The sequence below is a fragment of the Hahella sp. KA22 genome (genome assembly GCF_004135205.1).
In the GTDB taxonomy this organism is placed as follows: domain Bacteria; phylum Pseudomonadota; class Gammaproteobacteria; order Pseudomonadales; family Oleiphilaceae; genus Hahella.
In genome coordinates this window covers 6427048-6484718 of the sequence record NZ_CP035490.1, presented here as the reverse complement: position 1 = coordinate 6484718, position 57671 = coordinate 6427048, and the positions used below count along the sequence as shown (strand labels likewise).

Annotated in this window: 52 protein-coding genes (2 of these 52 only partly in view); 7 read left to right on the top strand and 45 right to left on the bottom strand. The window is 55.6% G+C overall.

Features of this window, described 5'->3' with window-relative positions; genetic code table 11:
* On the top strand, window positions 1–335 hold the end of the coding sequence (locus EUZ85_RS28680) for a hypothetical protein (RefSeq protein WP_127973532.1). It extends 574 nt beyond the left edge of the window; 335 of the gene's 909 nt are visible here — the last part of the coding sequence; its start codon lies off the left edge, out of view; it ends in the stop codon at window positions 333–335.
* 27 nt (window positions 336–362) lie between these two features.
* On the opposite strand, the gene EUZ85_RS31300 is transcribed toward EUZ85_RS28680, so the two are convergent.
* Both EUZ85_RS31300 and EUZ85_RS28675 read right to left on the bottom strand, forming a co-directional pair.
* On the bottom strand, window positions 363–500 hold the full coding sequence (locus EUZ85_RS31300; RefSeq protein WP_164887387.1) for a hypothetical protein: 138 nt from the start codon (window positions 498–500) through the stop codon (window positions 363–365).
* A gap of 75 nt (window positions 501–575) precedes the next feature.
* Window positions 576–860: a PqqD family protein gene (locus tag EUZ85_RS28675; protein ID WP_127973531.1), complete on the bottom strand. Its 285-nt coding sequence runs from the start codon at window positions 858–860 to the stop codon at window positions 576–578.
* A 257-nt stretch (window positions 861–1117) separates the two neighbouring features.
* Between EUZ85_RS28675 and EUZ85_RS28670 the strand changes: the two genes are divergently transcribed.
* Complete coding sequence (locus tag EUZ85_RS28670) at window positions 1118–1420, top strand: hypothetical protein (protein WP_127973530.1); 303 nt, start codon at window positions 1118–1120, stop codon at window positions 1418–1420.
* A 67-nt stretch (window positions 1421–1487) separates the two neighbouring features.
* Here the strand turns inward: EUZ85_RS28670 and EUZ85_RS28665 are convergent, their stop codons facing one another.
* The 5 genes from EUZ85_RS28665 to EUZ85_RS28645 form a co-directional block, all read right to left on the bottom strand.
* Window positions 1488–2030 carry a phage tail protein gene (locus tag EUZ85_RS28665; RefSeq protein WP_127973529.1) on the bottom strand — a complete coding sequence of 181 codons (543 nt, stop codon included), beginning with the start codon at window positions 2028–2030 and terminating at the stop codon, window positions 1488–1490.
* A gap of 17 nt (window positions 2031–2047) precedes the next feature.
* Complete coding sequence (locus EUZ85_RS28660) at window positions 2048–2584, bottom strand: phage tail protein (protein WP_127973528.1); 537 nt, start codon at window positions 2582–2584, stop codon at window positions 2048–2050.
* 61 nt (window positions 2585–2645) lie between these two features.
* Complete coding sequence (locus EUZ85_RS28655) at window positions 2646–3176, bottom strand: phage tail protein (RefSeq protein WP_127973527.1); 531 nt, start codon at window positions 3174–3176, stop codon at window positions 2646–2648.
* Window positions 3177–3188: 12 nt separating this feature from the next.
* Entirely contained in the window at window positions 3189–3710 is a 522-nt protein-coding gene (locus EUZ85_RS28650; protein WP_127973526.1) for a phage tail protein, read from the bottom strand.
* A 15-nt stretch (window positions 3711–3725) separates the two neighbouring features.
* Window positions 3726–4235 (bottom strand): phage tail protein, encoded by a 510-nt coding sequence (locus tag EUZ85_RS28645; protein ID WP_127973525.1) that lies wholly within the window; start codon window positions 4233–4235, stop codon window positions 3726–3728.
* A 292-nt stretch (window positions 4236–4527) separates the two neighbouring features.
* On the opposite strand from EUZ85_RS28645, the gene EUZ85_RS28640 reads away from it, so the two are divergent.
* Together EUZ85_RS28640 and EUZ85_RS28635 are read left to right on the top strand one after the other, a co-directional pair.
* Entirely contained in the window at window positions 4528–5286 is a 759-nt protein-coding gene (locus EUZ85_RS28640) for a response regulator (RefSeq protein ID WP_127973524.1), read from the top strand.
* A 2-nt stretch (window positions 5287–5288) separates the two neighbouring features.
* The gene (locus tag EUZ85_RS28635) at window positions 5289–6890 is read left to right on the top strand and encodes an ATP-binding protein (protein ID WP_127973523.1); all 1602 of its coding nucleotides are present in this window, start codon (window positions 5289–5291) and stop codon (window positions 6888–6890) included.
* 52 nt (window positions 6891–6942) lie between these two features.
* Here EUZ85_RS28635 and EUZ85_RS28630 read toward each other — a convergent pair whose 3' ends face one another.
* Together EUZ85_RS28630 and EUZ85_RS28625 are read right to left on the bottom strand one after the other, a co-directional pair.
* The gene (locus tag EUZ85_RS28630) at window positions 6943–7701 is read right to left on the bottom strand and encodes a hypothetical protein (RefSeq protein WP_127973522.1); all 759 of its coding nucleotides are present in this window, start codon (window positions 7699–7701) and stop codon (window positions 6943–6945) included.
* On the bottom strand, window positions 7691–8263 hold the full coding sequence (locus tag EUZ85_RS28625; protein WP_127973521.1) for a hypothetical protein: 573 nt from the start codon (window positions 8261–8263) through the stop codon (window positions 7691–7693). Before EUZ85_RS28625 ends, EUZ85_RS28630 begins: the two co-directional genes overlap by 11 nt.
* 380 nt (window positions 8264–8643) lie before the next feature.
* Between EUZ85_RS28625 and EUZ85_RS28620 the strand changes: the two genes are divergently transcribed.
* Window positions 8644–9339 carry a hypothetical protein gene (locus EUZ85_RS28620; RefSeq protein ID WP_127973520.1) on the top strand — a complete coding sequence of 232 codons (696 nt, stop codon included), beginning with the start codon at window positions 8644–8646 and terminating at the stop codon, window positions 9337–9339.
* 66 nt (window positions 9340–9405) lie between these two features.
* Here EUZ85_RS28620 and EUZ85_RS28615 read toward each other — a convergent pair whose 3' ends face one another.
* The 22 genes from EUZ85_RS28615 to EUZ85_RS28515 form a co-directional block, all read right to left on the bottom strand.
* Window positions 9406–10017, bottom strand: coding sequence for a DUF2239 family protein (locus EUZ85_RS28615; protein ID WP_127973519.1), 612 nt, complete (start codon window positions 10015–10017; stop codon window positions 9406–9408).
* A gap of 239 nt (window positions 10018–10256) precedes the next feature.
* Entirely contained in the window at window positions 10257–10874 is a 618-nt protein-coding gene (locus EUZ85_RS28610) for a DUF5565 family protein (protein WP_127973518.1), read from the bottom strand.
* A gap of 386 nt (window positions 10875–11260) precedes the next feature.
* Window positions 11261–12544: a type II toxin-antitoxin system HipA family toxin gene (locus EUZ85_RS28605; protein WP_241566886.1), complete on the bottom strand. Its 1284-nt coding sequence runs from the start codon at window positions 12542–12544 to the stop codon at window positions 11261–11263.
* Complete coding sequence (locus EUZ85_RS28600) at window positions 12531–12869, bottom strand: helix-turn-helix transcriptional regulator (RefSeq protein WP_127973517.1); 339 nt, start codon at window positions 12867–12869, stop codon at window positions 12531–12533. Before EUZ85_RS28600 ends, EUZ85_RS28605 begins: the two co-directional genes overlap by 14 nt.
* A 375-nt stretch (window positions 12870–13244) precedes the next feature.
* On the bottom strand, window positions 13245–13976 hold the full coding sequence (locus EUZ85_RS28595; RefSeq protein ID WP_127973516.1) for a DUF1295 domain-containing protein: 732 nt from the start codon (window positions 13974–13976) through the stop codon (window positions 13245–13247).
* Between the two features lie 91 nt (window positions 13977–14067).
* Window positions 14068–15195, bottom strand: coding sequence for a nitroreductase family protein (locus tag EUZ85_RS28590; RefSeq protein WP_127973515.1), 1128 nt, complete (start codon window positions 15193–15195; stop codon window positions 14068–14070).
* 18 nt (window positions 15196–15213) lie between these two features.
* Window positions 15214–16035 (bottom strand): 4'-phosphopantetheinyl transferase superfamily protein, encoded by an 822-nt coding sequence (locus tag EUZ85_RS28585; protein WP_127973514.1) that lies wholly within the window; start codon window positions 16033–16035, stop codon window positions 15214–15216.
* Entirely contained in the window at window positions 16022–16339 is a 318-nt protein-coding gene (locus EUZ85_RS28580; RefSeq protein ID WP_127973513.1) for a RedY protein, read from the bottom strand. Before EUZ85_RS28580 ends, EUZ85_RS28585 begins: the two co-directional genes overlap by 14 nt.
* A gap of 14 nt (window positions 16340–16353) precedes the next feature.
* Complete coding sequence (locus tag EUZ85_RS28575) at window positions 16354–19182, bottom strand: polyketide synthase (protein WP_127973512.1); 2829 nt, start codon at window positions 19180–19182, stop codon at window positions 16354–16356.
* 1 nt (window position 19183) lies between these two features.
* On the bottom strand, window positions 19184–20809 hold the full coding sequence (locus EUZ85_RS28570; RefSeq protein ID WP_164887386.1) for an AMP-binding protein: 1626 nt from the start codon (window positions 20807–20809) through the stop codon (window positions 19184–19186).
* Between the two features lie 87 nt (window positions 20810–20896).
* Window positions 20897–23116, bottom strand: coding sequence for an aminotransferase class I/II-fold pyridoxal phosphate-dependent enzyme (locus EUZ85_RS28565; protein WP_127973510.1), 2220 nt, complete (start codon window positions 23114–23116; stop codon window positions 20897–20899).
* A gap of 30 nt (window positions 23117–23146) precedes the next feature.
* Entirely contained in the window at window positions 23147–23389 is a 243-nt protein-coding gene (locus EUZ85_RS28560) for an acyl carrier protein (protein ID WP_127973509.1), read from the bottom strand.
* A 52-nt stretch (window positions 23390–23441) separates the two neighbouring features.
* Window positions 23442–24461: a methyltransferase gene (locus EUZ85_RS28555; protein WP_127973508.1), complete on the bottom strand. Its 1020-nt coding sequence runs from the start codon at window positions 24459–24461 to the stop codon at window positions 23442–23444.
* A gap of 34 nt (window positions 24462–24495) precedes the next feature.
* Window positions 24496–26757 carry an aminotransferase class III-fold pyridoxal phosphate-dependent enzyme gene (locus EUZ85_RS28550; protein WP_246842215.1) on the bottom strand — a complete coding sequence of 754 codons (2262 nt, stop codon included), beginning with the start codon at window positions 26755–26757 and terminating at the stop codon, window positions 24496–24498.
* 5 nt (window positions 26758–26762) lie between these two features.
* Entirely contained in the window at window positions 26763–27035 is a 273-nt protein-coding gene (locus EUZ85_RS31765) for a hypothetical protein (RefSeq protein ID WP_246842214.1), read from the bottom strand.
* A 39-nt stretch (window positions 27036–27074) separates the two neighbouring features.
* Window positions 27075–29552, bottom strand: a complete 2478-nt coding sequence (locus EUZ85_RS28545; protein ID WP_127973506.1) for a biosynthesis protein PigD — start codon at window positions 29550–29552, stop codon at window positions 27075–27077.
* Between the two features lie 206 nt (window positions 29553–29758).
* Entirely contained in the window at window positions 29759–32482 is a 2724-nt protein-coding gene (locus EUZ85_RS28540) for a PEP/pyruvate-binding domain-containing protein (RefSeq protein ID WP_127973505.1), read from the bottom strand.
* A gap of 27 nt (window positions 32483–32509) precedes the next feature.
* A complete protein-coding gene (locus tag EUZ85_RS28535) occupies window positions 32510–34207 on the bottom strand; it encodes an NAD(P)/FAD-dependent oxidoreductase (protein WP_127973504.1) in 1698 nt (565 codons plus the stop codon).
* Between the two features lie 157 nt (window positions 34208–34364).
* Complete coding sequence (locus EUZ85_RS28530) at window positions 34365–34778, bottom strand: DUF6041 domain-containing protein (RefSeq protein WP_127973503.1); 414 nt, start codon at window positions 34776–34778, stop codon at window positions 34365–34367.
* A 232-nt stretch (window positions 34779–35010) separates the two neighbouring features.
* Window positions 35011–36159, bottom strand: a complete 1149-nt coding sequence (locus tag EUZ85_RS28525; RefSeq protein WP_127973502.1) for an acyl-CoA dehydrogenase family protein — start codon at window positions 36157–36159, stop codon at window positions 35011–35013.
* A gap of 385 nt (window positions 36160–36544) precedes the next feature.
* Window positions 36545–37414, bottom strand: a complete 870-nt coding sequence (dapA, locus tag EUZ85_RS28520; protein WP_127973501.1) for a 4-hydroxy-tetrahydrodipicolinate synthase — start codon at window positions 37412–37414, stop codon at window positions 36545–36547.
* Window positions 37415–37712: 298 nt separating this feature from the next.
* A complete protein-coding gene (locus EUZ85_RS28515; protein ID WP_127973500.1) occupies window positions 37713–39476 on the bottom strand; it encodes an Ig-like domain-containing protein in 1764 nt (587 codons plus the stop codon).
* 292 nt (window positions 39477–39768) lie between these two features.
* Between EUZ85_RS28515 and EUZ85_RS28510 the strand changes: the two genes are divergently transcribed.
* Entirely contained in the window at window positions 39769–41025 is a 1257-nt protein-coding gene (locus EUZ85_RS28510; RefSeq protein ID WP_127973499.1) for a diguanylate cyclase, read from the top strand.
* A 15-nt stretch (window positions 41026–41040) separates the two neighbouring features.
* Here EUZ85_RS28510 and EUZ85_RS28505 read toward each other — a convergent pair whose 3' ends face one another.
* Both EUZ85_RS28505 and EUZ85_RS28500 read right to left on the bottom strand, forming a co-directional pair.
* Entirely contained in the window at window positions 41041–41931 is an 891-nt protein-coding gene (locus EUZ85_RS28505; protein WP_127973498.1) for a DMT family transporter, read from the bottom strand.
* A 208-nt stretch (window positions 41932–42139) separates the two neighbouring features.
* The gene (locus tag EUZ85_RS28500; RefSeq protein ID WP_127973497.1) at window positions 42140–42649 is read right to left on the bottom strand and encodes a GAF domain-containing protein; all 510 of its coding nucleotides are present in this window, start codon (window positions 42647–42649) and stop codon (window positions 42140–42142) included.
* 266 nt (window positions 42650–42915) lie between these two features.
* Here EUZ85_RS28500 and EUZ85_RS28495 point away from each other — a divergent pair, with 266 nt between their 5' ends.
* Window positions 42916–43434 (top strand): hypothetical protein, encoded by a 519-nt coding sequence (locus EUZ85_RS28495; RefSeq protein ID WP_127973496.1) that lies wholly within the window; start codon window positions 42916–42918, stop codon window positions 43432–43434.
* Between the two features lie 15 nt (window positions 43435–43449).
* On the opposite strand, the gene EUZ85_RS28490 is transcribed toward EUZ85_RS28495, so the two are convergent.
* The 12 genes from EUZ85_RS28490 to EUZ85_RS28430 all read right to left on the bottom strand — a co-directional run.
* Complete coding sequence (locus EUZ85_RS28490; RefSeq protein WP_127973495.1) at window positions 43450–43731, bottom strand: circadian clock KaiB family protein; 282 nt, start codon at window positions 43729–43731, stop codon at window positions 43450–43452.
* A complete protein-coding gene (locus EUZ85_RS28485; RefSeq protein WP_127973494.1) occupies window positions 43715–47446 on the bottom strand; it encodes an EAL domain-containing protein in 3732 nt (1243 codons plus the stop codon). The genes EUZ85_RS28490 and EUZ85_RS28485 overlap by 17 nt, the downstream gene beginning before the upstream one ends.
* A gap of 216 nt (window positions 47447–47662) precedes the next feature.
* Window positions 47663–48961, bottom strand: a complete 1299-nt coding sequence (gene purD / locus EUZ85_RS28480; protein WP_127973493.1) for a phosphoribosylamine--glycine ligase — start codon at window positions 48959–48961, stop codon at window positions 47663–47665.
* 91 nt (window positions 48962–49052) lie between these two features.
* On the bottom strand, window positions 49053–50630 hold the full coding sequence (purH, locus tag EUZ85_RS28475) for a bifunctional phosphoribosylaminoimidazolecarboxamide formyltransferase/IMP cyclohydrolase (protein WP_127973492.1): 1578 nt from the start codon (window positions 50628–50630) through the stop codon (window positions 49053–49055).
* A gap of 184 nt (window positions 50631–50814) precedes the next feature.
* Window positions 50815–51123: a DNA-binding transcriptional regulator Fis gene (gene fis, locus EUZ85_RS28470; protein ID WP_127973491.1), complete on the bottom strand. Its 309-nt coding sequence runs from the start codon at window positions 51121–51123 to the stop codon at window positions 50815–50817.
* A complete protein-coding gene (gene dusB, locus EUZ85_RS28465; RefSeq protein WP_127973490.1) occupies window positions 51120–52130 on the bottom strand; it encodes a tRNA dihydrouridine synthase DusB in 1011 nt (336 codons plus the stop codon). Before dusB ends, fis begins: the two co-directional genes overlap by 4 nt.
* Before the next feature lie 256 nt (window positions 52131–52386).
* Entirely contained in the window at window positions 52387–53739 is a 1353-nt protein-coding gene (locus EUZ85_RS28460; RefSeq protein ID WP_206617970.1) for a DUF3426 domain-containing protein, read from the bottom strand.
* 232 nt (window positions 53740–53971) lie between these two features.
* Window positions 53972–54850, bottom strand: coding sequence for a 50S ribosomal protein L11 methyltransferase (gene prmA / locus EUZ85_RS28450; protein ID WP_127973489.1), 879 nt, complete (start codon window positions 54848–54850; stop codon window positions 53972–53974).
* A 14-nt stretch (window positions 54851–54864) separates the two neighbouring features.
* Entirely contained in the window at window positions 54865–56205 is a 1341-nt protein-coding gene (accC, locus tag EUZ85_RS28445; protein WP_127973488.1) for an acetyl-CoA carboxylase biotin carboxylase subunit, read from the bottom strand.
* Between the two features lie 91 nt (window positions 56206–56296).
* Window positions 56297–56752, bottom strand: a complete 456-nt coding sequence (gene accB, locus EUZ85_RS28440; protein WP_127974609.1) for an acetyl-CoA carboxylase biotin carboxyl carrier protein — start codon at window positions 56750–56752, stop codon at window positions 56297–56299.
* A 16-nt stretch (window positions 56753–56768) separates the two neighbouring features.
* Window positions 56769–57212, bottom strand: coding sequence for a type II 3-dehydroquinate dehydratase (gene aroQ / locus EUZ85_RS28435; protein ID WP_127973487.1), 444 nt, complete (start codon window positions 57210–57212; stop codon window positions 56769–56771).
* A gap of 341 nt (window positions 57213–57553) precedes the next feature.
* A protein-coding gene (locus EUZ85_RS28430; protein ID WP_127973486.1) for a diguanylate cyclase crosses the window boundary here: on the bottom strand, window positions 57554–57671 show its final stretch. It continues 1499 nt past the right edge of the window; only the last 118 of its 1617 coding nucleotides appear in the window; its start codon lies off the right edge, out of view — the gene reads right to left on this strand; it ends in the stop codon at window positions 57554–57556.

Below are 57671 nucleotides of genomic sequence, written 5' to 3'. Positions count from 1 at the left end.
AAACGCGTATCAAGCACGCTTACCCCGCCATACATGGTTTTTCTACAAAGACGGCTCTGTTGCGGGGTATTTTTCTGTTAGAAGAGGAAGAGCAAACATCTATTGTTAGAATCGATCAGAAATCGGCTGTGCCTGAACTGTTCCAGCAATGTTTCAGGAAGGCTTTTTTTGTGACATTGGAGCAAAAGCAACAGGCTTTGGCGATGTGCGCCGCACTTGCAGAGAGGACGCCTGTCTACAGATTGCGCCGCCCAAAAAAACTATCACAGGCGTTAAATGTAGTGAGGTTGGTTACAGAGAGTATTGAGAGCGTGGAAGAGGCGTCATTGTCTTAACGACGCCTCTAATGAAAATTGTTGGCGTTAAGAACGCGAATCCCCACCAGCGCCTCCATCCACGCCATCTCCAGGAAGCCCCTGGGCCTGATTGGCGTCCATGACGGTGAAGTCAGGCGTTTCCCATTCTTCCGTGACTTTAGTTTCTTCGTTTTCCTGATCCATAGTGTAAATACCCTTTATTTAAATTGAAGTTGGCCACACAGCAGGAGAGGCGTGAAGATTGTTCTTTTAGGATTTTCATTTTAGCGCTTTGACGACGCCTTTTTCCTGCAAACGATTTAGCAGGTTTAGCACATCTTTTTCACAGCGCTCCACGTCGACATTAAATGTTTCGCGAAGACGCTCGCACAAAGTCGATACTTTTGTTGGGGTGTCCAATAGCCTCCAGACATCGGACGCGGAATGGTTCAAATCGTAGAACTCGCCAGCATTGACGTTCATAACGACAATGCCTTTATCGACGGAGCAAGAAACCTGTTTGTCGCTCTGCAAGACCACATCGTCCCTTGTGATGGCTTCCATCTGTTTCCTCCATATTGGGTTAGTAGGAGGTCCACATACAGCGTGTGGGCCGGTCGGAGAAGGTACAGCCGCTTCTTCAGCATAGACCCGAACCTTTTGATTTATCAAGTTAAGTCCATCCGCGCGGTTTTTTCTCTAACGAGGAGTGTATTGAGTCGGTCCGGCTTTCATTAGTTTGTCTATACTTACTTGGCGTGCGCATTAATCTGCGCCTGCAATCTGGTTATACCTCAATAGAACTCAGCAGGGAGATGCCGATGTTTACCCACGACCAGTTTCAATCCAATCAAGATAAAACTTTCTACGCCACTTATGACTCTAGCCAACCGCCTTTAGAGTTAACGTTGGTGGAAGTGTCGGATAAAAAAGAGCTGGGAGGCGGTTTTGAAAGCTTCTCGGTCATCTTCAAGGCGGGAAAAGACAAAGGCCTGATGCCGCAGCAAACCTGTGCGGTTAAGAACGATAACTGCGGAGCGCATGATATCTTTATCGTACCCGTCGCGGAAAAAGACGACTGCTATTTGTATGAGTCAGTATTCAGTTACAAAGTGGGTAGTTGATAGCGGTTATCCAGCCTGTTTTTTGGCTGGTGATATCAAGAAGGGCGCATAGCGCCCTGCATTTATTTTAGGTTTGACTTCTTTGGGGATATATTCCTTCTAGAGCAATACAAAACCTAAGAACAAGATATGGCTGTCTGTTTTCATGGCCGTCGCTGAGACCTGTGTAGGCGATCATATCTTCAGACATGGCCACCAGCGGATCTGCGGGGCTTTGTTTATAGTCCGGTTGTAGATCTCCCTGTTGGTAAGCGAATAGCATATTTTGTGGCTCAGGCGTTGATCCGGGGAGTGTGGCTGCGTTGAGAGAATGTGTGTGGGAAGGCATTTGCTCTTCTGAAATTTGAACAAAAGCATAACCATCTCTCTCTCCCAGGTAGTGCGGACTTAATCCTGGCGCTTGGCTTTGCCCGTAATGCAAAGAAGTTCTTCCCTGGAGATTGGGCATACCCATAGTTGTACGACCATCCCCTCCGTAAATGACGCCAATTAACGAATACAAAGCAGGGTTTTGTTGAATCGGCGCTAATTGGCCTAAACAGGAGGACCAGCCTGCTGGCGTGAACGAGTATGGGAAAACGCGTATTTCAGCAATAAATGGCTCGGACATTTGTGCCTCTCCTAAGCTTAATTCTTGGGCGGGTAATACCCCATCATTGAAATGATGAAGTTAAGCGCCAAGTAGGGCATTACGTTGTTATGAGGAAGCGTATTTCCTTGATACCCGCCTGTATTCCCAATAGAGCCGGGCGCCAAAGATGTCATGGCGCCAGGCGTTGGGGGGGCGTAAAAGCTAATCGCCGTCACACCTGTAACTTGATCAGTTGGATCGACATCCACAGTGATTGCGTCGTTAGATGCATTGAGACCATGAATATGGGCGGGAATGTTGCTCGGCTCCAGCATAACTGTTTCGGTTCCTGTGGGGTTGCCTATAGGCCGGTCAGTTAGCCCTGGTCCTTGGCCAGAGCCAAGGGGGAGGCGACCGCGCATATCCGGTAAGCCGAAAGTTGTTCGCGCATCGCCGCCATAGGTGGCGCCAAGAAGGCTGAACAAGGCTGTGTTTTGTTGGATAGTTAATATTTGTCCGTTGCAAAAACTCCACTGCTGTGGGACATAGTAGCCTGCGAAAATTCTTACTTCTCCGAGAAATGATTCGGCCATATTCGCTCTCCTTTTGGCTGAAAAGTCTCAGACTGTCAAATGCACCGTATAGCGTGGCTTCCTAATTTCTCATTGGGAAAATGCCATCCAGCGCTATACAAAAAGCCAGAGTTAAATAAGGTTGCCTGTTTTCATGGGAGTAGTTGCCTCCTGTCATGCTTAACATCTTAGGGGACATCTCCACCAAGTCGCCATATGGAGGTTGTTTATAGTCGGATTGAGGGTCTCCAGCCTGATAGGCGAACAGTTGGTTAGCGGGTTCAGGGGTCGTTCCTGCAACGGATGCAACATTAAGCTGGTGAGTATGGGCGGGCATTTGATAGGGGGTGATGGTTTCTGTAACGTTACCGCCTCCGTAAGCGAATGGGCGGTTGGTTAAACCTGGACCTTGGCCTGCATGCATGACCGCCAAGCCCTTTAGGTTTGGGGTGTTCATTGTACTCCCTGGCGTTCCACCGAAATTATTGCCTATGACTGCGTAAAGCGCCTGAAATTGTCGGACGTCAAGTCTTTGACCGAGGCAATAGGCCCAGCTATAAGGCGGAAAACTATAGGGAAACATGCGGATTTCACCAATAAATGGCTCTGACATAACGAGTCCCTCCTAAGGATTTCTTTCCGGGTAGGTGGCGTTAAGAGAAATAATAAAATTAAGGGCAAAATAGGGCATCATATTTGGGTGAGCCTGATTTTCGCCTGTATTCCCTATCGCCTCTGCTGCCAGATTAGTTGTCTGAGGTGAGGTGGCGTAGAAGGGAATATCTGTGACGCCTGTGACTTGTCCCTTAGGATCAATGTTGAGCGTAATCGCGTCATTTGACGCCATCAGTTTGTGAGTATGAGAGGGGATATTTTCTGGGGTTAAGGTGACAACTTCAGTTCCTAGTGTTGCCCCTATGTTATATCCTGCTGTCCACGGAGCGGAGCCGAAATTGATAGGTATACGTCCACGCATGTCAGGCAGTCCAAAATTTGTGACGCCATTACCGCCGTAAATAACGCCAGTCAGACTGTACAGCGCTTCATTTTGGGAGATTGCTATGATCTGGCCGTTGCAATACGCCCAGTTCTCTGGAGCGAATTTACCGGCGAAGATCCTGATTTCTCCCGTGTATGAGTCCGCCATAATTATACTTCCTTGTTAGTTGCGTTGTGGGTATGCGCCAGTAACTGCAATAGAGAAATTAATGGCCAGGGAGGGCTGCATATTATTGTGCGGCATATTAGACCCTGTTGCGCCTATGGCGGCTGGAGACATTGCTATCAAGTTGTTGGGGGGGCCGTATATATCGGGGGTCTTCGCCAAAACCCGGTCATTGCGCGGACCGCCTTTATCCGCGTCTAAGCTCGAAGCGTAGACGGTATGAGAGTGGGTTGGGAGTTGATCTGTGGTCAGGGTGACCTGTTCAGTTCCTCCATACATCCCCACTTCATAAGAAATGCTAGAGTAATTTCCGAAGCTGATAGGCGTGCGCCCTCTCAAGTCCGGCAATGCGAAATTGGTTGTTCCATTCCCGCCAAACTTTACTCCAAGTAAAGAATACAAGGCTGCATTCTGTTGTATCGTTTGTATTGCTCCATTACATATCGCCCAGCCTTTAGGAGGGAAGTTAAAAGCCATCATGCTGATCTGTCCGAGATAGGGTTCCATAAGCGGCTCCTTGTTTGATCCTTGTATGCGCATACCTGAAGCTTGGGAGGGCCGGTTAGGAAGGTATGCAGCTTGAATACTCAACAGCAAAACAGGTCCGCTTGCGGAGGCGGGCCGTATACAGAAGCCTAGTAGACCTTTTTTTGTACAGCAAGGCGGGCCCATCATTCACAGTCGGGCTGTCCCAAACTGTCACAAACCTGCTACACAGGCAGGTATTCTCCCGCCGGATTTTTTCCTACACTGAGCGAATTTCCCCTGATCCTGTTGGTTAAGGCGACGCTCTCCCATCATGACACCCGTATTTTCGAACTGCGCTCACAATCATCGCTTACTGCTGGTGGAGGATGATCAGGAGCTGGCTTCCTTGATTCAGGATTATCTGACCAAAAATGGTTTCCAGGTGGCGGTGGTCGCCAACGGGCTGGATGCGGTGCGGGAGATTCTGACGCAGCGCCCGGCGCTGGTGATTCTGGACGTGATGCTGCCCGGACTGTCGGGCATGGACGTATGTCGGCAGGCGCGGCTGGGCTATAACGGTTTTATTCTCATGCTGACGGCGCTGGATGAGGATATGGACCAAATGCTGGGACTGGAGCTTGGCGCGGACGATTATATCGTGAAGCCGGTGCAGCCGCGTTTATTGCTGAGTCGCATTCGCGCGTTGTTGCGTCGGCTGGAGCATACAGGCAGCGGCGAGGGGGGCTCCACGACGACTCAGGATAAAAACGTGATCAGCGCCGGCGCGCTGACGATCGATCTGCGCAATCGCGTGGTCAGATTGGGCGATCGTTCGGTGGATCTCACCACGGCGGAATTCGAGCTGTTATTGTTGCTGGCGAGGTCGCTGGGGGAAGTGGTGGACCGCGATTTTATCATTCAGGAATTGCGTGGCTTTGATTATGACGGTTTGGACCGTTCCATAGACCGACGTATTTCCCGTTTGCGCAAGAAGCTGCAAGACGGCGGGGCAGGACAGGAGATCATTAAGACGATTCGCGGTAAGGGGTACCAGCTATGCGCTGACCCTGTTTTGGCAGGGAGGCGTTGAAGATGATGCTGAAAACCCTGTTGCGTCTGGTGATCATCATTGTATTGCCAGTAGGGCTGCTGCTGACAGTAGAGTCTTACAATCCTGTTCATTACATCAAAAACCGCATTCTCCTCAATTACTTCGTTAACACCTTTAACGGCACATTTTTCCTGATCGAGCGTGATTTGGCTGCACGCCCAGAGAGCGTCTGGCAAGACAGAATCGCGTCGCTGGATAACCATTTCGGCTATCGATTGCGGCTGACGCCCCTGGCGGAATTGCTCACCCAAACGCAGAATTCCGATACCTTGCGAGAAGGCGGTTATGTGTATTTGGAGGCGGATACTGATGTGCTCTTGCGCAGAGTCGGCGACAGCGACTGGGTGGTTGAAATGGTGCTGGATGAGACGGATGACGAAGAGACCCTGCGCAGCGCCAAAGGCACATTATTTCTGTTGGGCGACCTGTTTGCTGACGCGCCGGAGGCGCAGTGGCCGCAGTTACTGACGCAACTGCAGGCTGAGTTTCGTTTCCCGCTGGATATGCTGGCGCTAACGGAGCTGGATATTTCGGCTGACAAAAAAGAAGCGCTGATGGCGCAAGGCTATGCGTGGACCAATACAGAGGACGATGAATCCTTGTTTTACTACCGTATTGGCGGTAGCGATAAAGTTCTGACGGCGGGGCCAACGCCTTCGCCCGGCGGGGTGGCTCTCTCTTATTTGGTCACGGTGTTCACCGCCATGCTGTTAGCCACCTCCCTGGGGTTATTATCCTGGTTGACGCCGCTGTGGCGAGATCTCAAGCGCCTTGACCGTACTGCGTCGGAGTTTGGACAAGGTCGGCTGGAGCACCGCGTGACGCTGCGTAAAGGTTCTGTCGCCGCCCGTTTGGGGCAATCGTTCAACGCCATGGCGGACAGTATTCAGAAGCTGGTGCGTTCTCATCAACAGCTGACCAACGCAGTCGCCCATGACCTCCGCACTCCGTTGGCGCGCCTGCGTTTCGCGGTGGAAATTCTGGAATCGGAAGACTGCACGGCGGAAGAGCAAGAGAAGTATCGCAAAAGCATCCACGCCAGCATCGACTCACTGGATTACCTGATCAATCAATTGCTCACCCATTCACGCTATAGCCGCGCCATCGATATCAATCACTTCAGCGAGATTGATCTGGCGGCGCTGGTGGAGGAAGAGGTGGATTTGCATCAACCGGAGCGCATTGAGCTGACGTGTGAGTTTGTCTGTGATGACAGTCTGCGCGGCGCCCGAATATGGGCGGACTCGCGGGCGATTGGTCGAGTGCTGCATAACCTGCTGGATAACGCCTCCCGCTATGCGCAATCCCGTGTGCGGGTCAGCCTGCGTCGCGACGGCGCACGCTGCCGCTTAAAGGTGGAGGATGACGGGCCGGGCATTCCTCAGGCGGAGCGAGAGACGATCCTGCAGCCCTTCGCCCAATTAGGCAACGCCGAACGCGCTTCCTCGGGCGGACACGGCCTCGGACTGGCGATCGTCAGTCAGATCGCGCAGTGGCACCAGGGCGAAGTCACCGTCGGCGATTCCCCACTGGGCGGCGCCGCGATTGAAATTTCCTGGCCGGCTCGCGCGCCCTCGGGTTGACTCATGATGCGTACGTGGGAGTCTTTTCGCTCATCAATAGAGGCTTGGATTACTATGCAATTACCTTGTTCAATATAATGTCTTTTGCGTATGCAATTCCTTTAGGTGAAATAATGCAGTCACCATTTCCTTTGTGCTCAATAAGTCTAGAGTTATGTAATTTCTTAAGCGTTTTATTGAAATACGATTTATTTTTGCATTCAATTATGCTGAGTATTTTTTGATCTTCCACCTCGTTTGTGGCATAAAGAATAAAAATTATTTTTTCTTGAAGATTCAGTCCATCTACTAATATTCGCTTTATATCATCCTGCTCCCAAAACCCCTCAATGCTTCTATTTATTATTCTCTCTACTATTTTTAAAGTTTCTTCAGGTTTGTGAGAGGAGTTTAATCTAACTATTTCAGCTAGTACCCACTTTACACTTGATAATATAAAAGTCGCATCAAGGTGATTTGGAGAGATTTTTGATATATGGCCGACTCCTCGTTTGTTTCTTATTCCATATATTGAAATAAGTATTCTTGGAATGTGAATTCTATAAGAGTCGTCCCCTTGGGTGTTTATGTATGAAAGCATGGTGCTGTCGTTGAATGCAGGAAGCGACTTATTAATAGGAGTGTAATTTCCGTGGAGTTTCAGTTCTATTAGCCGACGGACAGATTCAACGAAGTGACCTGCATCCAGTTCACTTGTTTTCCAAGATTGAAGAAAATAATTGCGCTCGACTTCCATGTAAGAATTAACTATGTGCTCTGATAAGGTTTTATCAGAGGCAGTTTCTATTATACTTCTAACCTTACTCTCCATTTAGATCTTCCAGTAGCTCTTCTGCCCGTTCAACCCCCGGAAGCGTGAGTTTGCAGGTTTGTGCAGATGATCCTTTTTTTCCTTCTATTATTATATACTCTCTTGCTCCTTTTATCGTAGCGGAGAAGTTGGCGGAATCCAGACAACCTTGTTGTTGGCATAGATCTCGGATTTCCTGATAGGAAATCCCTTCTTCACCTACGGATCTTTTGCCCCAGAGATATGCGAGAGCCGTATTTATAGATTTTTTAGAGCTTGTCGACCCTGGCATTTTCTTAATAATCCTTACATTCTTACCTTCAATATGAAGAACTCTTGGAAACGACTTTTTATCAAAACCATGTTCTGACTTCGCCCCTTCTGCTAAAGGCTCTGCTGCAGGTGGCGCGGACTCTTTTGTTAATTGGTTGGTTTCTATGGTGTAGTGCTTTCTGCTATGTAGTGACTCCAATATTATATCTTTAAAATTTTCAATTTGCTGAGACACAAATAGCTCAGAGCCAGATATTTCGAATACTCCATCCTCTAAAGATAAGTGCAATTTTGCTTCAGTGGAACTCATAAATATTCTCCTTTATGTCTCCATGTTCACTATGTAGAACGAGTATGACTGAAATAGGTATGCTCATGAGCCGACTCTATTTCTGAGTACTATCCAATACGCAATGAAAATACCAGTTTCCATAGATGAGTATAAATATAGCAGGTGCTTTCAATGCTTGCTTTGGAATACTACTGTCTTTTGGCTGGTTAGTTCTAGACCAGTTCCTCACTTGATGTAAATTGAGGCGAGATCTCAGAGTTCAGATCTGCTCATAGTGGGAAGAGACGTGTCACATTCTGTCCCAAATCAGCCACATACCTTTTTCGTTTGGCCTCTTAAGATCACATCTCCTTTTGTGTAGTTAGATTTAAATATTTGAAAAAGAGGGAGGCCGGGCAATGGCTGGCAATTCTATCGTTCGCCTGGGGGCGACACTTATTCTGGCGGCGGCTTACGCGACTTCGGCGCAGGCGGCGGACTATTCCGTAGGCGGCATGCTGGGGACGCAGGGCGTTGGCGTCACCGCCGCCAAACGGACGGACTGGAGTCTGGTGGATGAGGACCAACTGCAGCTGCGTTTTACCTTCGGCGGGCTGGATGTGGACGACGTCGACGATCTTGAGCTGAGCGGAACCAAATACAAAGCGGATTTCCGCACAGGGACTCTGACTGGCGGCGTGGACTGGTATCCGTTCTCCGGTAAGTATGTGGATAACATCTTCTTCTCTGGCGGCTTGGTTTATTTTGATCACGATATCAAAGGGACCACTAAGTCAGGTCAGTCTTTCGACGTTGGCGGCGCGCATGTCAGCAGTAGCGATAATGTGCGTTTGGATGCGGAAGTTGATCAGTCCTCCTGGGCGCCTTATCTGAGTCTGGGGTGGGGGAATCGTATTCGTAGCGAATCCGGCTTTTCTTTCCAGGCAGAGTTTGGGGTGATGACGCCGTTTAGCGATCCGGATGTGAAGTTGAGCGCCAGAGATCCTGGAGGCGTTCTGTCTGCGGATAATCTGGAGCGCGAGCGTCGTGATATTGAAGATGATCTGGGCGGCGCGCAGGGGTTCCTGTCCGTGGCCGTGACTTATCAGTTCTAAGATGCGGTAGAGACTGGCTGCGGAAGGCCCTTACCGGGCCTGCGCAGCGCCAAGAGCGGACGGAGCTCAGTCCTGCTGAGCCTCCGCTTTTTTCTGCATTTGCAATGCGTTCTCCGTCTGATGCCGGATATGGTCCTGAATATCGTCAGGCCATAGCGAAATCATATCGTCAAACGTCTCATAGTCTTTGGCGAAGAAGGCGCGACAGGCTTCTTCAAAACCAGGAAAGTCGCCGGCGACGGTGGACATGAAGCGATACACGGCTTCCAGCGCCAGGCGGGATTTGTCGATATCCACATTGTCGCGTCTGGCCGCTTCGACCAGTTTGCGCAAGGCTACGGACGCGCCGCCCGGTTGCGCCCTTAACCAATCCCAGTGCCGGGGCAACAGCGTGACTTCTCTCGATACCACTCCCAGTTTGGGACGTCCAGGTCCGGCTTTCGGTTTAGGGGCGCCATCTTTGCTACGTGCTGCGATTCTGGCGATAACATCTTCAGCCGTTCCGCGATAATCAATATCCACGATCCGGCCGGTTGCGTTGTCGTAGATAGCCACGGGGGCGTTGGCGTCCTGCTCTAATAAGGTTTTGGCCTTCAGGGCCACTTCAGGCAAGTCGCCGGCGGCGAAAAGCTGGTGGCCGTGAAAACCGGTATAACTCTGAGTTTCTAGTGCGCTCATCTGTTTCACTCCTGTGCTCGCTCGGATAGCCGGTAACCACGACTATCCTGGAAAATATGTTGCCAATAATACCCGGGTAAAAAATGAAGTCAATATTACCCGGTAAATAATGTTTCTTTGGCAAGCATAAAAAGCGTTTTTAAAACCACAAGTTAGTGGCGGTGTGCTGGAGATTCAGTGAGCAGTGGGGGAGTTGGATAAGGGAAAATAAAAGCCTGGGAAGAGTCCCAGGCGGGTATTCACCATGATAAACCGAAGTCTTTTCGTCTCAATTTGGCCATGCGTCCATCCGGCGCATGCCAAACAACCCCTTCCATGTTTTGCGCGGCCATCCAGTCGCGCAAAGAGTGGAAGTCGAGGCGCTCCGGCGGCGTCAGGATCTTGCCTCCATGCGCCCACAGCGCATGGCGCTGCAACTGGTAACGGTTACTCTGAACTTTAGGGCCGACCAGTTCGTAGGTCTGGCCTTCGATCAGTTTGCCGTCGGCCTGCTCAAGCGCCTCGCAATGCCAGCAATCTTCCGGGTTGGCTGCGGAAATCGGTAGCCAGCCGGGCCAGTGTCCGGTGAGGGCGTCAGGTTCCGCCTCGCAAGGCGCAAAGCCGTCCGGCGCCGATTTGAACATGGCGTGGTCCAGTGTTTCGAGACGTCCGGCGCGAAGTTTGGCGGCGAATGGCTTGCGCAGTTTACGGTCGTAGCGTTTCCACAAACGACCTTCTCTGAACAGACAGGCGCTGCCGTCGAACTTCTCGGTGGCGAGCCCAATGCCTTGCAACACCCAGGCGGACTCTGCAACCACCTGCTCCGTCGCCAGGTGGCTATGGCGATCGATGACGAATAAGGTCTTGATCTTTTTCATGTTTTTTCTCCTATGAAGTTTAAACGGATTTCGAGTCCCGTCCGGCTCCATGAAGAGAGGCGGCATGGTAACGCCTGATATCAATGGCGGTCAAACTGGGCGGCCTGATTACGCAATTTTTTTCAATTAAATGCGTACGACGACAGCCTCTGTCGCTCCGCCACGTAATATGTCTCTTGTAAAGCGGCGTTGGTCAAAGGCGTGATCGTTTCATCGCAGGGAAGCCACTGCCGCTGTGCTGTCTATGTGGTAATGGAAGGCGTAAGAGATAGGGATTTCTCACCCCACTGAGTTGATGTCCTTGCGCGCACGGAACAGCGCTTGACCCAAAGGGATTTGGGGTCTTTTTCTAAACTGTGGCCAGTAAGCTACACTGACCGGTTTTGTTAACTCTCAAATGCAAAAGGATTGAGGAACTGCCTTCTCCAAAGCAGCTTTTGATCAACTGCACTTAAATTTGCCTCCTCGCAAACTTTCTCCCAATTTGCTTCAATCTCTTCGCGCTGTCTGTCAAAAATCATTCTGGCTTCCTCTTTAGAAAGCTGAAAACATGACGCTGCATCAAGGCAGGATTTGAGTGTGCTTAGTCTGTTTGTACCAGAAATTAGCATGGCTTGCGTTGCTTCATTACCTGTGCGGCCTTGAGGGCAAATATCGTAAGCTGGAGTTAGGCTCAGCGTTTTTCCATTCCAGAATGCTGCATGGTTTCTAGCGTGGTCATCGGTATTGCCACTCAGGATGTTGAAGACGAGACGAGAAAACAGCTCTCTGAGTGTTTTTTTAGGATCATCGAAATGATGGCGGATAATTTCGGCGAATATTTCGTAGCTGGCATAACGCGCCATCATGTCATCCAGGCGGAAAAGCGTTAGTGCGGAGACCATGGCTTTACGTGTCCAGCCGTGTATAGTTTTTTCACGATCAAAGCGCTTGATCAAAAGGATATCTTTTTGTGCAGCTTGAACCAACTTTACGGGGGCTGCATTTATTCCAGCAATTGCGGCTAGTCGCATAGCGATATATTCAGCCTTTACCACACTGTAAAGGTCCGTGTTTGAAGAAAACTTCGCCACGTATTTTATGCCATGATCCTCGATCAAGGCTTTGGGGCGTGCGCCACCGATAGAGCTACCATGGAAGAGAGCCTGATCCAGCTCAGGAGTCAGAGGTACGCCTTGCTCGACCCGTGCAGCGGATTCAAGCAATTCTTCCAGAGGGACGTTGTTTGCCGAACGCGGAACGTATTCACTGGGGGAGCGTTGAAAGTCCAGTGCGCCGATCCGATCAGAGCCAGATTCAAGCAAATAGGTTAGCTCTCCTAATGCATTGGTATCCGTATCTCTGCCTTTGCGCCCGAGCTTTTTATTGATGATAACGCGCCGTCCCCAGGCATCCGGCGAAGAATCTCGGATGCACCCGGGCATGGTTAGTCCATCAAGCAGGGGCAATACGCCTTTTTTCAGTGGCAATTCCGGCTCGTAAATGGAAATGATTGGAAGTCTGGCGGCTATACGCTCCAGATAGCTTCTACCATAGTTGAACTGCACATTACCTTGATCGTCCGCCTCAAGCTTTCCGGCAACAATGGGGGCAGTGGCTTCGGGTAGCCATATCCAGACAAAAGCTTCTCTGTCACTGGCATTCGAAGAAGAGGTATTAGAAGTCATCATCAGCAACCTTGACTTTCTTGCGTACTGACTTTGGCAGCAGCGCGAGTTTGTCTTCTGTTTGGCGAATATGTTTAGTGAGTGTGCTCGTTTCCGCATCAAAAAGTTTAACGCCAACGATGGTGGCGACCTCAAAGGTCGCACCCAGCTCGCACTTGGGGTCGCCTTTTTCAATACGCTGCAGCAGGCCACGTGAAATTCCAGCACGATCGGCAACCTCTTGCGCACTCATCTTGCGCTCTATTCTCGCCACACGGATCAGGTTGCTAAGGAGGGTGATGGCCTCAAGGCTATAGCGGGAGTATGTGCGCGTCGATACTTTGGGCATATCTTGTCTTTGGTCTATAAATGAATCATATGCTATCTATGTGATCTATATATGAGTCAAAATATCAGTGTTTGCTTTGTCCGACAAGTAGAAATGGTTTATATGTGATCCGGTAGTTATTCTTGTGGTCTATATATGGGGCAAACTTGGTGAAATTTGAGAGTGGGCGCTGCTCTTCCACATTTGTTGAGCTTTCGGCTTTCAAATCCCAGTAATCCTCAATATCCTGGCGCAGCTTGCGTCTGAGCACCCAAAATACAAGGGATTAGACGACCGAAAGTAACAGGGCCTGCGGTATGCATGGCCCTGTCTTTCGTGGCGGATAGTCGCCGTGTTTGTTCCCAGGCATTTGGCTTCTGGGAAGTCAGATTGGGTTTAGATCACAAACGGGATCAGGCACTTGGCTTTTTTCTTATAGTTCCGCCAGGCTTCGCCGTAGCGTTCTTCCGCCATTTTTTCGCTTTTGGGAATGGCGTCCGCCATGTACTGCGCGATATTGGCCAATGGCGCGATGACGCCCCAGGGGTTGCCGGCGGTGAGGCCGAAGGCGACGTAGATCAGGAAGTCGCCGAAGTAGTTGGGGTGACGGGAGTAGCGCCAGAAGCCGGTATCGAGAATCTGGCCGCGGGAGTTGGGTTGTTGCTTGAATAAGTGCTTCTGATAGTCGCTGCCGAAATGGAAGATAGTGCCGACCAGATAGACGGCGACAGCGCTGTAATCAATCCAGTTTAACGGGCCGACACGGTCCGCCGCCCATTGGAATGGCAGGCAGTAGAGCCAGCCAAATACGTTGGCGAGAATAATCGGTAAAAAGTAGATGGCCGACAGCGGCATGACTTCCTTGAGCTTGGCGGCGGCGGTGTTGTTGTACCAAAGCGTGAGGACTACATTCATGCGTAACTGGTAAATAATCACCATGCCCAATAGCAGGGCTTTACGCACCAGATCTGCCTCGCCGTACCAGCAATACACCAGCGTTACCGGCAGCAGTGTGTTAAATCCAAAGATAAACGGCGCTTTGGTGTCCTTGGTGATCAGAGCGGCGATGACGCCAGCGACGGCCATGGCCTCGATCACAATGATCATGATTATCCATTGTTGCTCCATATTTCCTTTTCCTTTTTCTATCGAACTTGAGTAAGCCGTCTGGCGACGGGGTTAGGGTTCCATTGCATGTGGGTTTCTTTTGGGCCTGTCGTTATCCCGTGGCGATGATGCCGTTGGTTTTTCTTCTGGGACTTTTGTCGAAAACTTCTTTGATGGCGCCAAGCCGGGCGAAAAAAATCATGCGCCCGTTTTCGTCCCGCAGACGCTCGATCTCAATGCGCGCCTGGTCATGCTGCAGCATGACGCTGGCCGGATGTATGGCCAGCTTCTGCTCCTGAGCGTTAAGCCAAACCTCCATCAAGCGCGCGCCAGCCTGAGTCAGCGCTTTCGGCGTCATATGCTCTTCTCCCAGATGGCAGAACAACAACTGGGATGAATCTTCCACCAGCGCGCCAAGCTGTTCCGCCATACGTTGCGGCGCGCCGAAGGGACGCAGCGCCTGCATGACAGGCGGAGCCAGTACGCAACGATAGAACAGACTGCTCCACTTGCTTTGCGGGCCCAGCAGACTTTGCAGGTAGAATCCGTCTTCCGCGTCTTCATCCAGGGAAAAGTGGATATAGCGATAAGTCTCGCGCCAGGCTTTATAGTTGGCGAAGTCCAGCACCGCATACTGTTTCACCAGTTGCGCTGCGCGACGAATCGTCGCGGGATCGCGTTCGATCCGCATCAGCAAATGCTCGCCGGTTAAGGACAATGGCCAGCGCCGCGCCAACAGTTTCTGCAATCCGTCGTCGCTGATGCGCAATGGATTAAAAGGTCCGCGGTGGGTGCGCCGGTGTAGAACCAGTCGCCGCCATTCTTCTGCATCGCTGACGGGTTTAATGCTGTCGGGCGTGATACGCACCGCCGTCAGCGCAAGGCAACCGTGTTCCTGCTCCAGTGCTGTAAGGGGAGCGTCTTTTTCGCCCTCGCAGAGCCAGCGCGGACGCCAGTCATGGCCTTTGACGCCCAGAGACATGCAAAACAAGCCCAGAAATAATCCGCAGCTCATCAGCATTTCGATTTCCAGACTTTCCAGGGCTTTGAGTTTACGAGCGCTGTTCAACGCCAGGACGACACATTGTTCTCCTTCCTGAAGCCTGTCTCCGAGGAGTGCGTTGGCCCGCTCGCGCTCCTGAATATGTATCAACGTCCAGGGTTGCGAGTTGTGGGATGACGGCGCCCAGCGCGCCAAATCCACAGTTTCCTGAAGTTCATGGGTGAAATCCGACGGCATAAATAAAGCTCCAATCTTTCAATAAATTCCTTGCGCATTAAGCCCCTGGAGTCGGTCGCAAACTTCCGGCGGGCTGCCGACAACCACGAGAGCGCATCCCTGAAACCGGTCTGCAATCGCCACCAGAGGCGTATTGGCGACAGCGCCGAGTTCCCGGCTGAGCCGCCGTGATAATGTCCAGGACAACGCGCCGGCGTCTCCTGGCGGATGCAGTTCTACGTCAGCGAACCAACCAAAAATGCTGCGTCCGTAGCATTTCAGCAGCGCCTCTTTGAACGCCCACGCCATGGTGGCGGAAGCGTCGCGTTCGTTGCGCCCGCGGCGTAACAGCCAGCGCCGCTCCTCTGGGGTGAACGCCATTTCCCAGACTGAGCCGCAGAAGGTGCGAACGGGTTCGATATCGACGCCGACGGGGCAACGCCCAGCCGCCGCCACGGCCCAGTCGTCAGCGTGACTGATGCTGATGTAGCCTTCCATGTTGGCTTCCGGACGGCCTTGATGGGGATCAGTTTTGCAATTGCTGATAATGATGTCCCGTAAGGCGCGCTGCGGCGCCGCCAACTCTGCTTGCAAGCGCTGGAGCGCCTGTTTCCCGGCCAGTCTTCCCGCGCCCCATTCCAGCTTGCGTTTGGCGAAACGAATCTGGCGCAGATGGCGTCGTTCGCGCAGGTCGAATACCCGCCGCAGGTCAGCCTCCGTTGCAAAATGGCTGCGCCAGCGGTTCACTGACACGGCATACAGACGCCAGGGACCGATCATCAATGAGCGGTTCCAGTCTGATGCCTGTAATTTCCCCGAATGCAGCCGGGGGGGAGACGCAGCAGGCTCAGCCTGCGGCATAGCCTGAGCCCAGCTGCTCGCCCGCCAGTTCTTCAACGACTTCCGCCATACGGGAAAAGGCCTGCACCAATCCGGCGAACGTCGATGTTTCCATATCGGCGTCAAAGGCGGCGCGGTCGGTTATTTTTATCACCTCCACATAGTGATAAGGAGCGTTTGGCTCCAAAGACGCGCGATGCACGTCAAAGCGCACGACGCTGGGCAGGTCGGGGCAGGTGGCGTAATCGACGTTTTGCACCCAGGACTCGAAGGCGTCGGCTTGTGCAATATCGAACAGGCGGATTTTGTGAATGATGGTTTCCATTTCGTTCCCTTTCCTTAATTTGCAGTGTATTGAGAGTCGTCCGGCGCCGCATGGGTATCGGTTACGGACTGTAAGAGCAGATGATAGTTAACGCCGCCAGTGCCGAATGAACTGACCGCGGCGTATCGGGCGTCTTCGCCCAATGGCCAGGGTTGCCGGGCGGTGACAGGCTCCGTGGGAATCTCCGCCAGGGGCAGCTCCGGATTCATCTCCCGTCGTAACAGCGTGGCGGGGATATCACCGTAACGGATCGCCAGCAGGGTTTTCAATAGGCCGGCTGACCCCGCTGCGGCGAAGGTATGTCCGATATTGGACTTGATCGAACCGACCTTAAGCGGACCGCTCCGTTCTTGTGTCCGGTACACCTCGTTCAGTGCGGTCAGCTCAGCGATATCTCCCAGTCGCGTGCCTGTGCCATGAGTTTCCACGTACTGTACGCGAGCAGGAGAATAACCGGCCTGTGCGAAGGCTTTGCGCATGGCCAGCGCCTGTCCCTGTGGGTCCGGCGCCGTCATGGAGCGGGCGTCGCAGGAGGCGCCGACGCCGGTGATGGCGGCGTAAATACGGTCGCCATCCCGCAATGCGTCACTCAGACGCTTGAGGACGAACATGCCGGCGCCGTCACCGGGTGAAAACCCGTCCGCGTCCACCGCGAAAGGCGCGATTTTGTGCTGCGACAGCATCATTTGCGCAGAGCACAGCGTCAGGTCGCGAATGTTCACCGGCAACTCCACGCCTCCCGCCAGCACCAGGTCGTAGCGATGACTGCGCAGCGCCAGCACCGCGTTATGCAGCGCCGCCAGAGAGGATGCGCAAGCCGCTTCAATGGCTGCGGGCGCGGCGTTGAGCTGGAAGCAATTGGAGATCAACGCCGCGATGCCGCTGGCGGAAAAACTGTCGAGCGTGAAGTGGTCGACCTCATCGGGGGAGAGTCGCTGTCTTGCTGAGGCATCCTGAAAGTACGCCGCCTGTGGCGAGCCGGCGAACAGCGCCTGCAACTGGGGATAGTGGAGCGCCGCCGAAAGTGCGCGTTCACGCCCCAGATTCAGATTGCTGGCGATAAACACCGCCGCTGCGCCCTGGCGTTGTCGTTTGCGTGACAGACCGTAGTCAGCCAGCGCTTCCGCCGCGCTTTGCAGTCCCAGTTTTTGGGCGCGGTCCATGCCGGCGGCGCGGCGCGGAAAAATTTTATAAGGGGATAAGTCGAACTCGCTTTGCTCCAGCGCTGCGCCATACTGCGCGTAACAGCTCAACGGTCGCGATGCGTCCGCGCTGAAGAAGGCGCGACGGGGCAGTACTGCTTCCGGCAGTGGCTGAACGGCGTCAGCGCTAACCCACAGGCCTGCGCGTATTGCCGTCACGTCGCGCCAAGGACCGAAAGAACCTCCGACGCCGACAATGGCAATGGGTTCCTGGGACGCCGGAGTTGTCTCAATGTCCGCCGGGACCGCATCAGGGCTGGACAGCACCATATGCCAACTGACGCCGCTCAATCCGCCGCCGCACACGCCGGCGATACGCTCGTCCGTTTGTGGCCAGGACTCGCAGCGCCCGGCCCCGTAATCGATGTTCTGACGTAGTATTAACTCCTGGCCGTCTGCTTGCGGCATGCCGGGCAGGCGACCGTGGCGCAGCGCCAGACTGGCGGCGGCGATGGCGTTGAGTCCGGCGTTGGCGAACGCATAGCCCAGGTTGGCGACGCAAGAGCGCAGATGCAGGGGGACGCTATCGTCATGGCGTAAATCCGACATCGCGGTCAGTAGCGCTTTGCTTTCTTCCACATGCCCTGGCAGCGCACACTCAATATAACGCTGTCTGGCGGGAGTGATATTGGCCTGACGGCAGGCTTCCGCAGCGGCCTGATACTTTAACGCCGCATCGCCGCCGTAGCGGTAGCCGGAGGGAGAGTCGCGACGAGCGCTGGCGGCGCCGCGAATGACGCTGTAGATGCGATCGCCATCCCGGCGCGCATCGCTGAGCCTCTTCAGCAACAACGCTGTGGCCCCTTCCGCTAACGGCGCTCCAGGTGAACTGGCGGTGAAAGGCGCGCCGGACGCGAAGCCTTTTTTCTCCAGAGCGAGGGCGGGCAGCAGACTGTCATAGCGCTGTCCGGCGATGACCAGCGCCGCTTTGGTCTGGCCTCCTGACAGCGCCAGCAGGGCGGCCTCCAACACCACATAACTGGTGGCGTCGGCGGACTCCAGCGCCTGGGCGCGGCCGCGAAAACCGAAATGCGAGGCGATGCGGGCGGGGATGCTGCTCGCCATCTCGCCGACGCGATCATGAGAGGACAAGCCGAAGTGCTCGCGCAGATGTTCGCGGATAGCGTCCAGGTCCGCTTCACAGTCTCCTGAGCGTTGCTCCGCGGCCTCATAAGCGAGCCGCACGCCTTCCACTTTCAAGGCGTTATTAAGCGCGCTGTCGAAGCAAAAGCAGGAGCCGCTGTACACATCGGTGTCGTCCAGTGACGGCAGCTTGTCGGGATAGCCTGCGTCACGCAGACATTGCTCCGCCGCGCGCAGCTGTAGCAGCATCATCTGGGAAACGGATTTACGGTAGGCGGGAGGAATGCGGAAGCGTTTGAAGTCGCTTTCCGCCTCGGCGAAAAATGAACCACGCCAGGCGTCCAGATGCGCCCTGGCCGCTGCACTGGTTTGCGGTATCCGGTGCGCTGGCATGGCGCGCAGGGGCGCACGCTCGCCACGCTCAAGCAGTCGCCAGAACGATTCCGTATCCTGAGCGGAGGGGGTAATGCAGGCGATGCCGACGATAGCGACAGGCTCGCGCAAGGTCCGGTCGTGGGAGCCGGGTGAGGGGGAGGAAAATAAGCTGGCGTCAGTCATGTCAGGCAACCGGGTCTGTGTGAGTCTGTGGCGCAACGTTCGGCTTGAACGCCAACTCTTTTAACGCCAGGTAATCAATTTTGCCGTTACGGCTTTTCGGCAGTTCGTCCAGTCTGCGCACCAGCTTGGGAATCATGTAGCGGGGCAATCGCGTCTGACAGTGTTGCTTGATGGCGAGCACGCTGGGCGCAGAGGCCGGATCAACCGCACTGAAGTAAGCGATGAGGTTTTGCGCCTGCTCGGTGATTTCCGCCACCACGGCGATTTCCCGGATGCCCGGCATGGTCGACAACGCCGCTTCGATCTCTCCCAGCTCCACCCGGTAGCCATTGATTTTCAGCATGCGGTCCTTGCGCCCGTGGTAGTACAGATAGCCGTTTTCGTAGCCCACCAGATCGCCGGTCGCATGGCGTCCCTGTAAATGGTTGTCGGCGTTAGCGGGGTCGACGCGGTTGCGGTAACCCGGTGTGACGCAGGAGCCTTCAATGATCAGTTCGCCAATGGCGCCGGGAGTACTGACAGGCAGGCCCTGGTCGTCCAGCACCAGGGCGTTTTGCCCGGGCAGCGGAGCGCCGATATACACCGGCTTGTCCCGTTGCAGGTCCTCCGCCGTCACTCGATAGTAAAGGCAGACATTGGTTTCGGTCGGCCCATAGAAGTTATAGAGCGCACAATCACCGGGCAGACGCTGGCTTAGCTCCCGTAAAGGACGAATCGGGAAGACTTCGCCGGCGAAAATCAGATAGCATAGCGAGGCGGTGACGTCGGTATCCAGGGCTCCGGCGCTCACCATCAGAGACAGGATTGAGGGAACGCTGTACCAAACACTGACGTCATAGCGCTGAATGCCGTCCGCCAGCGCGGCGACATCCCGTTGTTGTTCTTCGCCGATAACCCAGACCCCTGCGCCCGCCGCCGCTGCGGCGAATAGATCGAAGGTGCTGAGATCGAAATGGAAACCGGCGTGGTTGGAAAAGACGTCCCGCTCGTTCAGAGAAAGCTCTTGTAACGCCCAGCCGATAAAGGCGTGCAGATTGCCGTAGCTGATCTGTACCCCCTTGGGCATGCCAGTGGAGCCGGAGGTGAATAAAATCGCCGCCAGATCCTGTGGACCGGGATGATGCGGCGTTTGCTCCGACGGAGGTTCGAAAGTATCCGCCGACGCCCGTGACGCGACGGCGAAACGACCGGGCGCCGCTGCGTCAGGAACCTTGTGGAAGTCGGTGACCAGCGCCAGCCGTAATGACGCGCAAGTCGCATCATCCAGTTGCTCAAAGCGGGCGCTGTCGGTAACGAGAATGGCGGGCTCCGCGCCGGTGAAAATTTTCTTCGCCCGCTCCACCGGCTGCATGCCATCCATGGGAACATACACACCGCCGCACTCCATGGCGGCGTACAGGGCGACAACATAATCGATTTGTTTGGGCAACCAGATCGCCACGCGATCCCCTGGCTGCAGACCGGCGTAGCGGAAATAGCCAGCCCAGCGGCGCACCATGGCGTAGAACTGCTCGTAGCTTATTTCCTCTGGACCGACAAACGCCGGACGCTGGGGAAAGTTGACGGCGGAGCGTCGTAAATAATCGATGACAGGGACAAATCCGTTTTCCGTTTCTTGTACTTTCATGCCTGCTCTCCTCCAATCCTGCATTAAGCTGGCGCAGTGACGACATCACCCCGGACGGCTGGCGTTACGCCATCCGGGGTAATCGGATCACAGCGTGACGGGAATATTCACTTCTTTCGCTGCGTCGATGATGATCTGCGCCGCCATATCCAGGTCTTCTTCGGTATGTTCGCTGGTGACGCTGATGCGCAGACGCGCGTCGCCCACCGCCACGCCGGGGAAAACCACGGTCTGGCAGTACATGCCGCGAGCGCGGACGGCGCGGCCAAGCTCCAGGGTTTTGCGATCGTCACCCACCACCACCGGAATAATGGCGCTGTTGGAATGCTCCAAATCGAACCCGGCGCCCAGCAGGTGACCACGCAGGCGATGAATGTTGCTCCAGAGTTTGCTCAAGCGCTGCGGCTCGCGCTCCATCACATCGATAGAGGCGATCACGCCCGCCGCCACGGCTGCGGGGATAGTGGCTGCGAACACGTAAGAGTTGGAGTAGAAGCGCAGGTATTCCACTACATCTTCATCCGCGCACACGAAGCCGCCTACGCCGGCCAGCGCCTTGCTCATGGTGCCCAGCTCCAGATCGGCCATGCCCTTCATATTGAAGTGTTCGGTGGTGCCGGAACCGGTTTTGCCGAGGACGCCGGTGGAGTGGGCGTCATCCACCAGGACGCGTGCGCCGTATTGCTGCGCCAGTTCCACCAGGCGCGGCAGGTCGACGATATCGCCGTGCATGGAGAATACGCCGTCGGTGACGATCAGTTTGCCGCCGTCGTGGTCGGCGTATTTTTTCAGCGTGGTCTCCAGGCTTTCCATGCTGTGCTGGTAAATCTTGCGGGAAGCGCCGGAGAGTTTGCAGCCGTCCTGAATGCTCATGTGGTTGATGGAGTCGGTGAACACCAGATCATTGCGTCCGGCCAGAGCGGAAATACAGCCCAGATTGGCGGAATAGCCGGACGGATACACGATGCAGGCCTCGCGTCCCTTCAGCCTGGCCAGACGACGCTCCAATTCCTTGTGCAGAACATTACTGCCGCCGATCAGACGGCAACCGGTATTGGTGGCTCCGTAGCGACGGGCGCCTTCGGCGATGGCTTCAATGACTTCGGGATGATTGGCCAGCCCAAGATAATTGTTGGAGGCGAACATCAGAAACTCACGGCGGCGTCCGGTAACTTCGTCGTAGATCACCGCACGGTTACGGCATTGGGATTCCAGAGGCATGCCGTACCAATACAGCTGCGCCTGCTGCTTCGCCACGTAGAATTTGCGGAACTCCCGGGTCTTATGAAACAGATCGCGATCCGGCAGATTGACGAAATCTTTCATGGTGCGGGGATCGTTTTCCGCCGCTTCATTGGCGCCGTAGGCCGCGTCCAGATGCTCCGCTCCCAGAGCTTCAACCTGATGCGGGCGACTGGCGCGGATGTATTGCAACAGTTTCTCGGGCGTATCGCAGTCCGCCAGACTCAGGTGAGCAGGCATGCCGTGTTCGCTGCGCAGACGGTCGTGCAAAGCGGAGATGTCCTTCTGCCCGAAACCGCTGGCGAGGAAGCTCAGCTTGAACTGGTCCGCCAGTTCAGTCGCAGCGTCGCTGGGTTCCTTCACGTCTTCCTGATTTAGACGGTCGATGAAGTCCGTCCACATGCCGCCGCCACTGGCGCGGCTTTCTGCGGGGTGCCTGGAAACCTGTTGCGACTCAGGAGCGGCGCCTACTTCCTTGGCGGGGCGGGCCAGGGCGGCGTCGGCTCCGATCTCGCGCAGATAGGCGATGACTTGCGCGATAGTGCTCAGTCCGGCGGGAAAACCGGCTTTCTCCATGCGCATGAGCTTGGCGATCTCCGCCAGCACAGCAGCCTGAGTCACGGAGTCGACGCCTAAATCGCCCTCCAGATCCGCTTGCAGGTCCAGCTCGCTGCGACGGTAGCCGGTGTGAGCCTGATAAACATCGAGCACGTTCGCGCTCAGTGCGTCGTCCTGGGCGTCAGCGCGGCGAGCTGTCGCCGTTTGCTGCGCAACTGTGGCGACGCTGAGGCCCTCTTTCTGCAGGCGCTGACTGATATGGCGCAGCAGTTGCCCGACATTGTCCAGGCCCGCTTGCACTGACTTATTCTGCAGGCCCAGCGTCTGATAAATTTCCGCCTGCACGGAAGCCAGGGTGATGGAATCGACACCCAGGTCGCCCTCGAAATCCGCGTCGTCGTCAAAGTCTTCCTGCGCGTATTCCGTGTGGCGTTGCAAGGCGCTCAGCACCAGTTCCCGCAGAGACTCTTCCGCCTGTTGCGTATCGGCAAATACTTGTTCTGTCATGGTGTTACCTCATTCCTTGAATATTCGGGGCTAGTGTTGTTGCAGGCGTGTGACCAGATCCACCATCTTGCGCACGGAGGCGAAGTTGCCGGGGGTAACCTGATTGAGGGGGATCGATGCGCCGGTCTCGCGCCGCAGTAGCTCCACCAGATCGAAGAGGGAGCCGGAATCGATAATGTTGAGCTCCAGAATCGGGGTGTCCGCGTTGAAACCCTGATCGTCCGAGCCCAGATAATTCTCGGAAATGTAGGTGAGTAATGTGTTCTCTAGCATTGTGCATCTTCCTTTTTGAGGGGGGACTGGAAGACGGGCCGAAGCCCGTTTGTCAGGCTTTTTCTCCGACGAATAACGTGCGCGGTCCGTTGATGCGCAGCACTCTCACGTTGCTGAATCCGGCCTCTTCAAAGCGCTGCATATATTGCTGCGCCGTGGACTCCACGCCGCCATCTGTCGACACCAGCATGTTGATGGAGAGCAGAGAGGTGAACAGCGGGCCGCTTTCGTCTTCGTCCAGAGGCGTTTCGCTGGCCATGAAGACGCCGCCTGACGGCAGGGCGTCGTAAATGTTGCGCAGAATCTGCAACTGCGTGTCAGGGGCGTAATCGTGCAGCATCCAGCCCAGATGGATCAGGTCGTACTCCTGCTGTGGAATGGTTCCGGCGATCACGTCGCCTTCAACCACCTTGATGCGATCAGCGAAGTCGCCGGACATGATTTTGTCGCGCACGTAGCAGGCCGCTTTCGGTAATTCACAGATGGCGATCTCCAGGTGTGGGCAGGCTTCCGCCACGGCGACCGGCAAGCTGCCGACGCCGCTGCCAATGTCCATGAAGCGGCTGTAGGCGGAAAAGTCCACGCCTTCCACCATGCCGTCAATAAAGGGCTTGGCGAAGATGCCCAGGAACTCCTGGAAGTCCGTCACGTCGGACGGGTTCTGATACAGAATGTCGAACCAGCTGCGTTTATCGCCGAACACCGCCTCCCGTTGATCTTTGTCGTCGCGCACGGCCTGGGCGGTGTTGGACCACAGCGGATACAGGAAGGCGTCGATGTGGCGGCCCAGCCAGCCCAGCCATTGCGGCGACTGGCTGACCAGATAGGGCGCTGCGCCCGGAGCCAGGGAATAGGCGTCCCCCTCGCGTTGGAGCAACCCCATCGCCTGCAGGGCGATCAGCATGCGCTTGCCCGAAGCGACTGGCGCATTGGCGCGGGCGCAGATGTCCTCCAGAGAGGCCGGGCCCTCCGCCATGGCGTCGAACAGCCCCAGGTCGAAGGCGGCGGTCAGGGTTTTGGTTTTGAAGAAACCCATCATCAGGTCGACAATTTGATCTTTGCTAATTTCCATCGCTATCTCTCCATATGTTCAAAAAAGGCGTTGTTTAGTTCATAAAAGTGGACATTTCTTCGCATACGGTGGCGAAGGATTTCACGAAGTGGTCGACCTCCTCTTTACTGATGATCAGCGGGGGTTGGATACGGATTACGGTTGAGCTGTTGGCGGTGACGAACGTCAGAATGCGGTGATCGTTACTGAGCTTGGTGACGAAGCGCATGCAGAACATTTCCGCCAGTGATTCCTCCATCTTGCCCACCGCCGCCGCCAGGTGCTCGCGGACTTCGTCAGGGAAAAAGCGGTACGCCAGATGCCAGTCTCCCGGCAGGCGCGTGCCGAATTCCCGGGCGCAGGCTTCCACGGCTCCGCTGAAGTCGTTGTTGAACTGGATGCCCAACATCAGGCCGCGGCCGCGCACTTCCTTGATAAAGGGATAGGCTTGCACCGCTTGCTGCAGTTCGGCTTTGAAATAGTCGCCCATCTCTTGCGAGCGGCGTGGCAGATCCTGCTCTATTACGCCTTCCAGCGCGGCGAGCCCGGCGACGCCAGCCAGATTGCAGCCGCCGAAGGTGGAGGTGTGCAACAGGAAGCGTCCGGTGGAGGCGTAGGCCGCGTCCCAGATTTCCGCGGAACTGAGCGTGGCTCCAATGGGAATCAGCCCGCCGGACAGGGACTTCGACAACACCATAATGTCAGGCTCCACTCCTTCCCATTCACAGGCGAACAGGCGTCCGGTGCGTCCCAGGCCGGTCTGGATTTCATCCACGATCAGCAGGGTTCCGGTGCGCCGACATAGTTCCTGGGCGGCTTTCAGATAGCCGTCCGGCGGTAGGTAAACGCCGCCTTCTCCCTGGATCGGCTCAATGATGAACGCGCATACATCGCCTTGCTCCAGTTCAGCGCGCAGCGCCTCCAGGTCGCCGAATGGCACGCCCGTGCAACCGGGCAACAGGGGGCGGAAGTGCTTCTGATGCTTTTCGCGACCGGTGACGGAGAGCGCACCCAGTGTCTTGCCGTGGTAACTGTTGTTGGCGAAGACAAAACGGGAGCGACGACTGGCTGCCTTCGCAAGCTTCAGCGCCGCCTCCACGGCTTCTGTGCCGGAGTTGCTGAAAAAGACCCGTTCGAAGCGTCCGGGCGCCACGGCGCAGAGTCGTTCCGCCAGCTTGGAGGTCTCTTCCGGCAGGGAGACGTATTGCACGAAATTGGGGCCCATATTGGCGACGTATTTCTGGATCGCCTCCGTCACCACTTGTGGGTTATGGCCCAGATTGAGGCAGCCGTAACCGGACACCATATCCAGAAAACGCTCGCCGTCCGTATCGGTCAGAGTGCACCCTTCCGCGCGTTCGAAAACTTTGTCGCAACGCTGCATCTGCAGGAAATCCGCCAGCATCGGATTGATGTAACTGCGGAAACGCTGCACGGTTTGCGAGCGCCGCGCTTCGCCTGAATCCGGCTCCGTCGCCGCCAGATCCGATGGGGTATAGCCCGGCGCCTGGGCTTTGCCGCTATGGTGGAAACGACGCAGGCCGTTGATCAGTTCGATGTTGATGCGCTCGCCAAAGGACGCCAGAGGAAAGGCGTGGAAGCCATGACGTTCCGCCATCGCTCCAATCTCCAGCACTTTTTCCGGGGGCAAGTCGCGACCAATGGAGAAACACTCCGCGCGTCCTTCCAGAGCCAAGACCATGGTTTCCGCAAGACAGCCATTAATCTGCTGTTTGATGGACATGTTCATGGACTCTCCGCCCAGCTTGGTCGCTGGCGAAGCGGTGACGCAGCCGCCGTCCAGCACCAGCACGTCAGTGCGAGGCGTGGGAGGACGCTCCGCGTCGCGGGGCAGGGCGATGTCCACGACAATGGAGCCGGGCGCCAGGCGGGATACGTCGATTACGCCGCCGGACGAGGTGGCGGCGGCGAACAGGCGATTGCGCTCATACGCCGCGTCCATGGAATTTAACAAGGTGACCCGACTGCGCCAATGCTCAGGCAGGTGCTCCAGCAGTTGCGCATCATCCGCCGTGCCCCGGTGAACCAAATCCAGGCGGCAGCCCAACTGCAGCAACAGCTTGGCCAGCGCCAGACAGATGGAGCCGGGATAACCCACTATCGCCACCTGCGCATCCGCCGGATCGAGCTGTAAACGCTCCAGCGTCTGCAGCAGCACGGTGTAGCCCGCGTAAGTGGTGAGAGAATTGCCGCTGGTCACGGGGATGTCGGCGCGCTCCGCCGTCACCAGCCCGCGCTTGCCGATAATCGAGGTAAAGCCGCCCAGGCCTACGAGCTGGGCGCCCTGCGCCTGCAACGACTCTATCCTTCAAAAATACGTTGCTGCACCGCCCGGGGCGTGGACAGCATTTCCTCTGCGGTGAGCGGCAGGTAATGTACGATGCCTTCGCAGCTGACTCCCGCGGGGGACTGAATACGACCGAAATCGACGAAGGGCACCAGATTACGATGACTCCAAATGTCCCGCTGATAGCCCACTTGCAGGTCCCGCGAGCTGCGGTCGAGCAAGTCGAGCATTTTTACGTAGCGTTTCAGCCCGATGGAGGTCGGGTGTCCGATAAATCCGAATTTCATAACAGTGATATCCTTTACTGAACTGCTATCCGCCAGCATCTAAACGACAGGCTGCGCGCTTTCTTTATCCGTTTCTGTATCCGTCCCCGTTGCCGTTTCTGCTTTCGTTTCAGCTTGCGGCTGAGTGGCCGGGTCGCGCTGCCAGCCGGTGGCGGTGGCCAGACTGATGCCGTCGCCTTCGTTATTGTGGGAGACCATTACCGAGAACAGGTTGACGCATCCTGGACGCAATAACGCTGACGTCAGCGCGGCCGGGTCGAATGTGGTCAACGTGCGCGAGGTGAAGCTCAGTCCGCCCAGTTCGTCCTCCCAATCCTGGTCGGTGACATTGACCAGGCGCATTTGTCGCGAGGTGTAATTAAACAGAATGCGTTCCTGATAGGTGTTGATGACCGAATGCCCGCCATTGCAGAAGTAGAAAATGGTGAGATTGCGGTTCATGCGGCCGGGATAGCTCAAGGCGTTCTCCAACAGCGAGGGGAGCACATCGGGAGTGAGTCCTTTGGCTCCGTCGCCGATGAACGCCACCACGTTGGAAGGACTGGTGAACGCGAGACTGATGCTGGCCATGAGCGCATCGCCCATCAACGCGCGTCCATACCAGCCGGAAAATCCGCGACGAGTGCGCGCCAGATTGCGCACAGCTGAAATGCCGCAGCGTCCGACGTCATACAGACCTGTGTAGTCATAGCCATGTTCGACGATCAGTTTCTCCATCAGCTTGTTGAGGCGGGCGAAGAAATAGTTCGGCGTCATGGGGGTGGTCGGTAAACGGCTCGCCATATCCGAGGGCGAATCAGGCACGGAAGCGATGGCTTCATAACGGCGCGCCACCAGCTCTGACGACGGGGCCAGATGCTGGTCCACGTAGCGAAGAAACTGTTTGTGCTCCAGCACCAGCGGGAAGTCGGTGTAAGGCGAAATATGCTCGGGGTTTTCAGTCAACTGCACAATCTGCAGCTTGCGCTGCAAGCGTCCATCGGAGAAGGGCGTGCTTACTTGATGCAGCTTGCTCTTGATGAAGAACAGGCACTGCTCGGACTGCGGATTCATTTTGTCGTTGGTGTGCAGAAAGTTGTACACCCGCGGGCTGTAGCCATAGACCGCCAAGGTGCCCAGGTAATTGCGATTGCGCTGGCAATGACGGAACTTGGGTACCGAGCCGGGATAGGTGAGTGAGTCCACCAACGCAACGCCCGCGCGCTCTGCGATGGACAACGTCAGCTCCAGCTCTTCATCATCCATGGCGCCGCACTGCCAGACCAGTTTGTCCGGGCCGTTATTCAGCAATGACATGACTTGATCCAGCACCGGCTGGACTGATTCGGGAATAATGTCCGACGCCGCTTTCGGAGCGGGCGGATAAGCAATGTCAAAGCGGCTGCAGGCTTCCAGCACCGCCTGGGTGGCCAGCAGCACCACTGGACCGCGCTTGGCGTCGTACAGCTCCATCGCCTTCTGCAGGTCTTCCTGCAGGCGATCGACATCGTTGAGGTACAGGCAGGGCAGCCCGCGGGCTTTAATCACCTCCCGTGAATCTTCCTCCGCTGATACGGTGCCCTGAAAAGCGAACCATTGATCATGACGGTTTTCCGCGCAGACGATGAAGCCTTGCGCCCGCGCTTCCCGCAGGTTGGCGATAGTGCCTTTGAATTCGTCGATCATGCCGCTGGTGACCACGATCATGAAGGGGCGGCGATACAGCTGCCAGTTGGCCATCGCGCCACAGGCCAGACTGTGCTCGCTGGGGCCGCGCAGCAGCAGCACATTGCGGCGTTCCGCCTCTTGCTCCAGATGATTGATCATGTTGGAGACCAGCGAGCCGGTGAAATAGAAACCCAGCCATTCCGATCCCGCGCGCTCACTGAGGAAGTTGATCAGATGCTCTCCCAGAGTGTTGTGTGGCAGCACCCTGGCTGTGGGTTTGACGCGGCGGTTGGCGTAACTCATTTCAAAGAAGTCCATCCACAGACACAGCAGGTCCGCCTGCAAAAGAGACCGGTCATCCGGTAGCTGACGCTCGATGTACTCCATTGGCTGGTGCCGTATGCGCGGACGTTGCGGCAGGGTGTAGACCACGGTTGAAAATGAGGACTGGAAGACGGGAATATCCGCTTGCCGCAGCGTCGTGTAGAAAGTCTGTAATTGCATGTCGATCTGCTGTGGCGCCAGATCTTCAAACTGGGGATCAGCGTAGTCGACGTACACCATGCCCACCTGGAAGTTGGCGCCGAGCAGGGGCGTTTGCAGGATTTTGTCCTGCGCCCGCTCAAGACTGTCCGCCTGAATCACCCGCATGGAAATGCGTTCCTTGCGCTTGCCCAGGAAACGCACCGCTTTGTCGCGGGCTTCTTCATAAACGGGGTGCGTACTGGGTAGCTTTTCCTCGAATTCGATATCCGCATCCAGAGATACTTGCTGGAATACTTCACCGCGAATGTCGCTCAAAACGCTGAGTCCGGTTTCGAAAAAACCGCGACTGCGGGTGACGACGATGACCCCTATCGTAATTTCCATAATCAATCTCCCTCTATTCTCGTCACTGTTCCAGGGACTTTTTCAGGCGCAAAGAAGCCCCTGATCCCTGCTAGCTGGAATCTGTCTGCAGCCGGACTACAACTTGGCTGAGGTCGATGTTTACTTAACGCAAAATCAGAGCGGCCTATTTTTCTGTCTGTGGCGGGCCGCTACGCTCATTGCATCTTTTATTGTCAGGCGGATATCTACTGGCTGGCGTCCTCCTTGCGTTCTTCTATGCGCACGATGCCTGCGTCTCCGTCGAGATAGAGCATATCCCCGGTGCGGATGCGGCGAGTGGTGGTTTTAGTGTTGACGATGGCGGGTATGCCGAATTCCCGGGACACAATGGAACTGTGCGATAACATCGATCCTACGTCGGCGACGACGCCGGCGGCGAGCACGAACAGCGGCGTCCAGGAGGCGTCGGTGAAGCGTGCCACCAGTATTTCGCCTTGCTGAAACTCTTCCGCCTGCCGGGGCAGATCCGTAATGACGCGGGCGCGGCCCATGGCGACGCCGGGACTGGCGCCGATGCCCTGAAACACTTGGTTGTCATCCGTGGGCGCTGTTTCCGCCGTTTCGCGCTGGGGGGTATGTCCGCCGACAATCGCCATAGGCGGTTCCTGCAGACGCTGGTTCAACAAGTGGCTGCGGCGGTTGCGCTCAATCAGTTCTGCGGAGAAAGCCTGTTGCGCTGATTTTTTTCCGGCCAGGTAATCGCGCAGCTCGTTGAAGTCGATGTAAGGCAAGTCCTCCATTTTCAGCACTTTCTCCGCGCTGAGGCGACGCATCACTTCGACGATGATTTTGCGGTAGAACCAGGTTTGCGCAATATAAGTGGGGCGGGTGGCTTCGCGTCGCTCCGCCATTTTGGCGTAGGTGGAGATGACGAACTTGAACAGCAGGCGAATGCGCAATGGCAGGCCTGACAGCAGGGCGCGGGTATCGTCATCCCGTTTACGATCGATCTCCTCCAGCCGTGACTCCAACTGCACGTCACTGGTCAGGTACATTCGAATCACCTGCAACAGATAACTGGGATCGTCAGCCCAGCGCGGGATGCTGAGCTCGAACTCTTGACGCCCACGGGCGCCGTAGTCGCGCAGAAACGCCATGAAATCATTGTTCCAGAAGCGAGCGCCTTCGGCGTCGTTCTGTAGCGCCTGCGCCAATTGCTCCAGCGGCGTCTCCAGAACCAGTTGTCGCAAATGATTTGAACGTTGGATGGAGGCCGCCAGATCGCAAACGCCGCGGGTCACTTCGATGGTGCGCAGGTTGCTGAGAGACGCTTTAATGCGATTCTGCAAACCTTTGCTGGTATCGCCCAGCCACTTCTCACACAGCTCGGCGAGCGCGTCGTATAGCGCGAACGACTGCAGAAAGAACGGCATATAGGCGGCGCAGGATTCCAGGAAATAACGGTCGATGCGTTGCATTTCCGCATTCAGCTCGCTCAGCGACATGGCGCTGAGATCCAGCTTCAGGAAGCGTTCGGTCTCTCGTTTGCGCAATGAGATCATGTCGCGCACGGTGCGCTCCGCCGTCATCAGGTTGCGCACTTGATACAATGTCCAGTAACCCGCGCTCTTGAGATATTGCAGCCCTTGCGGCGCTTTGCCGTAGGGGTTGGTGTAGAAGTTGAGGTCCACTTCTTCCGTAGAGTAACGCTTGGTGAATTTCAACGGGTCTCGGGTTGGAGGGCATTGAGTCAACAGCATCGCCGACGCGGAAATATTGAGATACACATGTCCCTGTAAGTAGCCCATGTAGTGCTGAGAATCGCCGATATCCAATAACCCCATGGTTTTGACCGCAGGGCCATGTACTTTGTGCTGGTAGAAGCGGCAGAACGACAGCCCCAATGGCGTCATCAGTCCGGTGACGATCTCACCGGTATCCATACGTGAGAACAGAGCGTTGTCACGTATGTAGCTATTGCTTTCATCGGCGTCCGCAAACAGTCGGTTGTCGCCGCGGGTTGGCGTGACGGTGATGGGGCGGGCCTGCAGAATCCAGATCTTGCCGTCCTTCAGCGCCCACTCAATATCCATCTCCCGTCCATAGTGACTGCGGATGGCGTTGGCGTAACCCGCGAGGGCCAGGGCTTCATTTTCGTTGAGGGTAGGGGCGTTGATTTTATCTGTCGCCGTTTTACGCAGGCAGACGCCGCCGTTCTCTGCGCGGGTGGACATCACCGGTTTTTCCCGCAGGGTTTGCTCCAGCAGTTCCATTTTCTGATTGTCGACAACAAAAGTGTCGGTGGTCACCTGACCCGAAACTACGCCTTCGCCCAATCCCCAGCAGGACTCGATGACCGTACGCTGCGGATCACCGTTCAGGGGATCGGCGGTGAACAGAACCCCCGCGGCGTCTGCATCGATCATGGCCTGAATCACCACGGCGATGCCTTGTTTGGGGGCGTTGGCGTCGTTGCTGCGGCGTTGGTCCTGACGGCCTTCGTAAGCGTGGGCGCGCTCTGTCCAGAAAGACCCCCAGCAGCGCTTCACGCAGTCCACCAGGTTTTCTTCGTTTTCTACATGCAGGTAGGTGTCGTACTGGCCTGCAAAGGAGTGTTCCTCGCTGTCTTCGCTGATGGCGGAAGAGCGCACCGCCACGCGTTCGGCCCCGATGTCCTTGTATGCGCCGACGATCGCCTGACGTAACGAAGAGGGCAGTTGGGTATCTTCAATACGCTGGCGAATTTGCGTAAACGCGCTGGCGTCCCATTGCTCCAGGCCGCTGATCCATTGATCCAGTCCTGACTCCTGCAGAAAGGAGGCGTAAGCGTCCACGGTCAGGCAGTACGCCCTGGGGACGGGAAATCCCGCCGCCGCCAGCGTATTCAGCGAGCTGGCCTTGCCTCCCAGACTTTGCGTGTTGGACTTTTGTTGTCCGGAGACTTCCACAATGTGCGAATCGTAAGTCATATCAGTTCCCTTTCCTTGATTGGCGTCTTAGCTCTGGGTTGCTGCATAGTCGCCGATATGGGAAACGACGCTGCGGTGAGAGCGGATATGCTGACGCACTTGGTCTGCGGCGTGGCAGCCAGCCCAGATGGCGCTTTCCATATTGCCCATGCCGACGCTGTCCTGATTGGCGAAGAACACCGCGCCGACGGGTTGAGAGGCGTTGGCGAACACGTCATGTTTCATTTGTCCTACCTTGGATACCACCAGGCCGCCGGGCCAGCGCCATAATTTGATATCTTCAATCAGGTCAGGGGAGTGACCGGTGGCGATCAGCATATCGCGCACTTCACCGTAGGCGGTTTGCTGCAGGTTACGGAAATTGGCTTTGTCCAACTTGCCTTGATCGGCGGAGCCGGAAATGGGCTTCAGCAGCGTCAGGACGCCCAGGTCGCCGGCGTAGGCGGGGTCTTTCCAGTTCGCCGCCAGGCAGACGCCGCTGCGGCACCAGCTGTTCGGGTAGCGACCGCCGATATCGCCTTCGATGACGTAGCCGCCGAAGTAATTGGTCAGCGCGGCTTTTTTCAAATACACACCGGCGATGGCGTAATCCCGGTGTTCAATTTCTGCGATGGCGGATTTTTGCTGTGACGGCAACCCATCCACCACCGACAGGGCTCCGTGTTTGGCTCCAGCCCAGATCAGCGCGTTGGCGTTGGCGTAATAGTTTTTGCCTTCCTGCTGAAAACAGACCTTTACGCCTTCTTGATTCTGGGTGATGGAATAAGCCCGGGAACCTGCCTTGAATTTACAGGAGCCAGTGCTCATCAGGCGCTGGCGTATGCGATCCGCGATATAACCGTTACCGCCGGGAAAGGTGACCAGAGGACGATAAAGGTATCCCACCAGGAAATGCAGGCCGACGTAGGCGGAGACGTCTTTGATAGAAAGGCACTCTACGCGTAGCGTGGTTTCCACCGCGTCTTTCACTAATGAGCCAAAGCGATGCCTGGGAACCAGATGCTGTGGCAGGGAGCGTCGCGTGGCCGGGTTAAACAGCAGGTCATGCAGGGAGACGGAATCGAACAACTCCATTTCCTCCCGCGTCCAGTCGCTGCCTTCCCGCCAAGGCATGGCGGGGTGTTTGCTGGAATCAGGAGTGAAACGATTAAGATATTGAAACAAGTCGGCAAACATGGGATCCCCCAACTTCTTCTCCGCTGAGATGAAGGGTTTGCCGGACATGGCGCTATACAACAGGTTGGCGGTCAGTCCCCAGACGGCGGGTTTCAGCAGCTCTTTGGGCTGTTTCAATAAAGCGGCGGTGACTTCACCCAGGCCCTTTATCAGGCGCTTGGTGTCAAAGATGACCAGAGTGTCTTCCGCAGTGGAGCGCCACTGGTTCCACAGGTCCAGATCCTGCAGCAGATGGGAGACTTCGTTGTCGCCGGTGGGCAATTGAAAGCAGGAGGCGCCGCTGGCGTATAACAGACCATCCCGCTGCTCCAGTCGCGCTGCGCCGCCAAAGCGGTCTCGCTGATCCAGCACCAGTAGCTTGCGTTCGCGCAGTTTCCACGCGGAAGACAGACCGGACATGCCGCCACCGACGATTATCACATCATAATCGCCAGCGTGTTGCGGGGCGGATGTATCCGTTTCGTCAAAGGAGCCTTGATTGCATTCAAAGTCTTTGCTCGGAAATACAGGCGCTTCGCCTGCATACTGTGAGTTGTCTTGTGATTCCATCTGTTCCTACCCTTCCGTTGTTTTAGTTGAAATAAGCCTGGTCACGGTCTGACCTGCGCAGATCCTTTCGATTACAGACAGATAAGAGGGATGCTATTTGTCCGCCGGATTACTTGTCTGTCGGATTACTCGTCTGTCGGATTACTCGTCTGTCGGATTAATAGTGGGACATGGCGTACAGAGACTTTTTCTGACTGACGGACTCCCACAGGACAAGCAGGGCGACAATCAAAAAGACCAAATCCACGAACACAATCTGTGGAAACGCCCGGTGGAGTATGGTGACGAAGCCCGCCAGCATGACGCATTGGCCAATGACAGCGGGAACCAGCATACGATTGAATAAATAACAAAGACCGGATGCGAGCAGCGCGACGCCACTGACCCAAGCCATTAATTGGGCATGAGCCGCCAGCCACTCACTGAGTCCGGCCAGCCAGGTTCCCTGGTTGGCGGCGGCGGCTTTCTGCAGCGTGACGCCGACATCTTCAATTTGCGGGAACGCCTTGGCGACGCCCGCCATGACGTAGAGGGCGCCAAATAGATATCTGAGAATCTTAACTATTTTCATTGGATCTGCTCTGCTCGCTGTAGTGAGGCCCGTAAGAGTGCGGGCTCTTAGTTGTAAGTCTGGCGAGGGGCGTTGACGCGCTTGCACTTTTCATTAGGCAAAAGCAGCCCCTGAAAGCCGGTGAAGGCTTTCAAAACTTAAATGACGGGGTAATGCAGGCAAATCAGCCGAACAGGCTGCTACAGACTTCCTTTCCCGTATTTTCCTTTTTTAGACCGTATGAAATATCGCGTCAGCGCAATCCCATATGTCTGGCTATCAGCTCTTTCTGAATCTCAGAGGTCCCCGAGAATATTCTCGATGGCAGGGAATCCAGAAGCAGCCGGTCGACGCCGGCGGCGCTGGAAACGCCGGTTCCGCCGAAGACCTGCATCGCGTCCAGTCCGCTTAGCACGGAACATTCCGAGATCCAGAGTTTGCTGAGGGCGATGGCTTCCTCGTAAGGTTCGGCCTGATCGTATAGCCAGCCAGCCCGATACAGCAGGAGTCGGGAGGTTTCCAGGCGCAACTTCATATCCACCAGCCGGTCCGAGATAGCCTGATTGCGGCCGATGGACTGGCCGAACTGCTTTCTGTTGCGGGCATGGTCGATGCTCTGTTGCAACGCGCGCTCCATGGCGCCGACATAGGCGGCGAACAGACAGCCGCGCTCCCAGATCATAGAGTCATGGAACATCGGCGCGCCACCGCCTTCTTCACCCAACAGGGCGGAAGCGGGAACGCGACAGTCGTCCATGTACAGCGAGCCCCATGGGCTGGTGCACAAGCCTGTCTTGGAGCCGCCATCGGTCACCGAGAGCCCAGGCGTATCCCGGGGAACCAGGAAGCCGCTGACTCCGAAAAAGCTTTGACTGGGATCTGTCTTGGCGTATATCAGGAACAGGTCGGCCACCGGGGCATTGGTGACGAAGCACTTTTCTCCGCGCAGGATGTAAGTGTCGCCGTCCCGGGTGGCGCTGGCGCGCATGGCGAAAGCATCTGAGCCCGATTCCGGTTCGGTGATGGCGTTGGCGGCGATAAGCTCGCCTTTGGATATGCGATGTAAGTAGTGTTGGCGTTGGGCGTCATCGCCGTAGCGCCAGAGAGGAACTGCGCAGGCGAACATGTGCGCGCAGAGTGAAAAGACAAGTCCCATGTCCGTGCAGCCGAAACCGAGGGCTTCCACAGTCAGCATGGTGTCCAGGGCGCCGAAACCGGAGCCGCTCCATTGTTCGGGGATAGGGAGACCTGACAGCCCCAGATCCGCAGCCCGGTTCCAGAGTTCGCGATCAAACGCGGATTCTGCAATACGTCGCCGAGCCGACTCCGAAAGTACTTGTTGAGCGAATTCCCGCACGTGGGAAACACGAGCGAGCTGCTCATCATCGAGTCGAAAGTCCATTACAAAGTCCTTCTTTCAGGATTTCCATAGATCTCTGAAAGCCGCGACGGAACACTCCGCAGCGGCGGGCCCAGGTTACGATTCCGTAACGATGGGCGTCCTTAATCTCGATATACCCACTAATACTGCAGGTCAGTACTTCCGGGACCTGCTGGAGAGGCGGTAGGAGAAGTTTAAAATACCACTGCCATTCCAAAACACAATCATTGAAATAAATATTTCATTTTAAACTTTGTCGTCTCGCGGCGCGTTAGCCCTGATATTGAGACGGTAGGAGTTTACTGCTTGTATTTTTTATCCGTATCAGTAGGGATATTCTTATCGCGAATATTTCCTCGACGATATTACCATTTGGTATTAGACGCTTAATTGTATGATTATTGAGCTATTTATATAACTCATTGATTATATTCTTGATATCCGATTTTGTTTGCTCACTTAACGGAACGATGGGTAAGCGGCATTCCTCGTTGCAAAGGCCTAACAACGAAGCGGCGTACTTGGCGCCTGCAGGGCTGGGTTCGCGAAATAACGCTTCGTGTAGAGGCGCCAGTAGGTCGTGAATACGTAAGGCTTCGCGGAAGTCGCCCTGCAGCGTTGCTGTCTGCATTTGACCGTACAAATCCGGCGCTATATTGGCGGAAACGGAGATGCAGCCTTGCCCCCCACTGGCGTTATAGGCGATAGCGGTCATATCGTCGCCGGAAAGAAAGCTGAAGGGCTTGTTGATCAACATGCGCTCACGACTGATGCGGGCCAGATCGGTGGTGGCGTCTTTCACTCCGACGATGCGCGGCAACTCCGCCAGTCGCGCCATGGTTTCAGGCTTGATGTCCACCACTGCGCGGGGAGGGATGTTGTAGACAATGATGGGAATATCTATCGCGTCGTGGACCATTTTGAAATGCTGGTACAACCCTTCCTGAGAGGGACGGTTGTAATAACCTGCGACGCAGAGCACCGCATCGGCTCCCGCCTGTTGCGCATGCTGCGCATAACGTACAGCCTCTACGGGATTGTTGGAGCCAGCGCCGGCGATTACCGGGACACGTCCTTGCGCTTGCTCCGCCACCAGCGCCACTACCCGTTTATGTTCCTCTTCCGTCAAAGTGGGGGACTCGCCTGTCGTACCCACCGGGACCAGACCGTGAGCGCCGTGTTTGATTTGCCAGTCGACAAGACCTGCAAGCGCTTTCTCATCCACTTGGCCGTTGATGAATGGCGTTATCATGGCGATTAAGGAACCACGAAACATAAATTAACTCCTTGGCAATAGAATTGACGTACCTGGGTTACGGACAAAAAAAAACCGGCGGCGAAGCAATCGCGACCGGTTTTTTCTTGGATTCCCCAGGAATTATTTTATTTGCATGCGCAAATCCCGGCCGCAAGGTGGAACCCCGGTTTCCCAGTCTTTCGTTTGAGCAGGAATGCAAAATTCGGCACGAGAATAAAACGCTAAGTAAATTTGACACCGGACTACTTTAATGCGGTCGCGCGGCGACATCAATCTGAAATTATCCGGCGGCGTCGCGCCGCCGGAGCGAGTGTCGTCACTCTTGCGGGTCGGAGTAGTTCAGCGTCATGGTGGCCGGCGTATCGTCGGCGGTCAGCCACTGTCCGTCCGGGCCTGGGGACTGATAGCTGGCGTCCATGTAATACCCCGCCTGCGATTCGCTGACGCTGTAGTAGGTAATGGCGTCATCGCTGATTTGTCCCACGGTGGCGGCGGTTTGCGTGTTGTAGGTGGCGCTCAGGCTACGCTGAGTCTCCTCATCCTGCCGCTCCCAGCGCCTCGACAGCGTCGTTGGCGTGTCGTCTTCGGTAAACCAGACGCCATCCGCTCCCGGCGCGCGAAAGCCGGCTTCTTCGATGCTTTCACGATCTGCGCTGATTGTGGAGGTGTAGTACTCGTTAATCAGGTCGTCGTAGGTGAAGGGCTCCCGGTCAGGGCCTGGAGAGCTGTAGCTGATCCAGCGGCTGAAATTGCCGTTCTCATCCGTTTCGCTCTTGGCGTGGCTGGCCAGCAAATCATCCTGAGTGAACCAGACGCCGTCAGGCCCGGGATTGTTCACTTCTTTGCTGTAGATGTTGTGCGCGTCTGCGTCGCTGCGCTCCTCGGAGTAGCCGTAGGGGATATCGTCAGCGGTGCGCCACAGGCCGTCATAACCGGGGTCGCGGTAGAACACCGTGCGGGTAAGTCCCTCTTTGGTGGTGGTAATGCTGTAATCGCTCAGGCGGTCGTCCTGCGTGAGCCAGACGCCGTCCTTGCCGGGTGAGGCGTAATTGGCGACAGCGCTGGTCTCGTCGTCATAGTCCGACACGCTGAAAGCGCTGACTTGGTCATCCGCCGTCTCCCACAGGCCATCGGCGCCGGGATGGCTGTACACCCAGCTGGCGGTGCGTACTTTATCGCCTTGGGATTTCTGCTCGTCGCGATTGACTTCAAGGATGACGTCGTCTGCGGTGAAGCATTGATTGTCTGCGCCCTGACGGCTGCGCTTGTAAAGGGTGACGGACTGTTCCTCATCGCCTTCGGAGCTTTGCAATGCGCAATTATCGGATGCGTCGTCGTCGGTGAACCAGACCCCGTCAGGACCAGGCCCCTGGTAAAGCGCAGACTGATAGAGCGTGTCTGATGAACGAAGACGGGTGTAGCTTTCCGGAACGTCATCGTCGGTGAGCCATGTCCCATCGGCGCCTGGCGCGACAAAAGTCGCCTCCAGGGTTCCTTCCGCTGTCGAACGGGTGCGAACATAGCGGCTGATCTCATCATCGCCGGTGAACCAAACCTGATCCGAACCTGAGTTTATGTAGTTAACGTTATAGTTAACCTCCTCGCCTTCGTGAGATTCTCTCCATTCCTCGAAATATCCACTGATACGGCCATCCTGGAATTCGATGCCGCGATAGCGATAAGTGTCGTCAGTGGTGAATTTTAGATCGATAGTGCTGACGGATTGTCCTTTTTCATTTTTCAGGCCGCTCATGTTCAACGCGACATGTGTCGCCAGCGGTAGAGGCGCGGCGAGGCGCAACGTCAATACCCTGGCCTTGGCGTCGTACTCCCGTTCCGCGATATCGATAATTCGCGTGGGATCGAGCTTTAACTCAATGGCGTTGACGCTGGCGGGGTCCAGCGCTTCGTTAAAGAAAAGGGTGATGACAGGGATGGCGGCGGCTTTGGTCTCGCCAGCAGCGGGGGCGGAAAAGGCCAACGCAGGCGCGTTTGAAGTCGCGGGGCCGGAAAGACCGGCGCATCCCTGTAGACCGATGACGGCCGCAGCCAGACAGATGATTTGAGTATGGGTTCGCATGGACGTCCTATGCCGGATTGTTGATTTTTTGCCAAGCAGATCAATAGGATTATTGTAAGTCGGGGCAGGCTAGCAGAAGCATTTTTTAACGCCAATTGGCCGGATGTTCTATTAGATTCTGGCGAGCCCCGGGCTCATCGCGGATGGGGAGGTACTGACGCCCCGCATGCGTAATGAGCCAGGATGTCATAATTACTTGCCGCGCGGTGCGCTTCAACTAATCTTAAAAGATAGGATGTAGACTAGACTCACCCGACTCTCTTGGCGAACTGCCGCAAAGACATACTCTGGCATGAATGAACGAATTCTTCTAATTGAAGACAGCGTGATGATCACAAAAGTGTTGCGTCACCTGATCAAGTCTGAGCTTGGCCTGCCGTGCGATAGCGCAGGGACGCTGCAGGAGACTCAGGAGTTTCTGGAAAAAGATCCCGGCGCTTATTTCGTGACGGTGGTGGATCTGCATCTGCCGGACGCGCCCAATGGCGAAGTGCTGGACTATGTGCTGTCGAAAAAGCTGCCCTGTATCGTGCTCACCGCCACCTACGACGAAGGTAAGCGTGAAACTATTCTGCAGAAACCTATTGTCGATTATGTCGTCAAAGAAAGCCGTTATTCCTACGAGTATGTCACCCGTCTGATCCGTCGTTTGCTGCGTAATCGCAGCATCAAAGTGGTGGTGGCGGATGACTCCGACACCTCACGAAACTACGTGCGGCAACTGTTGGGCACGCACCTGTATCAGGTGCAACTGGCGAAAGATGGGCGCGAAGCCTTGGAAATGATCAAGGCGGACCCGGAGATCAAAATGCTGATTTCCGATTACAACATGCCGGAAATGGATGGCTTCGAACTGACCAGGGCGTTGCGCAGGGAGTATGACAAGAAGGACCTGGTCATCATTGGTCTGTCTGGATATGGCAGCGCGACGCTGTCCGCCAAATTCATCAAGAACGGCGCCAATGACTTTCTGATGAAGCCGTTTTTTCATGAGGAATTTCACTGTCGCATCATGCATAACATCGAGGCCATGGAGAACATTCAGGCTTTGAATGATGCGGCCAATCGGGATTATCTGACTGGTATGTATAACCGGCGCTACTTGTTCAGCGCGGCCAAGGAGCTGTATCGGGTCGCCAAGGAGAATGGCGAACCGTTGACCGCGGCGATGATTGACGTGGATCACTTCAAACGCATCAACGACACCTATGGACACGAGGCGGGAGACCGCGCCATCTGTGCATTCGCCGAGATGATAGGCGAAACCTTTGGGGATTATCTCGCAGCCCGTTTTGGCGGCGAGGAATTCTGCGTGCTGTTTCCCGGCATGCGTATCGAGAAAATCTCGCCAATGCTGGAGTCGTTCCGGCGCAAAGTGGAGCAGACCGCCATCCCGTTTCTTTCCGATCACCTGCGCCTGACTGTCAGCATTGGCGCCACGGATGTTCTGGGGGACTCACTGGATAATCTGATCCGGCGGGCGGACGTCCTGTTGTACGAGTCCAAGGACAACGGACGTAACCGCCTTACGACGGATGAGGATATTTAATCCCATAGAGCGTTCTCAGGCTTTTGACAGCGCTGGCTTGCGAGCTATGGCGCCGCGTCGCGCCAAATACAGCCCGGCCACTACCAGCGCAACCCCCAAACCGGTTTGCAGCGTTAAGGGCTCGTCAAATAACAAATAAGCCATAACTGCTGTGGTAGGTGGCGTCAGGTACAGATACTGCGTCACTTTGGTGGCTTCGCCGATTTTCAGCATATACAGCCACAACAATACCGCCGCCAGTGAAAGCACGAACACAGACCACATCCAGGCGCCGATAAAGTTGGGGTTCCATTGCACCTCACGGGTTTCCAGCGTGAAGGCGGCGATCAGGAACATGGTCAGCGCAGCGATATATTGCCATAACCCCCCCGAGATCAAATCCGTCTTGCCTCCTTTAACCGATTGCCAGAGCGTCGATCCAGAGATGCCCAGCAAGGCGATAATACTGGCGGTCAGGCCTGCGCCGGTGATATGTCCAGATAGTTTTCCGCCCTGCAGCACCACTACGCCTAACCCCGCCAGTCCCAGCATCACGCCTATCCATTGCAAGGGGCGCAGGGGCGAGCCGATACCCAAAGGCCAACTGACCAGCGCGGTCAGCAAAGGCTGCACGCCAACAATCAGAGCGACGATGCCCGCCGGCATGCCCGCCGCAATGGCGTAGAACACGCCGCCGAGGTAGAGACCATGAGTGCCGATACCGGTAATCATCTGCTGGCGGCGCTGCTCGGCGTTAAGCCGCGGGCGCTTCATGGTGATCGCCAGGAGCGCGAATAGCGGCACGACCAGCAACATGCGCAGGCTGAGAAACGTGAAGGGCTCGGCGTAAGGCAGGCCCCATTTGGCGCTGACGAACCCGGTCGCCCACAACAAGACGAAAAGATAAGGGATATAGGTGGCCTGCATACTGTCTCTATCGCCGCAACGGCATTAATTTACTGAATTGAGAATCTTTATTGTAAGGGGAGCGTTAAATCTACGATAAGCCACAGATTGTTGTCGTTTGCAGGGATACAGATTAACGGCGCGGACTCTGTTATGACGGCGGTGAGGAGTACAGATAAGGCCTTAAACAGCCCTCGGCTTAACCCCGAAGGCCTTGTGATTCGTGGGCTCAGAACAAGGGGGAGGGAGCCAGGGGGATCAGATCAGTCAGCAGTTCCGCTAGGAAACGTTCATCTACGGTATCGAACGCGTCAATGTGATCGGAATCGATATCGAGCACGGCGGCGACGTCGCCATTGGCGTTGAACAGCGGCAGAACAATTTCGCTTTGCGTTGTGCCGGAACAGGCGATATGGCCGGGAAACTTGTTAACGTCAGGCGCCAGCTGCACTTTTTGCTCACGGGCGGCAGCGCCGCAAACGCCGCGGCTGAACGGAATAGTCAGACAACCGTGGCCGCCTTGATAGGGGCCTACTTTCATTAATTCATGGGCCACGACGCGGTAAAAACCGGTCCAGTGAAAATATTCGAAGCGATGATGAAGCTCGCAGACAACAGTGGAAAGAATCGCCGTCCAGTCCGTTTCTCCCTCGATGGCGTGACGGATCGCCCGCAGGGTGTGTTGGTAGTGAGCGGATTTTTCTTCCTCGGAGCTCAATAAAGGCAGACTGTCATACATGGTTGTGCGTTCCCTGAATAAAAACGCTCACTATCATAGCGGTTGCGTTGATGGCTTGGCCATAGCTCCAGTGCGTTTGCGGAACCTATGCGCATTGACACCTAAGCTGGAGAAAATTGCCCGAAATCAGATAAGTAGCGGAATGTCACTGAAATCGCTGTGGATTTCAGTATGATCGCGAAAAACGCCTACTGATGGCTTTTTAAACGGAATAACTATCTAAAAACTGTCCATGAGAACTGCCTGCAAAGACTGCGAGGGATATTATGCTGAGACAACTGCTTTCGGGACTGGCGCTTGCGCTGACCTGCCTGGGACTGGCGGGGTGTTGGGCCGGCGCTGCGGCGGTGGCGACGGATGTGGCCATCGTCAAACGTACGGAGCAAAAACATGACTTTGTTCATGCGGTGAAAGAAGGGTACGCCAAGTATCAGGAAGATTTCGAAAGTATCGACTGCCCGCGCCAGCAGTACCGTATCAGTCCGGAAATCATCGAGTTTGTGAAAAACCGTCCGCCTCATGGCCTGGACCAGGCCATTGAGCTGCTGTTGGATATTTACAACGACAAGACCCAGACGGCGGAAGTGCGCTCCCACGCCTTATACCATGTCTCCGTGGCTTATATGCGTCGCCGGGAGAGCAATCTGGATCTGGCCAAAGGTTACCTGCTGACAATCAAGGAAGAATTTCCTGGCACTCATGACTGTGTCATCGCTTATCTGCTGGAGGAAATCAAAGAGCGCAAAGCGTATCAGGAGCAGATGGACGCGCTGGAAGACGAGTAACTCACGACGCGACGATCAGAGCGCCGTCAGCTCCAGCAGTTCCAACACTCTGGCGCTATCTGACAGGTCGCCGATAATGCGTCGACTCCCCCAGGCCAGAGTCGGCGTCGCCAGCACGGCGTCACGCTCGGCGGTCTGGGGGCTCTGATCGAGATCGACGATGTTCAACGTGCAGCGGCCCGCCAGCACATTTTCGCAAAGGTGGCGGGCTGCGCGGATAGCGCCCATTGAAACCTTGGATACGGATTGCACATAGAGCGTCAGCTCTACCAGCGACGGTTCAGGCGCGGGCTGCATCGCTGACTCCGTTCGCTGTATCCAGCAGTCGCGTCTGGTGCTCTTTCTCGTACTGCTCAAAGGCCTCCGTCACGACCTGCAGCAGTTTGTCATCCTGCCAGGGCTTGGTCAGGAACTTGAATATCCAGCCTTTGTTCACGGCTTCTGTGATCGTCTCCATATCCACATAACCGGTGAGGATGAGGCGGATTGCGTTGGGGTGTAGCTCTTTCACCCGATTCAGAAACTCCGTCCCCGACATGTCCGGCATACGCTGATCAGAGATAACGACCTGAATCGGTGTGCGCGCCATGATGTCGAACGCCTGCCGTGACGTGGTGGCGTGGAACACGTTGAACTGATGGCGCAGCAGCCGCTTGATGGCGCTGCCTACGTTCATCTCATCATCCAGCACCAGCAGGTTGCGGGCGGCGGAGGACGGGGGAGGGCGCACAGAGCGGATACGGGGGCTGGCGAGCAGCGCTTCGATGTTCTCGGCAGACGCCGGACGTCCCAGGAAGAAGCCCTGCCCTACATCACACCCCAGCCGTTGCAGGTAGCGCAGTTGAGCTTCCGTTTCTATGCCTTCCGCCACCACTTGCATACGCATGCTTCTGGCCATGGACATCACTGTGCGGGCGATGGAGGCGGTATTGGGGTCGGTAGTGATGTCGCGTACGAAAGTAATATCAAGCTTGAGCCGGTCAAAGGAGAAACTGCGCAGATGACTGAAGCTGGAATAGCCGACGCCGAAGTCATCCACCGCCAGCTTGAGTCCCTGCTCCTTCAAAAGATTCAGGCGCTCGCGCATCTCATCTACGTTGCGCATGATGGCGCTTTCCGTCAACTCTATCTCGATATGGCGGCAGTCCACGCCAGTGTCTGTGAGTATGCTGTGCAGGGCGCTGTCAAAACGCGCCATGGTCAGTTGTTTCGCTGACAGATTGATGGACATGGTCAACGGATGAGCGACCAAATCAGTCCAGGCTTTCGCCTGTACGCAGGCGGCGTGCAGCACCCACTCGCCAATGGCGCCGATGAGGCCGGTTTCCTCCGCAATGGGAATGAATTTACCGGGAGGGATATCGCCCAGCTCCGGTTCATGCCAGCGCAACAGTGCTTCGACCCCGGTAATAACGCCGCTGCGCAAATCCACTTGCGGCTGGTACTCCAGATGAAACTGCTGTTTCTCTAAGGCGGCGCGCAGTCGCACTTCCAGATCCAGACGCTCCATCGCGGTTTTGTTGAGGTCTTCAGTAAAGAAGTGGAAGCGGTTGCGGCCCTCTTCTTTGGCCAGATACATGGCGATATCCGCATTTTTTATCAGGACTTCGGGATGGTCGCCATCCTGCGGATAAATGCTGACGCCGATACTGGCGGAAACCCGAATGTCGCGATGATCCAATTGAATGGGCTGCGCGATCACGTCCATAAGCCGGGATATGAAACTGGCGACTTTCTCCGGCGGCGAGATATCCGGAAGAATGATGACGAACTCGTCGCCCCCGTAGCGCACAACAGTGTCGCTGGCTCGCGCCATGCCAGTAAGCCGCTTGGCGATCACCTTTAACATGGCGTCGCCGGCGTTATGGCCGAGGCTGTCGTTGATCAATTTGAACTGATCGATATCCAGAAACACGATAGCCACTTTATGCTTGTTGCGGGCGGCGCGCCACAGCTCCTGACCCAGACGGTCGCGCATCATGTTGCGGTTAGGCAGGCCGGTCAGGTCATCGTGGGAGGCTTGATATTCCAGCTGTTCCTGATAATGCCGGCTCTCGGTGACGTCGTTGATCACGGCGACAAAGTGAGTGAGCATGCGGCGGTCGTCGTAAACCGGAGCGATGTGCAGCTCATTCCAGAACTGCGACCCGTCTTTACGCTGATTGCGCAACAGAACGCAGCCTTCCTCCCGGTTGCGAATCAAAAAATGCAGGGACTCTCTGCGGCGGTCTTCATCAATATCGCTTTGCAGAAAAAACGGGCCTTTTCCCACCACTTCACCGCTGCTATACCCGGTAATGCGCTCGAATGCAGGGTTGACGTAGACCAGCGGCAGGTCGGGGCGACGCGCATTGAGAATCAGTATGCCATTGGGAGTGGACTCCACTGCGCGATCGCGCAAGCGCAGTGATTCCTCCGCTTTTTCCCGGGCATGCCGGGTGCGCAGGGAGACGACGCCGTAATAAAGATCATCCGCGAGCTGTTCAAGCAACTCGATCTCTTCGTGGTCGAATGCTTCTGCATACTCTGAATAAATGACCATTATCCCCAGCGTCTCGGGGGACTTACCCACGGGTAAGGCGATCATGCACTGACTCAAAGGCTGACTGTTCGAGTTGGGAGGAAGCCTGTAAAGCTCTGATAGATCATGCCGCGTCACAGAGCAGTTTTCGCGAAGCGCTTGGATCACGGGATCATTCTCATCCAGGGCCAGACGATGGCGCTCTTTCATTAGCGTAAACGGTGTCTCGTCTCCAGCCAGAATGACTTTGCTGGAGGTGTCCAGACGACCGTCATCCACCCACCCGAACCAGGCGGTTTGATGGCGTCCCACGCCGACCAACTGGCGACAGAAAGAATCAATCAAACGTCGCTCATCGTTCTCTCTGACCAAGTGATGGTCGCAGGCGGTGAGCACCGCCAACGTGCGGTTGCGTCGCTGCAGCAGATGTTCGCGCTTACGATGGTCCGTCACGTCATGCAACGTAATCAGATGCGCCTGGATGTCGTTCCAGGGCACTGGTTGCGCCCGCATTTCCGCGATGCGCTTGCCGCCTCGGGGGAACTCCACTTCCGCATAGTCGCCATTCAGGCAGGGAGCGCCGAATGACTGGCCGATCAGCATCTCTTTGGGCTTGCCGAAAATTCGCTCCGCGGCCGGATTGGCGAAGCGGATGACGCCGGCATCATCAATGACCAGAATACTGTCCGCCTCGGCTGACACCAGGGCTCCGAGGCGGCTTTCGCTGCGACGCAGTGCGTCCTCATTTTGCTTCTGCTTACTGATGTCAGTGATATAAAGGTTGGCGACTTTCTCTTGGGAAGAGGCGGAGCGGTCACAGGATAACGTCAGTAGAAAATGCCGGCCGTTGCGCTCCAATTCCAGCGTCGCTGTCTTTCCTGAGTCCATCACTTTTTTCAGAGTGGGCTCCCAGGTTGAGGGAATGAGGTCGCCAATGGCGGTTTCCCATAGCTTGAGAAACTCCGCTGCGGCGTAATTGACGTAGATAATGGCGCCGTCGCGGGTCGCGCGCATAATGGGGTGAGGGCTCAAAGTCGCCAGACTGGCCATGAACCCTATTTGTTCATTGGTTTCCCTGCTGTCAGTAATGTCTCGACCGATGGATTGCAACTCCAGCAGGCGTCCTTGTGAGTCAAATATTCCGCGATCTGTCCATAACAACCAGCGCTGGGTTCCGTTTCCGTCAATGGCTTTGCGCTCCTGCTGGCTGACAGGGGAGGTTTGCGTAATCCGGCGCATTTGTTCATGAATCGCGCTGCGCTCTTCAGAAGGCGACAGGGTAAAGATCGATTTTCCTATCAATGCATTTCTGGGTGACCCGAAGTAGCGGCAATATTGCGAATTCACATACGTGATCGCTCCATCCGGCTTCCAGCGGCAGATCAATTCGGGAATATCGTCGAGGATGTACTGAAAACGGGCTTCATGAGGTACGGCGAGAAAAGGACCTTTTACGGCGCGCCGTCCGCTGTTCCTTGTGTTCTTCGGCATCCATCTTAGTCCTTATAAGCCCTGAAATCTCTCAGTCGGTCTCAAAAGAATAGGCCAGCTTATTCAATATATCCAAGGCTCGCGGGCGCGAAAAATGGGCTGGCGGCCGCATGGTCATGCGAACGCAACGGGGAAGGGGCGTTAAGTATTGGAAATCGCGGCGGATTTATAAAGGAAGGAATTCGGCGACGAATATCCGCCGCCGAAAAAATAGAATCAGGCGTTCTTGCTCGCCTGCTCCCGGGCGATAGCGCGGTAAGCGATATCTTTACGGTAGTACATATCCTGCCAGTCGATACGGGCGACCTGCTCATAGGCTTTTTGTTGCGCTTCGGTGACGTCGGCGCCTAGTGCGGTGGCGCACAGAACGCGTCCGCCTTGAGTGACCACTTGGCCGTCACGCATGGTCGTCCCGGCGTGGAACACCTTGGCGTCAGACCGGTCAGCGTTTTCCAGGCCGGAAATGACGGCGCCTTTAGCATAGCTGTCAGGATATCCGCCAGCAGCCAATACGACGCCTACGGCGGCGCGTGCATCCCACTCCGATGTCTGGCTGTCCAGCGCGCCTTGTGTGGCGGCGATGCACAGCTCAACCAGATCCGACTGCATGCGCATCATGATGGGTTGAGTTTCAGGGTCGCCGAAACGGCAGTTGTACTCAATGACCTTAGGCGCGCCTTCGGCGTTGATCATCAAGCCCGCGTACAGGAAGCCTACATAGTCGTTGCCTTCCTGCGCCATGCCCTGCACGGTGGGATAAATCACTTCGCGCATGATGCGTTCATGGACGCTGTCAGTAACGACCGGGGCAGGGGAATAAGCGCCCATGCCGCCAGTGTTGGGACCGGTGTCGCCGTCGCCTACGCGTTTGTGATCCTGACTGGTGGCCATGGGCAACACGTGTTCGCCATCCACCATCACGATGAAGCTGGCTTCTTCACCTTCCAGGAACTCCTCAATCACCACGCGGTGTCCCGCGTCGCCGAATTTGGCGTCAGCCAGCATATCCCGTACGGCGTCTTCCGCTTCTTCCAGCGTCATCGCAACGATAACGCCTTTGCCTGCGGCAAGGCCGTCCGCCTTGACCACGATCGGAGCGCCCTGTTCGCGCAGGTAGGCGAGGGCGGGTTCAATCTCGGTGAAGCTTTGGTAGGCGGCGGTAGGAATGTTGTGGCGGGCCAGAAAATCTTTAGTAAAGGCTTTTGAGCCTTCCAGTTGCGCGGCGCCCTGAGATGGGCCGAAGATCCGCAAACCTTCCTTCTGGAAGCGGTTTACAACGCCCGCCACCAGAGGGGCTTCCGGGCCCACGATGGTGAGCTCCACCTGGTTGTCTTTGGCGAAAGCGATCAGCGCGTCAAAATCAAGCACATCAATCGCCACGTTTTCCAGTTTGGGCTCCAGAGCTGTGCCGGCGTTGCCGGGCGCGACAAATACGGTGTTTACATAATTCGCCTGCGCCGCTTTCCAGGCCAGGGCGTGTTCCCGGCCGCCGCTGCCGATGACCAAAACATTCATCTGTTTGCTCCACATTTGCGAGCGGAGCCTGACGCTCCGCGATAATTGAGGTTTAGCGGCTACACGGACGCGGGTAGCCGCAGGTGCGGAATTAGTGTCGGAAATGGCGCATGCCGGTGAACACCATGGCGATGCCGTGTTCATTGGCCGCGTCGATCACTTCCTGGTCGCGCATGGAGCCGCCGGGCTGAATGATCGCCGTAATGCCGGCCGCCGCCGCCGCATCAACACTATCCCGGAATGGGAAGAAGGCGTCTGAAGCCATGACCGAACCTTTGACTTCCAGGTTCTCATCCGCTGCTTTGATACCGGCGATCTTGGCGCTGTAGACACGGCTCATCTGGCCGGCGCCGATGCCGATAGTGCGTCCACTTTTGGCGTAAACGATTGCGTTGGACTTCACGAACTTGGCGACTTCCCAGGCGAACAACAGGTCGTTCAGCTCCTGTTCCGTTGGCGCGCGATCCGTCACCATTTTCAGCGCATCCATATTCACCATGCCCAGATCGCGGTCCTGCACCAGCAAGCCGCCAGTAACGCGCTTGAAGTCGAAGGCGCTGAGGCGTTCGCCCTGGAATGCTCCGCATTCCAGCACGCGGACATTGGTCTTGGCGGACAGCGCGGCGCGTGCGCCTTCGCTGACTTTTGGCGCGATGATCACTTCCACGAACTGACGGGAAATAATCGCCTGCGCGGTGTCGGCGTCCAGCTCGCGATTAAAGGCGATGATGCCGCCGAAAGCGGAGGTGGGATCCGTCGCATAAGCCAGCTCGTAGGCTTGTTTGATGTCTACGCCGATGGCGACGCCGCATGGATTGGCGTGTTTGACGATAACGCAGGCGGCGTCGGCGAACGGCTTCACGCACTCCAGCGCCGCGTCTGTATCGGCGATATTGTTATAAGACAGCTCCTTGCCCTGCAGTTGCGTGGCGGTGGAGACTGAGGCCTCACGAGCGTTCGCTTCAACATAAAAGGCGGCGCTTTGGTGAGGGTTCTCACCATAACGGAGATCCTGCTTTTTAATGAACTGCTGGTTAAGCGTGCGCGGATAAGCGCTTTCTTCACTCTGAACCTTCAGGCCGAGATAATTGGCGATGGCCCCATCGTAGGCGGAAGTGTGCTCAAACGCTTTAACAGCGAGATCAAAACGGCGAGAGAAGGCCAGCGCGCCGCCATTCGCCTGCAACTCGGCGACAATGCCATCGTAATCGGAAGGATTAACCACAATCGCGACATCTTTATGGTTTTTCGCCGCAGAACGCACCATTGTCGGCCCGCCGATGTCGATATTTTCAATCGCATCCACCAGTGAGCAATTGGGGCGGGCGATGGTGGCTTCGAAAGGATATAGATTGACGACCACCAGATCGATTTGCGCGATGTCATGCTCCGCCATGACTGCGTCGTCCTGACCGCGACGGCCCAGAATGCCGCCATGTACTTTGGGGTGCAGCGTTTTCACTCGTCCGTCCATCATTTCCGGGAAGCCGGTGTAGTCAGAGACTTCACGCACCGGGACGGATTCCTGCTGCAATAATTTATACGTACCGCCGGTGGACAGGATTTCCACGCCGAGATCAGCCAGGGATTTGGCGAATTCGACGATGCCGGATTTATCGGAAACGCTGATGAGCGCTCGTTTGATCTTCACATTATCTGGGCTGGACATGATAAGTTGATCTCTTGCCTTAGTGCAGAATTATCAGGGTCAGTTACCGAAACGCCAACAGACCCTAGCGTAAAAAAGCTTAGCCTGTTGCGCAAAAAACAAAAGAGGGCTCTTGTACCGGACATTTCAGAGTTGGATGAGAAATGTCGGCGAGCCCTCTCTTAAAAGATGTGTGATTCAGCGATTACAGCAGATCGTACTGCTTCAGCTTCTTGCGCAGCGTGCCGCGGTTCAAGCCCAGCAGGACAGAAGCCTTGGTCTGGTTGTTGCGGGTGTATTTCAGCACCTGCTCAAGCAGGGGAGCTTCAACTTCGGAAAGCACCATTTGATAGACGTCTTTGACGGGAGCTCCGTCCAGTTGCGCGAAGTAGTTCGCCAGCGCTTGATCAACGCTATCGCGCAAAGTCATGGTTTGAGTGGCCGACTGCTCCACGGTCAGTAAATTATTAGCTCCAGAACCGGTTTCTGTTGTAACGATAGATTCTGTAGTCATGCGGCTTTTTCCTCTCCTTCAATACTCAGATGCTCAAAAAAGTGATGGAGTTCATCCAGCTGCGCTTGAGCATCGTTTAAACGATTAAATTGTGACTTGAAAATGGCCCCAATATTTGCGGTTTGCAGATACCAGCCCACATGCTTGCGTGCGATGCGGACGCCTTGGTAGTCACCATAAAACTCGTGTAACGCGTTAATATGACCGATGAGTATCTGCTTAATCTCATCCATTGGCGGTTCCGGTAAGCGCTCTCCGGTAGCGATAAAGTGTTCGATTTCACGGAAAATCCAGGGACGCCCCTGTGCTCCTCTGCCGATCATCAAAGCGTCGACGCCGGTGTAATCCAGCACATGCCTGGCTTGCTCAACACAGGTAATATCGCCGTTGGCCACCACCGGAATGGAAACGCTCTGTTTGATCTCAGCTATAGTGTCGTACTCCGCCGTTCCCTCGTATTTGCACTCGCGGGTTCTGCCGTGCACAGCGAGTGATTGTATGCCGCAATCCTGCGCAATGCGGGCGACAGTCACCCCGTTCCGGCTTTGCCGACTCCATCCGGTGCGTATTTTCAATGTCACCGGCACAGAGACAGCGCTTACCACAGCCGTCAATATATCTTTCACCAGGGCTTCATCTCGTAACAAAGCTGAGCCTGCCGCTTTGTTGCAGACCTTTTTAGCGGGACAACCCATGTTGATATCGATGATTTGCGCGCCATGTTCGACGTTGTATCTCGCCGCTTCGGCCAACATCTCCGGCTCGGCGCCGGCGATTTGCACCGCAATGGGCTCGCCTTCGCCGTCGTGATCCATACGTAATCTGGATTTTCGGGTGTCTCGCAGATCCGGATTCGCAGCCATCATTTCCGATACTGCAAGGCCTGCGCCCAGACTACGGCATAGCAGCCGGAAGGGGCGGTCGGTCACTCCAGCCATCGGGGCCAGTATCAAATTGTTACGCAACTCATAGGGTCCAATTTTCACGGCCGCTTCCGCTCTGGTCATAAGAAATGACTAAAAAGTGTTCGCCCTGGATAGGGGTGCCTATGATACTCAGATGATTAATGCCGGGAAAGACTTGAAATTTTAAAAATAGAGTATTTTTTATCCCAAATCTCAATATGTTGATCATTCGTTAATCATAACGACGAGGCGTATAGGTTAAATGGCCTATTTCTAGAACTTGGCCACCGAGTCAAGTCCAAATCGCGCTTGTTTCTATCGGTTTTAATTGCAGTGGCTTGTAGCTTCCGGCGCCTTTCTATTGGGTGGGCGCCGGGCCGGATAATGCAGAGATGAAGTCGAGAGTGTAATTGACCGCCTGCTTGCCTGGATCAAGGATTTCCAGAGTGATATGTACAGGCGCGCCCGACGGCATTTGCGTCATGTCCTTGGCTTCACCGGACAGATACTCAAGCGGCGTGAAAATGCGATGGGCAATGACGTTGTTATTAATGTCTGAAAAGTTCAGCGAAATATTTGGGAAGGGCTGCGCAAAACTGGCTTGATTGGTGATGATAGCGTCAATGATCAGCGCCTTGTTAACCAATGGGTGACTGCGCACCACCAGGTTCTGACTACGAATCTGGCCCACGTCATATAGAGAAGGCAGGGTGCAGCCGATGACTTCGCATGCCTTGGCGTACCAGGGGCGCAGTTGGTCATAGCGGGCCAGCTTATCGAAATGGAACCACGCCAACTGTGAAACCAGGAACACCACCAACAACAGGTTGGCGAAGGTCCACATGATTTTGCTTAAAACGCCGGGTGACGCTTTTTGCTCATATGAGTGATCGATACTGATCGGTTCTGCGCGTAACCCGTGGAATTGGGAGGGAGGCTCCGCGTGCATGGGCGCTTCAAACTCAGGATAGTTCTCGTATTCCGGTTCTGGCTCCGGTGCAGCGGGGAGGGGCGCCGGCTCTGGTTTGGGCGGTGGAGTCGGCTCGACTTTCAACGCCTCTTTGGGCGCTGCCTTTTTAACTTCTTGCTTTGGTTCCTGAACGGGCGGTGGAGGAGGTGCTTGTCCTGGGCGCTCTAGCTCACGCAGCATCTGTTCGGCCCAGCTTTCGTCAGTGGCTTCCTCTTCTTCCGGTTCATCCGGCGTTTCAAATTCCCGTTTGGCGCTGGAACCGCCTCGATCAAGCTCCCTGAAGCTGTCGCTCAATTCACTCTGATCAAACATGCCGCCGGAATAGCCTTCGTCGTCTTTGTCCTCTTCCGGGTTATCCTGAAATATGAACTCGTCATCATCGTCCCCCGCGGCGACTAACGCGTCAGTCAGATCGCCAAGATCGTCGTCTGGGTCCATCGCTGTGAGCGGTGTGATAATTGAAGAAGAGGCTTTTGCAGCGCTTTCTTTTACGCTGGGCTCAACTTTGGGCTTTGCCGCTGCTTTCGGCGCGGGAGCCGCTGTCGATTGTCTGGCTGGTCTGGGAGGTGGCGCTTTAACGGGAGTTGGGTCCACATGCGCTGGAGCGCTGTCAGACATCAAATGCTCCGCTGCGTTGAATACCTTCATGCAAGCGCCGCATCTTACTTTGCCATGGGCGGCTTGCAGCTGTTTATCAGTAACCCTGAAACTTGCAGCGCAATGTGGGCAGCGAGTGAGCAAAACGCCTCCTGGAAAAAACTGCGTCAGTAGTTAAATGTAGACCAACTCTATGTTAGGGGTGTTCTAGCAAATGGGGCGCCGAGATTGTCGCACATTCGCAAAGTTGTTTAAAAATGAATGAATTGTTCCCTATTTGCAAGAGCAACTTCGCGCTCCATTGTCGCCTAGCGAAGGGGGGCTGTCTATCGCGGGAGTGGCTAACCGGCGTCTTGAAAAAACGCCGGATTGGCGATCAATATGGCAAGCGTCTACCGCTGATCAGGACCCAGTCCTCTTTGTACTCGGTGGGGTCCAGTTCGAAGTAATTGCGATAGGCTTCCGCCACGGCTTCTTCCTGATCTTTCAGTATGCCGGACAGAGCGATAGAGCCGCCGGGCAGGGTAAGCGCGGCCAGTTTGGGCGCCAGACTGATCAAGGGATTCGCCAGGATATTGGCGATAACGACTTCCGCCCGCATCTCCGGCATTTGCTCCGGGAAGTGCAGAGTCAGACCTTCGCTGACGCTATTGCGCTCGGCGTTGTCGCGGCTGGCTTCCAAAGCTTGCGGGTCGATATCCGTGCCGGTGGCGTGGTCCGCTCCCAGCAACAAGGCTGCGATGGCAAGGACGCCGGAGCCGCAACCAAAATCGATAACCTGCTTGCCTTGCAGCTTCTGGCTATCCAGCCATGTGAGGCAAAGCGCGGTCGTGGGGTGGGTGCCGGTGCCAAAAGCCAAACCGGGGTCGAGTAATAAGTTGACGCCGTTTGGATCTTCGGGCTCTCCCCAGCTTGGACAAATCCAAAGCCGGGAGCCAAAGCGCATGGGGTGGAAGTGGGTCATCCACTCTCTTTCCCAGTCGCGGTCTTCAATGACTTCGCACTCAATATCCGCCGCTGCAATCTGTTTGCGTTCCAATTGCTCACGGACCATTTCTGCGCTGGTGTCAGCGCTGAAAAGCGCAACGACCTGAGTGTTGCGCCACAGGGGAGTGGTTCCAAGGTCAGGTTCAAGAACAGGATCGTCGGCGGCGTCGAGCATGGTGACGGAGAGGGCGCCAAGGCCCTCGAAAATCTGCTCCAGAGCGGCCGCCCCGGCTTCATCAGTTAAGACTTTTACTTGTAACCAGGACACATGTGTTCCTCAAATCAAGCTTTTAACAGCTTTTCCAGATAGTGAATGGTGTACTCCATACGGCGTACGCCTGCGTCGGTCACTAACCGGCGGTGCAGAGGAATGTTGGTTTTGATGCCTTCCACCAGCATTTCATCCAGAGCATTGTTCATGCGATCCAGCGCGTTGTTGCGGTTGGAGCCCCAGCAAATCACCTTGCCGATCAGTGAGTCGTAATAAGGGGGAACCTTATATCCGCTATATAAATGGGAGTCAACACGCACGCCGTTGCCGCCTGGGGCGTGGTAATGCGTTACGGTCCCGGGACTGGGTGCGAAGGTTCGTGGATCTTCCGCGTTGATGCGGCACTCGATGGCGTGACCGCGGAACTGGATGTCTTCCTGCTTGATGGACAGGGGCATGCCCGCGGCGATGCGCAACTGTTCTTTCACGATATCGACGCCGGTGATCATCTCTGAAACAGGATGTTCAACCTGAACGCGCGTGTTCATCTCAATGAAGTAAAAACGTCCGTCCTGGTACAGGAACTCGAACGTCCCGGCGCCTCGGTAGCCGATGTCCAGACAGGCCTGCACACAGGAGTTCAGCGTGGCGGCGCGGGCTTCAGGATCAACGTCCGGCGCGGGGGCTTCTTCTAGAACTTTCTGGTGGCGGCGCTGCAGGGAGCAGTCGCGGTCGCCCAGGTGGATGACGTTGCCCTGTCCGTCGGCCAAAACCTGTACTTCAATGTGGCGGGGACGGTCGAGGAACTTCTCTAAATAAACAGTGGGGTCGCCAAAAGCGGCCTTGGCTTCGCTTTGCGTCAACTGAATCGCGTTAAGCAGCGCAGCTTCGCTGTTGACCACCTGCATACCGCGTCCGCCGCCGCCGGAAGCGGCCTTGATGATGACTGGATAGCCGATTTTACGAGCGACTTCCAGCGTACGTTCTTTGTCTTCAGTGATGGGGCCGTCAGAGCCCGGTACTGTCGGCACGCCCGCTTTGCGCATGGCCTGGATGGCGGAGACTTTGTTGCCCATCAAGCGAATAGTGTCTGGCTTGGGACCGATAAAGACGAAGCCGCTTTTCTCCACCTGCTCGGCGAAATCGGCGTTTTCCGCCAGAAAGCCGTAGCCCGGGTGAATACCCACGCTGTCAGTCACTTCCGCCGCGCTGATAATGGCGGGGATATTCAGGTAGCTGTCTGTGGGGCTGTTCGGGCCGATACAAACCGACTCGTCCGCCAGCCGTACATGCATCAGGTCGCGATCCACGCTTGAGTGCACCGCTACGGTATTAATGCCTAACTCTTTGCAGGCGCGCAGGATGCGTAACGCAATTTCGCCTCGGTTGGCGATAAGCACTTTTTCCAACATGGTAGGAGTACCCTAAAAAAACATTGCCGTCCGGCTTGCGCCGGAATGATCAGGATGTCCCGCTGGGCGGGAAGAGTCCGGATGGGGGCTCTTAAACAATCGAGAACAGCGGCTGGTCAAACTCCACCGGTTGTCCGTTTTCCACCAGAATGGCTTCAACCGTGCCGGACTTGTCCGCTTCAATCTGGTTCATCATCTTCATTGCTTCGACAATGCACAGTACGTCGCCGGCTTTGACGGTTTGTCCAACTTCAGCAAACACTGGCGCGGAAGGGGATGGCGCGCGATAGAAGGTGCCAACCATGGGCGACTTGACCAGATGACCGTTATATTGAGGTCCTGCGTCGGCTTCTGCGGCAGGCGCTGCAGCGGAAACAGGGGCGGCGGCCGGACGGGCTTCCATTGTCGCGGCGGAAACGTATACAGGCTCGGCGCCAGCCAGACGACGGCTGATGCGTACGGAATCATCGCCTTCTTTAATTTCGATTTCGGCGATATCTGATTCTTCAATCAGTTCAATAAGTTTTTTTACTTTTCTGATATCCATCATAGGCTCTCGTAATTTATTTTCCGGTAATCTTTGAAAAGGCGGCCTGCAAAGCGAGTTCATAACTCTGGCTGCCGAATCCGCATATCACACCGACGGCGACATCGGAGAAATAGGAATGGTGGCGGAACGCCTCACGGGCGTGCACATTGGACAAATGCGTCTCAATGAAAGGAATGCCAACGCCGAGAAGGGCGTCGCGCAGCGCCACGCTGGTATGGGTAAAGGCCGCTGGATTGATGATGATGAAATCCACGCCTTCTTTCTTGGCTTCATGGATGCGATCAATCAATTCGTACTCTGCATTGCTTTGCAGCGTCAGCAGATGGTGGCCCGCTTGCCTGGCGATTTCCGTCAGGCGGAAATTAATATCGTCTAAAGTTTCTGCGCCATAAATTTCCGGTTCGCGCGTTCCCAATAAGTTCAAATTAGGGCCGTGCAACACTAGAATGCTTGCCATGGCGTCTTGTCCTTATCTGTCGGATATTTAAGGTGTAGTAAAAGCAAGATTTCGGAAGTTTGACTCTTTTGTCTACTATATTCAAGCAGATTGCCGCACTTTGCGGTCATACTTTGGTAGTAGCGCTGCGCTGGAGAGAGTTGACGCGTTTTTTCTAGTAAAAACAGGGTGTTCGCATACTTAGCGGGAATTTTGAGGTCGCCGTCTTGATGACGGCGACAACGGCAATTTAACCCAATCCTGTGAACTATTCTTGATACTTCTGTTTAAAACACAATAAGCGCATTGTTGTAGGCGGTTTCCACGATGTCTGGAAACCGGCGAGTTCAGAGCCTTTGAGCCTACCTGAACACTTTTACGCAGTTACGGCCTGCGTGTTTGGCTTCATACAGCGCCTTATCCGCCTTTTGCGCCAGCACCTGTTGGGTGTTGCCGGCTTGATATGCGGCGATGCCGCAG

Excerpts from the sequence above, each read along its gene's own strand:
- EUZ85_RS28545 (WP_127973506.1), bottom strand. The coding sequence starts at position 29,552 with ATGGAAATTACGATAGGGGTCATCGTCGTCACCCGCAGTCGCGGTTTT.
- EUZ85_RS28650 (WP_127973526.1), bottom strand. The coding sequence starts at position 3,710 with ATGGCGGACTCATACACGGGAGAAATCAGGATCTTCGCCGGTAAATTC.
- EUZ85_RS28625 (WP_127973521.1), bottom strand. The coding sequence starts at position 8,263 with ATGAGTTCCACTGAAGCAAAATTGCACTTATCTTTAGAGGATGGAGTA.
- EUZ85_RS28570 (WP_164887386.1), bottom strand. The coding sequence starts at position 20,809 with ATGAAAGTACAAGAAACGGAAAACGGATTTGTCCCTGTCATCGATTAT.
- EUZ85_RS28655 (WP_127973527.1), bottom strand. The coding sequence starts at position 3,176 with ATGTCAGAGCCATTTATTGGTGAAATCCGCATGTTTCCCTATAGTTTT.
- EUZ85_RS28670 (WP_127973530.1), top strand. The coding sequence starts at position 1,118 with ATGTTTACCCACGACCAGTTTCAATCCAATCAAGATAAAACTTTCTAC.
- EUZ85_RS28555 (WP_127973508.1), bottom strand. The coding sequence starts at position 24,461 with ATGGAAATTAGCAAAGATCAAATTGTCGACCTGATGATGGGTTTCTTC.
- EUZ85_RS28615 (WP_127973519.1), bottom strand. The coding sequence starts at position 10,017 with ATGAGCGCACTAGAAACTCAGAGTTATACCGGTTTTCACGGCCACCAG.
- fis (WP_127973491.1), bottom strand. The coding sequence starts at position 51,123 with ATGACTACAGAATCTATCGTTACAACAGAAACCGGTTCTGGAGCTAAT.
- aroQ (WP_127973487.1), bottom strand. The coding sequence starts at position 57,212 with ATGGCAAGCATTCTAGTGTTGCACGGCCCTAATTTGAACTTATTGGGA.
- EUZ85_RS28565 (WP_127973510.1), bottom strand. The coding sequence starts at position 23,116 with ATGACAGAACAAGTATTTGCCGATACGCAACAGGCGGAAGAGTCTCTG.
- EUZ85_RS28490 (WP_127973495.1), bottom strand. The coding sequence starts at position 43,731 with ATGCAGCCCGCGCCTGAACCGTCGCTGGTAGAGCTGACGCTCTATGTG.
- accB (WP_127974609.1), bottom strand. The coding sequence starts at position 56,752 with ATGGATATCAGAAAAGTAAAAAAACTTATTGAACTGATTGAAGAATCA.
- EUZ85_RS28675 (WP_127973531.1), bottom strand. The coding sequence starts at position 860 with ATGGAAGCCATCACAAGGGACGATGTGGTCTTGCAGAGCGACAAACAG.
- EUZ85_RS31300 (WP_164887387.1), bottom strand. The coding sequence starts at position 500 with ATGGATCAGGAAAACGAAGAAACTAAAGTCACGGAAGAATGGGAAACG.
- EUZ85_RS28540 (WP_127973505.1), bottom strand. The coding sequence starts at position 32,482 with ATGACTTACGATTCGCACATTGTGGAAGTCTCCGGACAACAAAAGTCC.
- EUZ85_RS28560 (WP_127973509.1), bottom strand. The coding sequence starts at position 23,389 with ATGCTAGAGAACACATTACTCACCTACATTTCCGAGAATTATCTGGGC.
- EUZ85_RS28595 (WP_127973516.1), bottom strand. The coding sequence starts at position 13,976 with ATGGAGCAACAATGGATAATCATGATCATTGTGATCGAGGCCATGGCC.
- EUZ85_RS28495 (WP_127973496.1), top strand. The coding sequence starts at position 42,916 with ATGCTGAGACAACTGCTTTCGGGACTGGCGCTTGCGCTGACCTGCCTG.
- dapA (WP_127973501.1), bottom strand. The coding sequence starts at position 37,414 with ATGTTTCGTGGTTCCTTAATCGCCATGATAACGCCATTCATCAACGGC.
- purH (WP_127973492.1), bottom strand. The coding sequence starts at position 50,630 with ATGTCCAGCCCAGATAATGTGAAGATCAAACGAGCGCTCATCAGCGTT.
- accC (WP_127973488.1), bottom strand. The coding sequence starts at position 56,205 with ATGTTGGAAAAAGTGCTTATCGCCAACCGAGGCGAAATTGCGTTACGC.
- EUZ85_RS28640 (WP_127973524.1), top strand. The coding sequence starts at position 4,528 with ATGACACCCGTATTTTCGAACTGCGCTCACAATCATCGCTTACTGCTG.
- EUZ85_RS28575 (WP_127973512.1), bottom strand. The coding sequence starts at position 19,182 with ATGACTGACGCCAGCTTATTTTCCTCCCCCTCACCCGGCTCCCACGAC.
- EUZ85_RS28505 (WP_127973498.1), bottom strand. The coding sequence starts at position 41,931 with ATGCAGGCCACCTATATCCCTTATCTTTTCGTCTTGTTGTGGGCGACC.
- EUZ85_RS28500 (WP_127973497.1), bottom strand. The coding sequence starts at position 42,649 with ATGTATGACAGTCTGCCTTTATTGAGCTCCGAGGAAGAAAAATCCGCT.
- EUZ85_RS31765 (WP_246842214.1), bottom strand. The coding sequence starts at position 27,035 with ATGAAATTCGGATTTATCGGACACCCGACCTCCATCGGGCTGAAACGC.
- EUZ85_RS28600 (WP_127973517.1), bottom strand. The coding sequence starts at position 12,869 with ATGCCCAAAGTATCGACGCGCACATACTCCCGCTATAGCCTTGAGGCC.
- EUZ85_RS28610 (WP_127973518.1), bottom strand. The coding sequence starts at position 10,874 with ATGAAAAAGATCAAGACCTTATTCGTCATCGATCGCCATAGCCACCTG.
- EUZ85_RS28590 (WP_127973515.1), bottom strand. The coding sequence starts at position 15,195 with ATGCCGTCGGATTTCACCCATGAACTTCAGGAAACTGTGGATTTGGCG.
- EUZ85_RS28530 (WP_127973503.1), bottom strand. The coding sequence starts at position 34,778 with ATGAAAATAGTTAAGATTCTCAGATATCTATTTGGCGCCCTCTACGTC.
- EUZ85_RS28515 (WP_127973500.1), bottom strand. The coding sequence starts at position 39,476 with ATGCGAACCCATACTCAAATCATCTGTCTGGCTGCGGCCGTCATCGGT.
- EUZ85_RS28510 (WP_127973499.1), top strand. The coding sequence starts at position 39,769 with ATGAATGAACGAATTCTTCTAATTGAAGACAGCGTGATGATCACAAAA.
- EUZ85_RS28620 (WP_127973520.1), top strand. The coding sequence starts at position 8,644 with ATGGCTGGCAATTCTATCGTTCGCCTGGGGGCGACACTTATTCTGGCG.
- EUZ85_RS28525 (WP_127973502.1), bottom strand. The coding sequence starts at position 36,159 with ATGGACTTTCGACTCGATGATGAGCAGCTCGCTCGTGTTTCCCACGTG.
- EUZ85_RS28665 (WP_127973529.1), bottom strand. The coding sequence starts at position 2,030 with ATGTCCGAGCCATTTATTGCTGAAATACGCGTTTTCCCATACTCGTTC.
- EUZ85_RS28535 (WP_127973504.1), bottom strand. The coding sequence starts at position 34,207 with ATGGAATCACAAGACAACTCACAGTATGCAGGCGAAGCGCCTGTATTT.
- purD (WP_127973493.1), bottom strand. The coding sequence starts at position 48,961 with ATGAATGTTTTGGTCATCGGCAGCGGCGGCCGGGAACACGCCCTGGCC.
- EUZ85_RS28585 (WP_127973514.1), bottom strand. The coding sequence starts at position 16,035 with ATGCCGCAGGCTGAGCCTGCTGCGTCTCCCCCCCGGCTGCATTCGGGG.
- EUZ85_RS28635 (WP_127973523.1), top strand. The coding sequence starts at position 5,289 with ATGATGCTGAAAACCCTGTTGCGTCTGGTGATCATCATTGTATTGCCA.
- EUZ85_RS28580 (WP_127973513.1), bottom strand. The coding sequence starts at position 16,339 with ATGGAAACCATCATTCACAAAATCCGCCTGTTCGATATTGCACAAGCC.
- EUZ85_RS28630 (WP_127973522.1), bottom strand. The coding sequence starts at position 7,701 with ATGGAGAGTAAGGTTAGAAGTATAATAGAAACTGCCTCTGATAAAACC.
- EUZ85_RS28660 (WP_127973528.1), bottom strand. The coding sequence starts at position 2,584 with ATGGCCGAATCATTTCTCGGAGAAGTAAGAATTTTCGCAGGCTACTAT.
- dusB (WP_127973490.1), bottom strand. The coding sequence starts at position 52,130 with ATGACCAGAGCGGAAGCGGCCGTGAAAATTGGACCCTATGAGTTGCGT.
- EUZ85_RS28645 (WP_127973525.1), bottom strand. The coding sequence starts at position 4,235 with ATGGAACCCTATCTCGGACAGATCAGCATGATGGCTTTTAACTTCCCT.
- EUZ85_RS28485 (WP_127973494.1), bottom strand. The coding sequence starts at position 47,446 with ATGCCGAAGAACACAAGGAACAGCGGACGGCGCGCCGTAAAAGGTCCT.
- EUZ85_RS28605 (WP_241566886.1), bottom strand. The coding sequence starts at position 12,544 with ATGATGACTTCTAATACCTCTTCTTCGAATGCCAGTGACAGAGAAGCT.